The organism is Mesonia ostreae (genome assembly GCF_031845265.1).
Classification (GTDB): domain Bacteria; phylum Bacteroidota; class Bacteroidia; order Flavobacteriales; family Flavobacteriaceae; genus Mesonia; species Mesonia ostreae.
Map to the genome: position 1 here is coordinate 115,343 of NZ_JAVRBG010000004.1, position 50,268 is coordinate 165,610.

The 50,268-nt window shown below is 34.9% G+C and carries 30 protein-coding genes and 1 tRNA gene (1 of these 31 running past the window's edge); 8 read left to right on the plus strand and 23 right to left on the minus strand.

Annotated elements, in window-relative coordinates:
• The 5 genes from RLT85_RS05485 to RLT85_RS05505 form a co-directional block, all read right to left on the minus strand.
• A protein-coding gene (locus RLT85_RS05485; RefSeq protein ID WP_311401032.1) for a hypothetical protein crosses the window boundary here: on the minus strand, positions 1–200 show its start. 370 nt of this gene lie to the left of the window's left edge; 200 of the gene's 570 nt are visible here — the first part of the coding sequence; its start codon is at positions 198–200; its stop codon lies beyond the left edge, outside the window.
• A 336-nt stretch (positions 201–536) separates the two neighbouring features.
• Positions 537–2,942, minus strand: coding sequence for a TonB-dependent receptor (locus RLT85_RS05490; RefSeq protein WP_311401033.1), 2,406 nt, complete (start codon positions 2,940–2,942; stop codon positions 537–539).
• Positions 2,943–3,364: 422 nt separating this feature from the next.
• On the minus strand, positions 3,365–3,598 hold the full coding sequence (locus tag RLT85_RS05495; protein ID WP_311401034.1) for a hypothetical protein: 234 nt from the start codon (positions 3,596–3,598) through the stop codon (positions 3,365–3,367).
• 395 nt (positions 3,599–3,993) lie between these two features.
• Positions 3,994–6,381, minus strand: coding sequence for a GumC family protein (locus tag RLT85_RS05500; RefSeq protein ID WP_311401035.1), 2,388 nt, complete (start codon positions 6,379–6,381; stop codon positions 3,994–3,996).
• A gap of 2 nt (positions 6,382–6,383) precedes the next feature.
• Positions 6,384–7,148, minus strand: coding sequence for a polysaccharide biosynthesis/export family protein (locus RLT85_RS05505; protein ID WP_311401036.1), 765 nt, complete (start codon positions 7,146–7,148; stop codon positions 6,384–6,386).
• 200 nt (positions 7,149–7,348) lie between these two features.
• Between RLT85_RS05505 and RLT85_RS05510 the strand changes: the two genes are divergently transcribed.
• Positions 7,349–9,325, plus strand: a complete 1,977-nt coding sequence (locus RLT85_RS05510; RefSeq protein WP_311401037.1) for a polysaccharide biosynthesis protein — start codon at positions 7,349–7,351, stop codon at positions 9,323–9,325.
• Positions 9,326–9,997: 672 nt separating this feature from the next.
• On the opposite strand, the gene RLT85_RS05515 is transcribed toward RLT85_RS05510, so the two are convergent.
• Both RLT85_RS05515 and RLT85_RS05520 read right to left on the minus strand, forming a co-directional pair.
• Entirely contained in the window at positions 9,998–10,795 is a 798-nt protein-coding gene (locus tag RLT85_RS05515; RefSeq protein WP_311401038.1) for a hypothetical protein, read from the minus strand.
• 525 nt (positions 10,796–11,320) lie between these two features.
• Positions 11,321–12,019, minus strand: coding sequence for a hypothetical protein (locus tag RLT85_RS05520; RefSeq protein WP_311401039.1), 699 nt, complete (start codon positions 12,017–12,019; stop codon positions 11,321–11,323).
• 88 nt (positions 12,020–12,107) lie between these two features.
• Here RLT85_RS05520 and RLT85_RS05525 point away from each other — a divergent pair, with 88 nt between their 5' ends.
• Positions 12,108–12,341 carry a helix-turn-helix domain-containing protein gene (locus RLT85_RS05525; protein WP_311401040.1) on the plus strand — a complete coding sequence of 78 codons (234 nt, stop codon included), beginning with the start codon at positions 12,108–12,110 and terminating at the stop codon, positions 12,339–12,341.
• A gap of 242 nt (positions 12,342–12,583) precedes the next feature.
• Here the strand turns inward: RLT85_RS05525 and RLT85_RS05530 are convergent, their stop codons facing one another.
• Positions 12,584–13,021 (minus strand): JAB domain-containing protein, encoded by a 438-nt coding sequence (locus RLT85_RS05530; RefSeq protein WP_308863925.1) that lies wholly within the window; start codon positions 13,019–13,021, stop codon positions 12,584–12,586.
• Between the two features lie 130 nt (positions 13,022–13,151).
• Positions 13,152–13,544, minus strand: coding sequence for a hypothetical protein (locus tag RLT85_RS05535; protein WP_308863924.1), 393 nt, complete (start codon positions 13,542–13,544; stop codon positions 13,152–13,154).
• Between the two features lie 261 nt (positions 13,545–13,805).
• On the opposite strand from RLT85_RS05535, the gene RLT85_RS05540 reads away from it, so the two are divergent.
• Together RLT85_RS05540 and RLT85_RS05545 are read left to right on the plus strand one after the other, a co-directional pair.
• Positions 13,806–16,772 carry an Eco57I restriction-modification methylase domain-containing protein gene (locus RLT85_RS05540; RefSeq protein ID WP_311401041.1) on the plus strand — a complete coding sequence of 989 codons (2,967 nt, stop codon included), beginning with the start codon at positions 13,806–13,808 and terminating at the stop codon, positions 16,770–16,772.
• 48 nt (positions 16,773–16,820) lie between these two features.
• Positions 16,821–17,078 carry a hypothetical protein gene (locus RLT85_RS05545; protein ID WP_311401042.1) on the plus strand — a complete coding sequence of 86 codons (258 nt, stop codon included), beginning with the start codon at positions 16,821–16,823 and terminating at the stop codon, positions 17,076–17,078.
• Between the two features lie 152 nt (positions 17,079–17,230).
• Here the strand turns inward: RLT85_RS05545 and RLT85_RS05550 are convergent, their stop codons facing one another.
• From RLT85_RS05550 to RLT85_RS05595, 10 genes are all read right to left on the minus strand, one after another.
• Complete coding sequence (locus RLT85_RS05550; RefSeq protein WP_311401043.1) at positions 17,231–18,232, minus strand: DUF3871 family protein; 1,002 nt, start codon at positions 18,230–18,232, stop codon at positions 17,231–17,233.
• Complete coding sequence (locus RLT85_RS05555; RefSeq protein ID WP_311401044.1) at positions 18,204–19,076, minus strand: AAA family ATPase; 873 nt, start codon at positions 19,074–19,076, stop codon at positions 18,204–18,206. The genes RLT85_RS05550 and RLT85_RS05555 overlap by 29 nt, the downstream gene beginning before the upstream one ends.
• Positions 19,077–19,498: 422 nt before the next feature.
• Positions 19,499–22,057, minus strand: coding sequence for a DEAD/DEAH box helicase family protein (locus RLT85_RS05560; RefSeq protein ID WP_311401045.1), 2,559 nt, complete (start codon positions 22,055–22,057; stop codon positions 19,499–19,501).
• A 51-nt stretch (positions 22,058–22,108) separates the two neighbouring features.
• The gene (locus RLT85_RS05565) at positions 22,109–23,308 is read right to left on the minus strand and encodes a tyrosine-type recombinase/integrase (protein ID WP_311401046.1); all 1,200 of its coding nucleotides are present in this window, start codon (positions 23,306–23,308) and stop codon (positions 22,109–22,111) included.
• 274 nt (positions 23,309–23,582) lie between these two features.
• Positions 23,583–23,656, minus strand: a tRNA-Asp gene (locus RLT85_RS05570).
• Positions 23,657–23,742: 86 nt separating this feature from the next.
• Positions 23,743–24,672, minus strand: a complete 930-nt coding sequence (locus RLT85_RS05575; protein WP_311401047.1) for a DUF58 domain-containing protein — start codon at positions 24,670–24,672, stop codon at positions 23,743–23,745.
• 118 nt (positions 24,673–24,790) lie between these two features.
• Positions 24,791–25,108 carry a thioredoxin gene (trxA, locus tag RLT85_RS05580; RefSeq protein ID WP_311401048.1) on the minus strand — a complete coding sequence of 106 codons (318 nt, stop codon included), beginning with the start codon at positions 25,106–25,108 and terminating at the stop codon, positions 24,791–24,793.
• Between the two features lie 647 nt (positions 25,109–25,755).
• Complete coding sequence (locus RLT85_RS05585) at positions 25,756–25,959, minus strand: hypothetical protein (RefSeq protein WP_311401049.1); 204 nt, start codon at positions 25,957–25,959, stop codon at positions 25,756–25,758.
• Between the two features lie 72 nt (positions 25,960–26,031).
• Positions 26,032–30,420 carry a DNA polymerase III subunit alpha gene (dnaE, locus tag RLT85_RS05590; protein ID WP_311401050.1) on the minus strand — a complete coding sequence of 1,463 codons (4,389 nt, stop codon included), beginning with the start codon at positions 30,418–30,420 and terminating at the stop codon, positions 26,032–26,034.
• A 696-nt stretch (positions 30,421–31,116) separates the two neighbouring features.
• Positions 31,117–31,782 carry a DUF6252 domain-containing protein gene (locus RLT85_RS05595; RefSeq protein ID WP_311401051.1) on the minus strand — a complete coding sequence of 222 codons (666 nt, stop codon included), beginning with the start codon at positions 31,780–31,782 and terminating at the stop codon, positions 31,117–31,119.
• Between the two features lie 136 nt (positions 31,783–31,918).
• Between RLT85_RS05595 and RLT85_RS05600 the strand changes: the two genes are divergently transcribed.
• The 3 genes from RLT85_RS05600 to RLT85_RS05610 all read left to right on the plus strand — a co-directional run bounded on the left by RLT85_RS05600 (position 31,919) and on the right by RLT85_RS05610 (position 33,930).
• Complete coding sequence (locus RLT85_RS05600) at positions 31,919–32,476, plus strand: 30S ribosomal protein S16 (RefSeq protein WP_311401052.1); 558 nt, start codon at positions 31,919–31,921, stop codon at positions 32,474–32,476.
• 19 nt (positions 32,477–32,495) lie between these two features.
• Complete coding sequence (rimM, locus tag RLT85_RS05605) at positions 32,496–33,023, plus strand: ribosome maturation factor RimM (protein WP_311401154.1); 528 nt, start codon at positions 32,496–32,498, stop codon at positions 33,021–33,023.
• 169 nt (positions 33,024–33,192) lie between these two features.
• A complete protein-coding gene (locus tag RLT85_RS05610) occupies positions 33,193–33,930 on the plus strand; it encodes a tRNA1(Val) (adenine(37)-N6)-methyltransferase (protein ID WP_311401053.1) in 738 nt (245 codons plus the stop codon).
• On the opposite strand, the gene RLT85_RS05615 is transcribed toward RLT85_RS05610, so the two are convergent.
• On the minus strand, positions 33,927–35,168 hold the full coding sequence (locus tag RLT85_RS05615) for a DEAD/DEAH box helicase (protein WP_311401054.1): 1,242 nt from the start codon (positions 35,166–35,168) through the stop codon (positions 33,927–33,929). The genes RLT85_RS05610 and RLT85_RS05615 overlap by 4 nt on opposite strands.
• Before the next feature lie 177 nt (positions 35,169–35,345).
• On the opposite strand from RLT85_RS05615, the gene RLT85_RS05620 reads away from it, so the two are divergent.
• On the plus strand, positions 35,346–36,524 hold the full coding sequence (locus RLT85_RS05620; RefSeq protein ID WP_311401055.1) for an acyl-CoA dehydrogenase family protein: 1,179 nt from the start codon (positions 35,346–35,348) through the stop codon (positions 36,522–36,524).
• Positions 36,525–36,833: 309 nt separating this feature from the next.
• Here the strand turns inward: RLT85_RS05620 and RLT85_RS05625 are convergent, their stop codons facing one another.
• The 3 genes from RLT85_RS05625 to RLT85_RS05635 all read right to left on the minus strand — a co-directional run bounded on the left by RLT85_RS05625 (position 36,834) and on the right by RLT85_RS05635 (position 50,160).
• Positions 36,834–37,058, minus strand: coding sequence for a hypothetical protein (locus RLT85_RS05625; protein WP_311401056.1), 225 nt, complete (start codon positions 37,056–37,058; stop codon positions 36,834–36,836).
• A gap of 11 nt (positions 37,059–37,069) precedes the next feature.
• The gene (locus tag RLT85_RS05630; RefSeq protein WP_311401057.1) at positions 37,070–41,611 is read right to left on the minus strand and encodes a GEVED domain-containing protein; all 4,542 of its coding nucleotides are present in this window, start codon (positions 41,609–41,611) and stop codon (positions 37,070–37,072) included.
• 923 nt (positions 41,612–42,534) lie between these two features.
• Entirely contained in the window at positions 42,535–50,160 is a 7,626-nt protein-coding gene (locus tag RLT85_RS05635) for a CARDB domain-containing protein (protein ID WP_311401058.1), read from the minus strand.
• Positions 50,161–50,268: the final 108 nt, after the last annotated feature.

Genomic DNA, 50,268 nt, shown 5'->3' on the forward strand with positions numbered 1-50,268 from the left:
GCAACATAATCTTCAGCGCGGTATTGCGGATCTGTATAACTATAAATAGAAACTCCTCCTGATTCGTTGATGAAACTTAAGCTCACATCAGTAATTACTTCTTCTTGGTTGATTATTTGTGGCGCACTGTCGTCACTAGAGCAAGAAGCGATAAACGCCGATGTTACAATACTTAAAGCAATAAATTTTAAATTTCTCATAATTGTTTCTTTTTAAGGGTTTTGATTTTATTATTTTCTTTTGTCAACTCCCCTCTAAAAACAGGGGACAAGGGGTGTGAGAAAAAACATACAAAAATTAAAATGTTCTTTCTATAGCTTGATCCTATAACACACCACTTCTTTTTTCGGATAAATCCTCTAAAATTCACCCCTCTTTTTAGAGGGGAAGTCAAACATACACTCGTCTTAAGCCAAGAATCTAAGTTCTTGGTTCTATTTTCTCCCGTCTACCTCTCTCGTTTCGTAATCATGAGATCCTGAATAAAATTCTTCCTACAGTCGGATTTTTCCAGGATGACAGAAAGCGCGAGAAATTTAATACTCCAACTTCACCTGTAACATCGCATTTCTTCCTAAATTATCTGCATAGTACCTCAGCCGATTTAAGTAATCTCTATAGGAAGTATTTAGAAGATTATTGAAATGCAAACCTACTTGCATACTTCCTTTTTCAAATGGATTAAAAGTAGCACTTGCCTCAAATCCTAATAAAAAATAATCTTTTGGCGGTGTACTTACATCCACCAAAGTACTTACATAACTCCCATTTTCTAGGACGTCATACTTAAAATTGTGGTCGGGATATTGATGTTGACGCGCGACATAATCTCCGGTTAGATTCAGTTGCAGCTGATGCCATTTTTCATGCTGAAATCGAATTGTATTTGAGAAATTAACAGGTGGCATTTGTATTAAATCTTCCTCGTTTTTGATATCTCTGCCATTCACATAAGCAAAGCTTCCGCGGTAGGCGAACTGCTTTGAAATTTGATACTTCCAATCTATATCCACCCCGAACATTCGAGCATCGACTTGCTCATATTCCCAAACAGGAAAAGCACCGCGAATGGTAGTTTCAACTCCAGTAGGTTTTATCAACAAAAAGTTTCCAATACGATTGCAAAACGGAGCGATTCCAAATCTAAAATCCCCTAGATCTTTGCGGAAATCCAAACCTATCTTCTGAGAAGTTTCCGCCTTAAAACGCAAATTTCCTAATTCGATAACCGCCGCGGAATGATGCAAGCCATCTGCAAACAATTCCGAAGGATTAGGGGCTCTATTGGCTAAGGCATAGTTGGCACTTAACTGAAACGAATCAAATGAATGCCTCACTCCCACAGTTGCCGAAAGATTATGAAAGTCAAAAACAGGATTTGCTAAATATTGATTGCCTACTTCTGCCGTAATAATATTACTGAAATCTGTGTTGTAATTGCGCTCGTTCCATCGTGATTTTAGATAATATTTTTGCGCATCCAAATGTGTATAATCATAACGTAATCCTGCCTCTACCAACCAATCACTACTCAGTTTATACTCTCCCAAAGCAAAAGCGCCTGCGGAAAACTGCTCGTAATCTGGAATAAGCCTTCTTACCCCCGTCAACGGATTGGGATAATTCATTTGGTAGCTTCCGTTTAAACCAACATTCCATGAATACTCATTTTGAGCATCAAATTTAAAATTGGTACTCAGCGTATGGGTTTGCAATTCTAAATCTACAGAAGGTTTTCCTTTATCTTCTCCGGTTCTTAAATCATATTCTAAGCGGTTATTGAGCTGGTAATCGTACTGAATATTCCATTTTCCTAAACCTTCCAAACGCTTATAGTATTTAAGACGCGCTAAATGATGTTCTACTTCTTGCTTAGGCGGATTTATTTGATAAGTAAAATCATTAACTTCGGAAGGCTCTCTGCTGTTGATCGCCCTTATCAAATCGTTAACATTTCCAATATGTGAGGAGCGAAGAATCCCAATTTCTGTATTATAGTAGCTGTAAAATACATCAAAACCTGAAGAAAATGTATTCCGTCCAAAACCTATGGAAAAGTCTTTTTCTTCATTTCCCGTATTCGAAAGCACGTAATCTGGCGCTTTATAATCTCCAAATTTCTTAAAAGTACCTTGTATTTTTCCGTAGAAAGCATTCTCAAAACTTTTGGTTAGACTTGTCGTCACCGCTCCTCCACGACCGTTGGTAGCGCCGCTAAGAATCGTTTTTCCGTAAAGCGTATCTTTTACCGGAATTCTTTCGGGTTCTACAATGACAGCGCCGCCAATTGCATCTCCGCCATATTGAAGCGCAGATGCTCCTTTGACAACAGTAATATTTCCTGCGGAATTTAAATCGATATTTGGGGCATGCTCTGCTCCCCATTCTTGATCTGCCATTCTTACTCCTTGATTCATTATAAGTACGCGGCTGCTATGTAAACCTTGAATCATAGGTTTTACAACGTTATTTCCCGTACTTAAAGTAGAAACTCCACTCACTTCTTTTAAGGCATCACCCAAGCTAGCCGAACTGTATCTTTCTAAAGTTTCTATATCAATTTTTTGCTCCTGACCCGTTTTTACTTTTTCTAACACAGCTTGACCCGTTATACTCACTTCCCCCAATTGTTCTAAATGGTGTTCGAGTTTAATTTTTTTGTAGGTATCTCCTTCTATTAGAACAGGATAAATAAGATCTTGACAACTGGGATGTGTAATTTTTAATTCTATTTTTTCTTCACATAAATTCTCGATGGAAAAGTTACCTTCAAAATCTGAATAGACTTGAATATCTTTATTTGCAATCTTGATGATTGCATATATAAGTGGGTCTCCTGTATGGAAATCGATTACTTTACCAGTTAATGTATGAGAGCAATTTTGTGCGTAAAAGGAAAAACTAAGAAGTAGGAAGGCTGCGCACGTCCAAATAGTTTTCATAATTTATAATTTTTAACCGTTAGATTTATATGTTGCTTTGTAGCATTGGTTTCATATTTTGAAAATGATACTGATAATCCAAATGAAACGTTTAAATGCTATTGTCTAAATTTCCTACAATAGGTTAAGGCTGATGAGAAATTCTTTTATTTCTCTTCTTATCTTACACCCCATTTAAGGAAAAGACTTGAAAAACGTCACTTGATTAAATTAGAATCTATTTTCTATTGAGACTTTTCTTTTATAATTACAGATTTGCTTCTGAAGGTATTTATAGCAGTATGCAGATTGCTTTCGATTTCTAGTTCGAATTCAGAAATGGGTACTATTTTAAATGTTCTGAAAGATCAGAAGGTATCCAAAATTCCATTTTCTTAAAATGTAAATAAGATTTTTTGAAAAAGCAGTCTTAAGAAAAAGTCTTAAACGGTGAAGAAGGGTGGCGGCTTATTGAAAATAAGACAAACAGGTGTCTTGGAGGAAGCTATAGAACAATAACTAAGTTGAATTGATTTAGTTATTTCGTGTACGATTACTGGATTGATTTCAAAAGAATCTTCCGCAGCGAGTATGGGTGTATTTTTATCACTTGCCGACAAGTGGCACCAAACACATTCGCTCGCATCGTTATCTGAATGTACAAGATTATGTATCATCCCAGCTTTTATGCTGATAAAAGCCAAAAGAAAAACTATCGAGAGGCTCTTTTTTATATGTTGGGATAATATCATTTCACAAAAATATACATTAAAAGCACATAACAATGTTAAAAAAGCGTAAAGTATAGTTTCATTAATTTCATTTTTCACAGCAATACAATTGCTTACTGTCATTCAGAAGGAAGGAAAGCGAAATGAAAAATCTTTCTGTTTTGAAAGTAAAAAACTTCTCTGTCATGTCCTCCATCAAAATTTCAGTTCTAACTATATATAGAGAGAATTACTGCAATACGAAGCATCTTTTCGTTTCAAAAACAAGAGATTTCTGCTTTCGTCGAAATGACAAGGGTGCGATTAAGAACCAACTATTAATTACACATTAACTAACGAATCTACTTCGCCCAAAACTTCCAGCGGGGAGTTTTCTTTATATCTTCAGAATATCCATAACCATAACCGTAATTATAGCCGTAAGCTCCATCTTCTTTAACTCCGTTAAGCACGATTCCCATATTTTTAAGTTTCTTCTGTTTTTGAAGCTCTTCAATATGATTTAATAACTTCACATCGGTATAACCTGCTCTTATCATATACATGGTAGCATCGGCATATTGAGAAATCAATAAAGTGTCGGTTACTAAAACCGTTGGTGCAGTATCTATAATCACGTAATCATATTTGCTTTTTGCTTCTTCAATAAATTCCTCAAATCTACCATTCAATAATAATTCTGCTGGGTTTGGTGGAATAGGTCCAGAAAGCATTACATCTAAATTTTCAAAACTAAATTTACTTTTAATCAGTAAGCCTTCAAACTCTACGGATGCATTGTTTAAAAAAGAAGACATTCCCTTCTCATTTTTATCTTTATTGATATAATTATGGATTTGTGGATTTCTTAAATCGCAACCTACCAATAAGGTCTTCTTTTTGGCAGACGCTAAGGTATTAGCCAGATTCACTGCAACAAAAGTCTTTCCTTCCCCTTTGGTAGTAGAAGTAACAAAAACCACCTGCGCTTTATCACTTGTACTACTTGGAGATTTAAAGTAATTCAAGTTAGTACGTAAGATTCTAAAAGCTTCTGCCAACACACTCCTATCATTTGTTTCTATGACAGATTTTGAACTTTTAGGCAATTGAGGAATTTCTCCCACCACAGAAATATTGGTGATTTTCTTTTGAATTTGTGATTTGGAATTTACTTTGGTATCCAACAAAAAGATCACATATAAAATTCCAAAGGGAATCAACAAGCCTAAAATTAATGCCGCCAATAACACGATTTTCTTTTTGGGAGAAACAGGAAAAGGAGAAGTGTAAGCAAAATCCACTACTTTTATGGTAGGGGCCGTAATTGCGTAACTCAACGCCGCTTCTTCTCTTTTTTGCAATAGAAATAAATACAAACGCTCTTTGATTTCTCGTTGTCTTGTAATAGATCGTACTTCTTTCTCTATTTGCGGGAGTCCGCCTAGTTTACCACTAGAAAAGCTTTCTTGTTGCTCTAAACTGCTTAAGGTGATTTGAAGGCTTTGCAAATAGGCTTTTACACTCGCATTAATATTGTTTTGTAAACGGCTTAACTCTTGATTTAAGCCCAATACTGCTGGGTTTTCTGCTGTTGCAGACACCAATAAGCGATCTCTTTCTAAAATCAACTGGTTGTACTCCCCTGTTAACTGATTCACAGAGGCGTCTTTAATCCCTATATTGGCAGGAAGCAGTTCTAAGTCATCTTGATCTTTCAAAACGCTCTGAAAGTCCTGAGTCACGGCTAATTGCGTTTGCATCTCAAAACGTTTCTTTTCCGCTTCAGCTTCCTTTCCAAACAATTGTTTTGCATTGGCTTCTACGTCAATCAGATCTTTATCGTTCTTATAGGTAACCATTTCCTTCTCTACCGTATCCAGATCCTGCACCAAGAATACTAGTCGATCTTCAACAAACTCTTGGGTTCGTTTAGAAATTAGACGCTTATCTTCAATTCCATCTTGATTGAATTGCTTGATCAACTCATTCAAAATCGCTTCATTTCTATTGATATTAGAACCATTAATAGAAGTAGTTAGCACATGACTTTTATCACCTACAGGTTCTACTAATATGCTTTCAGATAAGCTTCTGATGGCATTATCTGTACTTACATACTTAAAAAGAAAATCAGTAACTTCCGATTCTTTTTTAGATGGAACGTATAATGGATTCTTTTCTACTACCAACTTATATGCTCCATACGCCAATGTGTCTCCGTACTTAGCTTTTAATTCCCCTAGAACTTCTTCTCTTAGTTTAAATGTGTTTTGATTTACTGAAGTAAACTCTATCAACGGAGGCGGCTCACTAGAGCTCACATCACTTTCCATCCATGAGATTTTAATTGGCATATCTGGATTAAAGTAAAGCGATGATTTGAAGGTTGCATTGCTATAATAGACTGTGTTTAAATCTAACACCTCTACGACCTTCCCGAACATTCTACGAGATTTTACAATTTGAATTTCGTTTTCTAGATTCACCTTGCTCAGATTAAACATACTTGTCGCTCCACTTAAACCAGATAGGTCTAATCCACCATCATTAGATTCGTCCAAGACTTTAATCTTAGCTTGAGTACTATACACCTCTGTACTGTATCTTAAGTACAAAAATGCAGCAGCTACTGAAAGCACTACGCCCAAAACAAACCAAGGCCAATATTGAAAATATTTATAAAGTAGATTTTTTAAATCTTCTCCATTATCTAACTCTTCCTTTTCCCACTGTTGTTGCTCTGTCATCTCTATCTAAATATCAAAATTGCGGTACTTAATAATACAGAAAACACCGATAATAAGGTTCCTAAATTCCCTATAATCCCTGCCGATTTTACTTTGGCATTATTGGGTTCTACATACACGATATCATTTTGTTGTAAGAAGTAATATTCACTATTCATCCACTCACTAGAAGTTAAATCTATTCGAACGTACTCTCTTCCTTCCTCGGCTTGTCTAATCAACAGCACATCATCTCTATTTCCATTTATAGTGAGATCACCTGCCAAACCTAAAGCTTGTGGCAAACTCAAGGTCTCTTCTGCTACGGTATAGGTTCCTGGAGCTTTAACTTCTCCAATAATTGAAATCTTAAAATTCACCAACCGCACTCTTACCGTAGGATCTTTAATGAATTTAGAAAGCTTATTTTCTAGTTCTTTTTGCAATTCTTGTGTAGTAAAGCCTTCTACCTTTACGGAACCAAGCCCTGGATAGTTGATATTCCCTCCTTGATCTACCAAATAGCCTTCTAGCTTTAAAATATCACCCTGTCTTTGTTGGGTTTGAACCATATTCTTATCGAACTGGTAAGGCAACACCGCTTTTGGACTTAAAGCCGTGATGTCTATTTTTAAAATATCATTTACACTTATGCTGGGATGTTTATAGATTTCATCTACTTTTAAGAGAGAGATGTCATTTATATCTTGAAAGTATAAAATTTCTTTTTTTGTAGCACAACTAAAGAGAAGTGCGCAAAAAATAACGAGAAGTAATAATTTTTTCATAGTTGCAAATATAATCAACTTTTCATTTTAGCAACTATTCTCTCTATATAGTTCTATCCATTTATATTCTAGAATAGCGAAAAAGTAAAAAACTTCGGAAAAATTGACCTAGCATTTTGTAATTTGTTAAAATTTTTTATAACTTTATAAATCTACTAGCCTTATTTAAGATACCTTCGTATTCCAAAAGATTTAGCTGAATGACAGTTGAAAACTCCCTAAAATTACAGTTTTTAAATATTGCTAAACCCTTAGTAAAAAACTATGTTCCAAGAAGGTACATTTTTTTTATTGATGTTTGCATCGCATTTATTGCAGCTCAAAGTGCTTTTTTTCTCATCAACTCTGCTACGGGAGGACAAACTCCAATCCTTACTTTTACATGGCCGCTTTTTGCTATTGTGGGAATACAAGCGCTATATTTTATTATTCTAAAGTCGTATTTTGGCGTAGTCCGTTATTCTAGTTTTAAGGACGTAATAACGCAATTAAAGGTAACGGCTCTTAGTGTAGTCACAATTCTTGTCATTAATCGCATCTATTATCTAACACTTAATGAAAAATTAATTTTAGATTCTGGGGTAATTATCTTTGGCTTTATAACATTTTCTTTACTCTTCTTTTTTAGACTACTAGTCAAAAGAACTTACCAAAGTCTTAATGCTCGTAAAAATTCTTCCAACGCATATATTTTGGGAACAGATAGAGCAGACATAGCGATAGGGGAAGGAATTATCTCAGAACATTCTGGGCCTTTTAATATTCTTGGTTTTATCAACCTGAATGATAAAAAAATGCTTAATCGCATTCACAACCTACCCATTTACAGTATTTCACAACTTAAAGACGCAAATGATATCGCTGCTAAATCTATTATTGTTAGCGACGAAACACTTCAACAAATTAAAAGCAGAAACAATTCTATTTTAGCCGAATTGCTAGATCTAAAATTAAAAATATATAAGTTTCCAAAAATTGAGAATTATGATAGTAAAACTTCTTTTAATTCTTTAAAGGAAATTAAAATTGAAGATCTTTTACAACGTTCTCCTATTAAATTGAATAATTTAAAGTTATCAGCTTTATATAAAGATAAAATTATTTTAGTCACGGGTGCTGCAGGTTCTATTGGGAGTGAAATTGTAAAACAACTAGCGCCATTCGCCCCTAAAAAAATTATTCTATTGGATCAAGCTGAAACTCCACTGCACAGCATCGCTTTGTATTTGGATAAAAATTGCCCACAATTAAATTATGAAAAAGTAATCGCTAACGTAAGAAGTAAGAAGAGACTTAGAGATGTCTATGCTACCCATCATCCCCAGATTGTTTTTCATGGAGCTGCGTATAAGCACGTACCTATGATGGAAGCAAATCCTATAGAATCTTTGAGTGTTAATTTTCATGGAACTCGCAACTTAGCTGAACTTTCTACCGAATTCCAAATTGAACGTTTTGTTTTTGTAAGTACAGATAAAGCCGTTAACCCAACCAATATTATGGGAGCCTCCAAGAGAGCTGCCGAAATTTTTATACAGTCTTTAGCGAAACTGAACCCCGAAACCACTTTTATTACGACCCGATTCGGAAATGTTTTGGGATCTAATGGATCGGTAATTCCTCACTTTAAGAAACAAATTCAAGAAGGCGGACCAGTAACGGTAACTCATCCCGACATCACTCGTTACTTTATGACTATAGATGAAGCTTGCCAATTGGTTTTAGAGGCAGGAGGAATGGGAAATGGAGGAGAAATTTATGTGTTTGATATGGGATCTCCTATTAAAATCATCAATTTAGCTCATCATATGATAAGGCTTACTGGCCTTATTCCTAATAAGGATATCGCCATCCAATTTACCGGCCTAAGACCTGGAGAGAAATTGTTTGAAGAGCTTTTAGCCGATAAAGAAACGACACTGCCTACGCACCATGAAAAGATTATGATTGCTCAAGCAACACATATGTATGATATTTCTCAGGATTCTCAGTTATCCGAACTTTTAAAATATGTAAAACAAAATAACATTTCTGACGCGCTAAAACTGTTAAAACGATTAGTTCCAGAATATCAACCTATCGATTTGGTAGATTTTAAGTTTTCTAGAAGCAATCCTAGTAGTCAAAAAAGAACACCCTATACGGAAGCATACCAAAAAATTTCCGAGAAGTCATAACCGTTTTATTCCTAAGTGGTATTCTAATATTAACGGAATTATACCATTGTCCCAAAAAATAGTAAACAAAACTTCAAACGAAAAAGGCTGTCCTCTGCTAATTTGAATAAAAATACTTCAAATAAAAGCTTTTAGAGCGCAGTTTAGAGGAGTCAAAAATGTAGAATTCTTCCTCTATTGATTAACTATAATTTTTGCATAAAACTAAAATCCCACAACTTTCTGACTTGATCCGGTATACCTAAAAGCATACTTTAAAAAAGCAAAACCTCCCCCAAACAAAAAAAGCCTCTCCCTATAACAGGAAAAGCTCTTCATTGGTTTAACACTACTTAAACCTAGATGCCAAGTCTTCACTTGACATACACAACACAACTTCGTAAAAAAAGCCTCAATAAAATATTGAAGCTTTTTACTCCCAATGATTTGGGATTGCGGTCTGGACGAGACTCGAACTTAACCTCTCTTATCACTAATCTAAAGTAAGTTACAATTTAATAAAATTGTTTCTACCTTTTTGCATACCTTTTAGTACCTCAACTAATTCTATAAATCTTTAGTTAAACATTATTAATAACTAGCTCAAGAAAATCTTCTTAGAACTAATACATTAAAATTAAATAATTTAGTTTTTTCATTTTTCTCTTTTTAGTGATCAATTTATAATAACTCTTATTCTATAGTATAAGTATCTTGATGAATACTGTACATAAATACTTGATTATTAGAAATTTCTAATTCAGTTGAAAGTACCTGTAAATCTAAAGCCACATCTTTAATACGAACACCACCAATATGGGTTTCTCCATTGTCTATTACCTCATACTTAAAACCTATCTTATCATAGCACTCTAATACCTGTACTTGAACAACATCTGTATTAGTTTGTGTATTAACAACTGTTGTAGAAATATCACCATTAACATCACTTGAATAATAAGTGATTTTCAAAGGAAATGCTTCCGCGGGCGTACTATACCCACCAATGGAAATTTCAAATTCTCTAGCCTCCTGCATATCATCATAACAATTCTCTTCATTGTGTTTATAATGTCTTATTACATTGTTGTTTGAATTATTGGAATAAAATCTTGTTAATTCAAGAGTACAATCATTAAGTAGTTTAAAATAATGCTTTAAAGTTGGATTATTCTCCCAATTATTATCCCACTCTTCATCTGAATCAGGGTAATATTCAATTAGAACATTATCATCTATTACTTTCCAAGCTCCTTCATAAGTCCAAGTCTGACTTCCATTTTCATCATCTCTAGTATTTACATATATAGCAGTGCCATCAGATTTATAAGTATATGTATTGCCATCTAAGTTTGGAGATTCATCCCAAATTCCAATTATTGCGGAGTTTGTATTATTGCCATCTAGGTTAGCTACTTCATCATCTTCACTTGAACAGCTTAGAGTTAGCCCTATGCTTAGCAGTAAAATTAAATAGTTTAGTTTTTTCATTGTTTAAATTTTTAAAGGTTAGTATTTATTATTTTTAATATTCATCTGAATAAGTGAATTAGTGATTCTTTCTGATTTTTATAATAGGTAAACTGGGGTAACAGGATAGTACTAGTAAGAAATAGTCATTATTTAATTTGATTAAACTAATTGCCATCCTATTAATATAAATATATGGCCGTGCCTCTTTTATATTTGGGTCTTGAAATAAATTTTCATCTTCTGGTAATTCTGCATTAATAGACTCTTCAAAATGATTAAACAAACTGCTATGAAATCTGTAACTCACTGTTTCCAATGCATTTTTATTAAACCATAAGTAACAGGTAGACTCTAAAATTCTTTCAAACAAAAAGATTTCCGAATATCTATAACTTCTGTAAAAAAACAAATTGTCAGTATACTTTTTCTTTAACTCTAAATCAATATTTATTTGATGAAAAGGAGTGCCTATTTTATAAGGGAGAGAGTCTAAGAGATTCATAAATACTAGAACTTTATTTTAAATATTAAAGGTAATTCTTGTTATAGGTTTCTTTTTGATTTACTTAGATTTTTAAGTTTTATCTCGTACTCTTCCTTACTTAGAACACCAGCTTTATAAGCTCTTTCATATTTAGCAGACATACTGTCTTTATGGTGCGCTTTCTTAACATTATCTACAAGCTCATTAAACTCTTTAGAATAGTCAGTTTGTATTTTTCTTAAAGGAAGATAATATTCAGTACTCTTTACACTTTCATTAGTTATTCCAGTAGTTATTTCTTTTAAGGAAGATAATTTTTCTCTTGTTTTATCATTTAGTAATTTAATTTCTGCTCTTTTAACTCTTGGCACCTTATATAATGTTTTACCAAGTCCTAATACAATAAGTGCTGAATGAAATTCAATAAAACCTAAAACAAACCATAAAAAGCCATTTCTGTTCATTTTTACAGCCTCAATTGAAACATAGTAGGCTAATAATCCTTTTATGAAAATAATGGTTGCAAAAAAAGCCCACCTAGGAATAGAAAAAATAATTAAAGAATACCAAGCTATGACTATAATGGGAATACTAATTAGAGCTATTTTAATTAAATCCTTATTTATTGGCTCAATAACTTTGGTAATTTTATCTATTTTCTCAGCTCCTGAAATAGCTAAAAAAATTAAGGTGAAAATAATTATTGCAATGATATAAGGCAAAAGTAATGTAACTGAATATTGGGTAATTTCTTCCATATTGTTTGTTATTAATTAAGATTAAATGTTGCCATATACGGCATTAAGGTTGACAAATATAAACTTTTCCTTGACAAATAAGACAAGTATGGAAAAGTCAGAAGTACTAAGACTAACTGGTAAAAAGATTCTAAAAATAAGAGAGCAAAAAGGGTTTACGCAATTAGATCTAGCAGCTAGAATACAAGGTGATTTTGATACTACCAATGTTTCTAGAATTGAATCTGGAAGAACTAACCCTACCATATATACTCTTTACAGAATAGCTGAAGCTTTAGAAGTTTCCTTAGCTGATTTAGTAATTAATGAGGTTAAAGATTAAAAATAGCTATTAGATAGTTCTATGCTTTAAAGCTCCATTTTTTACTTCTATTTACCTTTTAGGTTACTAAATCATTTAAAACCTCATCAATATACTCAATTTTTTAAAGTTTTAGCTATAGTATAATATCTATGATATTTATAACCTCAACACATAAGCTTCTAATGAGGCTAATCTACACAAACATACACATACACAAATTGCAGGAATTGCAGGAATTGCAGGAATTGCAAATTTTGCAGTTATTGCAACCTACCCTCATCAGCTAGACTATAATAAGACTCTTTTGTAATGATTAAATGATCTAGTAATTTTATATCTACTGTATCAGTAGCTTTAATAAGTCTAGAGGTAAGTTTTAAATCTGCTTGACTTGGTTTTAAATTGCCACTTGGGTGATTATGCACTAAAATAATACTGGTTGCTATAGCTTTAAGAGCTACACTAAGTATTAATTTAATATCTACTATAGAAGAAGAAACACCTCCTTTAGATAGACTATAAATGCCTACTACTCCATTTGCTCTATTCAATAAGATTACTTTTACTTCTTCTTGAAGCTCAATTATATCCTTATCCCAATTATTTAAAGCTATTGTATAGGCATCTGCACTACTAGAAGCTTTTAGGTGAGCACTATGTTCATTTATATAAGAAACTTTAATCTCTGATATTTTCATAATTCATCATAAATTAAAAAGTGTCCAAAACCCGAATGCATATATAATACAGTTGCGAGAATTGGACACTTAGATTAATAATAATACTAGCTTTAAAAACTAGTCTAGTTAGAAGAAAAATATTTAAAGTTTACACATCTGCATACTCTCCATTACTGGAAAAAACATTCTCATCTACTTCTAAGTTTTGATTGATTGAAAGCTCTTCTTCTAGTTGAGAGGTTTCTTTAGAAGGAACATATACCCATCTATGATGTAATAAGATTTCCTCTCCTGTTTCCTTAATTAAATAAGCATAAGGTTCTACCTCTTGCTTCTCTATTTCTCCAGGCATTTCTGTTCCAATTAGAGACTTACAGGTTTCTTCTTCAAAGGTAGAAGACACCCAAGCTTTTTTTACTGTAGCATAAAACTGATTAGTAGATTTGCTCTTAATCATTTCTATACTTCCTTGAAGCTCTAATAAATAAAAAGATGTGTCATCATCTCTCTTTAATTCTTTGTAGTTAGTGATACGTACCATTGGTTTATAATTTTTGAGTTGAATAAAATTCCTTTCCTAGAAACACTTTGAAGTTAAAACTTGCTATCACCTAAGTTTTAAATACACCTCAACAATAAAATTCTATATAAAAAGGACGCGGGGGAGTTTCCCTGCAAAAATAAGTGGGGGTTGTTTATGAGGTATTCTTGCACTCTTAAAAGCTTTCTGAAAAATTTTTTTATAAATTAATTTTTAAAGTCTTAAGCTTTGTATATTTAAAATTCTAACTAACTACTCAGAATGTCATTATTTCAAGATACTGTTGTAAAAAAATATTTACAAGCCCTAGACCAAGCAACTATAGAAGCAAAATGGGAACAGTTTAATGCCTATTTTAAAAATCCAGAGATACAAACCAATATAAGAAATAGCAAAGAAGAGCAATTTCAGGAAGGGTTTTTAAGAGAGCTCTTTGTTAAGGTTTTAGGCTATACTCTAAATCCCAATCCAGATTTTAACCTCAACACAGAGTATAAAAATGTAAAGGATTCTAAAAAAGCTGATGGAGCTATTTTAGTAAACAACCAAGTTAAAGGAGTCATTGAACTTAAGGGTACAGAAACTACAGACTTAGCAAAAATAGAAGCACAAGCTTTTGGTTATAAGAACAACCAACCAAAATGTCTCTATGTAATCACTTCAAACTTTGAAAAAATAAGGTTCTACATAGAAAATGCTATTGAGCATATAGAGTTTAATTTATTTACTCTTACAAAAGAAGAATTTAAAATTTTGTATTTAATTCTAGGCTATGAACATATAAGTAAGAATCTAGCCAAGAAAATAAAGGATGAATCACTTAGCCAAGAAGACAAAATTACCAAGGAGCTTTATAAGGACTATTCTTTATTTAAGAAAGAACTGCATCACAATTTAGCAGAATTAAATCCTAACTATGACGCCTTACTACTGTTTAAAAAATCACAAAAACTTTTAGATAGGTTCTTGTTCTTATTCTTTGCAGAAGATAGAATGCTCTTACCTCCTAACTCTGTTAGACTAGTTTTAAGTGACTGGAAAGATTTGGTAGATAGAGATGTAGATATACCTCTTTACTCTAGATTTAAAAAGTATTTTGGTTATTTAAATACAGGCTTTAAAGGGAAGCGCTATGATGTATTTGCATACAATGGAGGTTTATTTAAACCTGATGAGGTACTAGATGACATAAAGATAGACAATGACTTACTGTATAAGCATACTAAGAAACTTTCTGAATATGACTTTCAAAGTGAAGTAGATGTAAATATTCTAGGACATATTTTTGAAAACTCTTTAAATGAGATTGAAGAGATGCAGGCTGAATTAGAAGGACAGGCTGTTGACAAATCTAAAAGTAAAAGAAAAAAAGATGGAGTTTTCTATACTCCCAAATACATTACCAAATATATAGTTGAAAACACAGTAGGAAAACTTTGTGAAGAGAAAAGAGCATTACTAGATATTACAGATGAAGCTTACCAACCTGCTACTAAAAGAAGTAGAAAAAAGTTAGATAATATAACAACCTATAGAGACTGGCTGTTACAACTTACTATTTGTGACCCTGCCTGTGGTTCTGGGGCTTTCTTAAATGAAGCTTTAAATTATTTAATAGCAGAACATAGGTATATAGATGAACTCTCTGCTAAATACAATAAGGATGCTTTAATGCTTAGTGATGTAGAAAAAGGTATTTTAGAGAACAATCTTTTTGGAGTAGATCTAAATGAAGAAAGTGTAGAAATAGCTAAACTTTCTTTATGGTTGAGAACAGCGCAAGCCAATAGAAAATTAAATGACCTCAACCATAATATTAAATGTGGCAATTCTTTAATTGATGACCCAGAAGTAGCAGGAGATAAAGCTTTTAATTGGGAAAAGGAGTTTCCTCATATTTTTGAAAAAGATGGATTTGATGTGATTATAGGTAATCCTCCTTATGTGCTTTGTCAACCTTCAAATACAGAAGATAAAATTCTAAACTATCTTAAGAAATTCGAGGTTGCAAGTTATAAAATAGATTTATTCCATTTATTTTTTGAAAAATCTATATCTATTTTAAACAAAAATGGGAAATTAGGCTTCATAACACCTAATACATATTTAAACAATAAATACATTAAGCCATTACGTAATTATATTTTAGATAATACTTTTATTAATAGTATTATTAACTATAAGGATCAGATTTTCATAGATGCTGGTGTAGATGTAGCAACTATTATTTTAACGAAAAGGAATAGTAAAAATGATAGTATCGAAACATTCGAAGTTCAAGACCTAAAATTAAAATTTCTAGGTCATAAGAAACAAAATAACTGGGAAAAAGATCAAGAAAGTATTTTTAACCTTAATAAGGAGATTAATATAAATTTAAAAAACTCAGTTTTATTAGGGGATATTGCTTCAGTTACTTTTGGACTACAGACTAAAGATAAAAAAACATATGTCTCTGCTGTGAATAATGGTGAAGACTGGGAAGCCTGTTATACAGGTAAAGATGTTAATAAATATTTTTTACCTAAAGCTTCTTTATTTTTTCTAAATCTTCCAAATGAAGTAAAAGCAGGAGGGTCTTGGAATATGGATTTTCATCACTCTAAAAAGATTGTTGTAAGACAAGTAGGTAACCCTGAACCTATTTTTGCATTTGATAATTATGGCATTGCTACTTTAAATACTATGTATAGTATAGTTTTGATTAATATCAATTATAATTACTTTTATCTTTTAGCTCTTCTGAACTCGGCTTTAATTAAGTCTTATTTTCTATCAAAATATTCTGATGGAAAGCAATTATTTCCAAAAGTTAAAGGGTTCCAATTAAAAAAGTTACCTATCAAAATAGCAACTAAAGAAACTCAAGAACCTTATATAAGACAAGCAGAATTAATGCTTTCTTTAAACAAAGACTTACAAGATGCATCTACTAGATTTATAAGAACTCTAAAAAGGAAGTTTCCAGAACAATTAGAAAAAACATCTAAAAAACTAGATAACTGGTATGAACTGGATTTTACAGAATTCATAAAAGAGCTAAAAAAGAAAAAAATAAAACTCTCTTTGGGGGAAGAAGCAGATTGGGAAGATTACTTCTTAGTAGAACAGCAAAAAGCTCAAGCATTACTAAATCAAATAAACCATACAGATAAAGCAATAGACCAAATGGTATATGAGCTTTATGATTTAAATGAAGAGGAAATTGAAATAATTGAGAATAGCTAGATTATGAATATAAATGAATTTAAGAAAACTCAATAATTAAATAATACTATGCCAAAACTATTCACAACTGATAATAATGTTAAAGTAATCTGTGACAATGGTCAAGATATAACTTTAAGTAAATTTAAGAATGCAAATAAAGATTACCAAACAAAATTTATTAATGTAACTAATAAAGTATATTCAAGATATGATTTAGTTTATCTAGAAATTGAAGGTTCCACATATGGTGTGTCTATTGAAGCTTTAAAAGCTGCAATAACAAATGTTGAAAGAACTTACTCTCCTAAGGGAGCTATCAAATAAATATAGAATAACTAAAGCTATGCCATAAAAAGTGCTCGAAATATATCTAAATAAAATTGAGATAATTGAGAATAGCTAGATTTGTATTAGTGAAGAGGAATACTTAGATAAAAAAAATAGCCCAACCTCTAATTAAAGAAATTGGGCATCACTCAACTCAAAAACCAATGATAATTCTCATCACCATTGATAGCCTTAATGAGTCCATTAGAAAAATCAAAAGCATTGATATTCCTATTTAAAAAAGTGTCAATATAACTACTCTTATTAGCCTGTGTGAAGAGGTTATATACCTTCCAAAGATTAATATCTCCTTTTGCATTTCTACAAAAAGATTCATCTGTATAATAATCTTTAGCTACAGTAGAGATTTGTCCATCATTCATTAATAAATCAGGAATTAGTATTCTCTCTTGTTTAGGTAAATAGTTATACAATCTAGCTCTTCCTATGAGCTGGGCGAATTGATGTTCAGTAAGATTGTAATTTGCTAAATCTTTTAAAGTACGCATATGATCTATAGCCTTGTAGTCACTAATAACTTTAGTGATTTTAGATTTCATACTGTCTAAACTATCAGCTTTAAGCTCTTCTACATATCCATCACTAGACACACATAAATTGCAGCAAACCAAATTTTGAAATCCTATAAAGAATTTAAATTTCTCATAGGTTTTCTTATTGTATAAATTCTCTTGGTTGTAGGCTCTAACCCCTCCTAGAGTTAAAGCAATTCTATTTCCATCTATTACAGATGTTACTGAAGGTATGCGTATAATAAAAGCCATTCTTTCATAATACACAGTCCTTTCCTCATCAAGCAGCTCTTTTGCTGGCTTATAAATGGCAGAAGGCACTCTACCTTTAATTTGATGAGAAACCCTTATTTCAGGGTTCTCAATAGTCTCTCTTTTAAAGGTTTTACCTATACACTCCTGAACAACCTCAACAAACTCTTGATGTGCAATGGTTTTTTCATTGTCTTTACTAAATACAGGTATAATACAATCATTTTTTAAATGGTTCATATTAACCTCTATAGTATTAGCTTCTATAAAAGGTTTATTCTCAAAGGATGGTATAGTTGGATGATTAAGTCTAGGTACACTAGATTCTATAATAGGTCTATTTTTGATTACTGGTAGTAGTTCCATTTTGATTAAAGTTTTTAGGGTTTAACAATATTTCATTAGTTTGTAAATTATCTTTTTGATTTTTAAAGTCATATTCAAGGAGCTCTCTCCAAGGCTTATAATGAATGTATAATTGCCTTAGCAACTCTATATCTTTACAGTCTTTGATTTTAGCTCTAGCTTCTTCTAGATTAGTACCACTATTGCACCATTCAAGTATCTTCTTTCCTGTAGCAGGGTTAATAGTAAACTCTGGTTTATTTATATACAAACCTGTTCTATCCTTACTTGAAATAGCAAAGTGCTTACTATCAATATTAAATAGAATAGTAAACTCATAGTCTACTCCATCTTTTTGTACTGCTTTAAGTCCTACTTTTTCAGGAATATATTTACCATCTTTTTTATTTAAGACATATTCTTGTTTAGTACGCATAGTAGCTACAATGTGAGCATCTGCTTGAAGTATTTTATTTATAAAAGCTTTATGCAATGGCATTACTTTAGCCCAATTAGCAAAGCTATTTCCTGCTAAGCTTGAGTGGTAGTCTATAAGGTAATCCCAACAATGTGAAATACTGTCTATAATTATAACATCCATTTCTGCTTGTAGGCAAACATCTATAGCTTTGATGTATTTTTCTGGAGTAAAAGGAGACTCTAATGTAAGTACATTGTAGTTTCCTAAATGAGCATATAAATCTGCTGAACCATTTTCTGTATCTATAATGGCTACTTTAGATAAATCCTCATTGCTTAATCCTTGTGCTAATAATAAACTGCTGTAGGTTTTCCCTGATCCAGCAGCTCCTTGTAAAGCCAGTTTAATCTTAGCTTTTTTTCTTTCTGATTGTCTTAGTTTCATAATGTATTGGTTTTTAAAAATTGGTTAAAATGTTAAAGTTTAGGGTAGATTCAAGTTTTAGCTATTAGCTAATACTTGAGCTAAGTACTTGATATTGTGCGAAAAATTTAGTAGCTTTGTGCATCAAACAAATGATACAAAAACTACTACTGAAGTAGTCCTCGTCCAGAGTTCCTGCGTTATTAAATTCTATATTTATAAGGTTGGGGAGATTTTAAAAGAACCCCTTGCATCATTGTAGAAGACTATAAGAAAATCATTCTACTCATCTATATAAGATAAGGTTGTGCTAGCTTTGAAGGCGTAATTTTGCTAATCTATAAAACACCTCCTTTTAAAGACTAGATACTGAGATTAAAAAAATCGTCCACAATTGATATACGTATAGTATAGGGAATTCAATAGTGGACGATTTTCCATCCTTAATCTTCTAATATGCTGTTAATTTCATCATTTAACTCATCATAATCAATATTAGAATCTCTCAAATGTTCTTTTAGATTCAAAATGGCTTGTTCAATATATTTTTCTTTTGAATTGAACTCAATTTTACTGCTATGAGAAGGTAATATTTTAAGAGAAGAAACACTTACTACAAAGGCTCTATTGTTATTCTCTAATACAATTTTACTCATAGATTCGATGTGATTAATATTAACGAAGTCTTCAAGTAATATTTTATAAAAGGCTTTAAGTTTACTCTCAATTGTAGTTTTCAATTCTATTCGTTTTATAAAATTGAAAATATTATTTGCTAATAATGTATCATTTGGAATTAACCTCTCTAACTCCCTGAATTTCAATACATCAATTTCATCTAAAAAGTCATCTTGTATATTGTTAGGTAAATAAAAATAATGCTCCCCTCTTGTATCATATTCACCTATATAATGAATTAGCTTATCTCTAAAGAAGTTTAGTAATTTATAGAATTTAATCCTATTCTTTAGTGTTTCATCATCTTCAATTTGTGTTTCATCCAAATCTTTAAATAGAGATATTTGGTTTAAAAAGTATACACTTCTAGTAATCTTAAAATCACTATCAACATTAAATTTATGACGGTAATATTCTTTAATAGCAAAACTTAATAGATTAGATTCAAATGTTTTATTTTTAAATGGTCTTATCTTTTTTTCTTTATTTTCATCCAAATAAACTAGAGTAAATTTCTTGAACAAAAACTCTCGTAATTCATCATAAAAAAATTGAAAAGTAAAATAAATTGAGGTGGTATCAACGCTATAGTACTTATAGCAATAATCTTTTAATTTTTCTTGGAAATCCTCTTTTGAAAAATACAAAACAGGTTTTATTTTCAATTCAACTAGCTTGCAATTTACAAATTGATTAGTCAATGCTGCATAGGTAACATAAGTGCTAATATCCTCTCCAAAATATAAATATTTTGAAGCTAAGTAATCCTCTCCCTTTTCAATTTTAAATTGATCATAAGTTGGGTATTTAAGAATAGGTAAGTGCTCTCTTTCTATAGACTCTATATGATTTATTTCACTCTCTAAGTTACCAAACAAGTCTCTTTCATAATACAGTCTCATAAGAGTGTCCTGACTATCTAGCTTAAAATATTTACCTTTCTTTCTAGGCTCTTTATAATATTCAACCTCATCAAAAATACTTTTAAAAAATTCTTTTTGCTCCTGATTCATTTGACTATAGCTTAGAGAAGCATAATCAAACTGTTCTGGCTCTGGCAAAACAATATGTATGTCCTCATTAGTTCTTTGCCTCGCTATAGCCTGTATTACTGAATTTATTCCTCCTGAAAATATGCCATATTTATTTCTGAAACCTAACTTTGTAGCTCTTGGTGGCATTATAATTATAAATGCGTGATTATCTTTTTTTATACTTACCCCTGTTTTAAAATTAGTCCCTACATTACATTTAGTATTATCAAACAGGTTAGCTGGTTCTAAGTTTTGCATTCTTACATTATGAACCAATTGGGATGTACAGTCTTTAATTTCGCCATAATTACTCTTTAAGAGTGCCCCTATTTCTTCTTTAGGATCAATTAAAGATTTAGCTAATGATTTAGAATAACTAAGTATATCAATATTTTTATTTTGAGATACTAGCTCCTTTATTAAATGATTTATTTGTAGAGTAGTACTGTTGAACATATAGTCCGTAGAATAATGCAGATATAATTTACTTTGTTTTGCAGGAAACCTAACTCTTTCAGACTCTATTATACTTATATTCTTATTTGTTAATTCAGCGAGATACTTAATAACTGTCTTTGAAGCCTCATTATATGTAGCACTTAAAATAAAATTTTTATGTATCACTCCTCTCCACTTCCATAAATTAAAAATATACTCCATTTTAAAATTATGATATGAGTCGTGTATTTCATCATATATAAAAATTACTTTAATCTTATTCTCAACACAGTAATCTCTCAATGAATTGATATATCTTCTTTTTGCAGAAGAGTTAATAAATGCTTCTTCCCCTGGGTTACCCAGTAAAGTGTTTGCAGTTACTACTTGAACAAATCTATTTAAGAAGTCCGGAAATTCTTCTCTCCCTAGTCTAGCATAATTAAAAATTTGAGAGTCTGGTATTCCTGCTTGTTCAATGTCATCACAATATTGTTTTACCAAACTTACAAAAGGAGAGGCTACAAAAATTAAGAACTTCTGTTCCTCCTCTTGCATTAGAGTATAATATCTTTTAATAGTTTGAATTATAGCATAAGACTTGCCTTGTCCTACAGCAGCATTCACAACTACTGTATTTTTGTGTTCTAAATTTATTTTACTTTGAAACTCATTATTTATAAAACCACTAGAATCAGGTGAAATAATAACTTTAGCTCCACCATTCTCTACAGTAAAGGGCTGACTTTCCGCATTCTCTGTATTTGATCTAGAAGTGACAGTAAAATCATCAGGATTTATTTCTTTAAATTCAATTGGGTAATTTTCAAAAGGAGAGTTATTTATAAGCATAGGTATATTTTAGACTGTGCCATAAAAATAATATAACACAGTCTAAAAGCATTACTTTTCTTTAAGCTTTTCACTTAATTTTAGAATATGCTCACTAACCTTATTCTGAACAATCTTTCCATAGTGAGACTCAGTGACTCTAATACTACTATGCCCTAAAAGTTCAGAAACAATCTCCATTGGTACATCATTGTATAAAAGAACAGTTGATGCAAAGGTTTTTCTGGCCATATGATGTGTTAAGTTCTTATTTACCCCAACAATAGCAGCTACTTCTTTCAAATAGGAATTAAACCTTTGGTTGCTAATTATTGGCAACACATACTCTTCATCTACATCTGAGTATTTCTGAATAATTTTTAAAGCTTTAGCTAAAACAGGAACAGATATAGTTTTATCTGTCTTTTTTCTCGTCATTTGAATCCACAACAAATTATCAAAACCTTTTATTAGGTGTTCTTTTTTCAAACTAGCCATTTCTTTATAAGCTAAGCCTGTATAGCAACAAAAAACAAAGCAATCCCTAACTGCATCTAGTCTAACTTGAGTTATTTTTTTATGTTCTAGTAACCCTAATTCTTCTTGATTAAGATAAATAACCTTCTTTCTTACCTTTTTAGGTTTATGTGCATAAAATGGATTCTTATCTATTATTTGTTCCCCTACAGCTGCCCTAATCACACTCTTAAACCTTTGAGTAGCCTTATTAACAGTAATCTGCTGATGCTTCTTTTCTGTCTTTAAGAAGAACTCAAATTCACTTAAGAAGTTCATTGTAAGGTTATTTAAAAGCACATCACTTTTGTCATATTTCCATTTCACAAACTCCTTTAAATGATTAGAAATATATAAGAATTTGTTCCAAGTAGCCTGATTAAGCTCTATATCTATTAGTTTTTTCTTTTTAGCTAACTCTAGATTATAGTATTCTATAACACCATATTCATTAGATTTAGTTTCTCCTTTAAACTCCTTATAAATGTCATTCACTGTAAATGGAGTTTGAGAAATCTTAAGCTTTAGAAAAACTGATTTTATCTCTGAACTAATAATCTCTAACTGATCATTAATTTGGTTATCCTTAGAAACTTGCTTCTTAGCATCCCAGTCAATTTCTTCTAAAGATATACCTGTAGAAAACTGTTTGCGCTTTTTATTATAGGTTAACCTACAAATTACTGAACATTTATTTCTCTTGTTCTTTTTTGATTTTTGTAAATAAAATAAAATTGAAATCTTGTAGTCGTACATAATTATAATTTTGTAAGACCTACAGAAATAGATGGATAAGGATTAGTAAAAGGGTATACCTAATTTTATTTAGGGTATACCTAAAAGCATACCTTAAAAGAGAAAAACCTCCCCCAAACAAAAAAAGCCTCTCCCTATAACAGGAAAAGCTCTTCATTGGTTTAACACTACTTAAACCTAGATGCCAAGTCTTCACTTGACATACACAACACAACTTCGTAAAAAAAGCCTCAATAAAATATTGAAGCTTTTTACTCCCAATGATTTGGGATTGCGGTCTGGACGAGACTCGAACTCGCGACCCCCTGCGTGACAGGCAGGTATTCTAACCAACTGAACTACCAGACCGTTGCTTAATTGCGAGTGCAAATATAGATGCTTTTATCAATCCACCAAAATTATTTTAAGATTTTTTTCAATTACTTTTTAATCTATCATTTAAATTTTTGTCTTTCAATAAGATAGGTAGTCAAAATATTATTTAAATTTTTATGGATATCTACCGGAACATATTTTATTCGGTATTGAAGACACATTTGAGCCAAATGCAGCATATAATCTTTTACCTCTTTTTGGTAGGCTTCTTTTACGTTTTCGGCGTAAAGCGGAATCACCTCTCCTGTTTCAACATCCGTAAAGCGCTTCGGAGCTTCATCAAAATTAAAATTAACCTCTTTCTCTTGATCAAAGGTATGAAACAACACCAACTCGTGCTTATTATACTTTAGATGCCTTAAAGCCTCAAATAAGCGCTGCTCGTCTTCGTTTGATTGAAACATATCCGTAAACAAAAAAATCAAAGAACGTCGCTTTACTTTTTCAGCAATTTGGTGTAAATAGGTATATGTTTCGGTTTTTCGCTGCTGCGGAATTGTTTTCAGAGTTTCTTCCAATTGATGCAATAACAATTGAAAATGACGTTCACTTCCCTTTTCTGGCAAGTAATACTCGTATTCTTCACTATAAATACTTAAACCCATAGCATCTCGCTGCTTTTTTAGCAACTTCATCAAACTTGCGGTAGCCAAGGCTGCAAAACCAATTTTATTATATTCTTTTAGACTCTGCTGCTTTAACTTGGGATAATGCATAGATGAAGAATTATCTATAATCACATGACAACGTAAATTGGTCTCTTCTTCATAACGTTTTGTATATAGTTTATCTGTTTTTGCGTATAGCTTCCAATCTATATGCTTGGTACTTTCGCCATTGTTATAAATCTTATGTTCTGCAAATTCTGCCGAGAAGCCGTGAAACGGACTCTTATGCATCCCTGATATAAAGCCCTCCACAATTTGATTCGCCAAATGGTCTAGGTTTCCAAAACCTTCACTTTTATTGATTTCCTCTTGCAGCTTCATATTTAAATTGCTTTTGAATAGTGTTCGATCTAAAAATAAAAAAGGTTTAGCAGTTAAGCTAAACCTTTTTTATATAATACCACTTTTCTTTTGAAAGTGAATGTATTAAAAATACCAATTATAATAATTCGTCAATTGCTTTTGCATAGGTATCCTTTGGAGAAACCCCAACTTGGCGCCCCACTAATTCCCCTTTATTAAAAACCAAAACGGTAGGGATGTTTCTTACACCATATTTTGAAGCAAATTCTTGGTTTGCATCTACATCAACTTTTCCTACTACTGCTTTTCCATCGTAGTCTTTGCTAATTTCGTCAATGATTGGTCCAACCATTCTACAAGGTCCACACCAAGCAGCCCAAAAATCTACCAATACAGGCTTATCACTGTTTAATACTTTTTCTTCAAAATTAGCGTCTGTTATCTCTAATGCCATAATTTAAAATTTTATTATACTACAAAAATAGTCAAAAATTTTACATCTACCTTACACTTAGGAATGGGTTTCTATTATTCGTCCATCAATTTAAGTTATACTTTGTATTTCATCAATTCTTTTCAATATAATTTTGGGAAAGTTGAACTCGAAATTGAAATAAAACTCATTCGCAGAAAGAAGCGCAGCGAAACGAAGCATCTTTTTGTTATGAAAGCTTGAGATATCTCAACCGTTCCTCCTTCGAAATGACAGAGAAGTCTCCTAAGTCATATGTCTAATAATCTTAGGTTTAAAGTTTACATTCTATTTTCTATTTTCTAGTCTCCACCTACTCACCTCTCATGTCTAAATACTAAAATCGGTGGCTGGGTGATTTTCCAGAGAAAATTGTATCGAAGCCTCACTTTTTAAATTTTGCTGTTTTACTGTCTTTTTAATTCTATTTTCTAATTACTGAAATCGCTAACTGAACGACTTTCTTAAGCCCGAAAATTCGGCATGTATGAAGCCAGACTTTTTAGTTTTAAAATTCTATTGATAAGATTCCTCCACTCGTCGGAATGACAGTATAGCGAAGAGAAGTCTAATTCCTCATTTATCAAAAAGTTGGCTGCGTGATTTTCCAGAGAAAGTTGTATAGAAGACTAACTTTTTAAATTTATTATTCCTGTTGAAATTTCTATTCTCAACCACCCCGTTTCCACAGGTGGAAACACCCCTCCTTTTTTAAAGAGGGGAGCTTTTAATTTTGGAATTTTTTGAGTATTTAAAACGCTGTTGTCAGGTTGAGGATTTCTATTATCACAGTGACAGGAAAGGAGGGAAATTGAAGCTGAAATTGAATTCAAAAACTTTTTTAAGTATAATTCTCATACATCTAATGTCTTGGTTCTATATTCTAGAATCTTATTCAGAGATAATTAATTCAATTTATACTTAATATTTTGTGATTCCAATTCTGTGATTAACTCTTCACAAATTTTTACTTTCTGTCGTTTGCTAGGCATATGTAGTTTAATTTTCTCTTGAAGTTCATACACTACAAAATTGAGCAAATGATCCCCTTTATACATATGAAACAATTCTTGAAGAGAAATAATTTGTTGTTCAGTTAAATCATCTACATCCAATTGAATGGTAAGTTTTTTCGCATTCTCTCCTACCACATCGTGCAACAAATTAAAACCTCTAAACTGTATTCTAGCATCTCCTCTTTTTCCGGTGTCTTTATTTACCCAGCCTTCTTTTACAAAAAGCCGAATCTGCACAAAGTTATTGATCATTAAAAAATGACGGTACTTTAAATACTCCTCGCCAAAAATTCTAAATTCATAAGATTCATGGTAATCTTCTACCGTAAATAGAGCCCAACCCTTTCCGTTTTTGCTAACTCTATGTTGTACATCGCTAACCGCTACGCCTAAGGTAAGTTCCTTATTTATCTGCGTGTTTAGATCACTTAAATACCCCAAAGAAGAATTACAGAAATATTTCATTTCTAATCTAAAATCATCTAGCGGATGCCCAGAAATGTAAATACCCACCACTTCTCTTTCTTTACGGAGTTTTTCCATAGTGCCCCATTCTTCGCACGGCGGAACCACGGGTTCCGGAATTTGGACATCGCTCGCCTCGCCAAATAAACTTACCTGAGAAGAATTTTGATTTTCTTGATATTTGGCCGCATACTTTACCACTTTTTCCAAAAAAGTAATGCCATCGCCTTCTTCGTGGAAATATTGCGCTCTATGTGTAGGCTTAAATCCGTCAAAACCTCCTGCCAAAGCTAAACTTTCAAATGCTTTTTTATTGGCAGCTCGTAAATCTATGCGTTTTGCCATATCAAAAATAGAGCGGTAATTTCCGCCTTCCTTTCTGTTTTCAACAATGGTTTGTACAGCTCCGCTTCCTACGCCTTTAATAGCTCCCATTCCAAAACGAACTGCATTGTTTTTATTTACTGAAAATTTAAAATAAGATTCATTTACATCGGGACCTAATACCTCCAATTTCATCCGTTTGCATTCTTCCATAAAGAAAGTTACGTTCTTAATGTTGTTCATATTATTAGAAAGTACTGCCGCCATATATTCGGCTGGGTAATGCGCTTTTAAATAAGCCGTTTGGTAAGCAATCCATGCATAGCAAGTAGAGTGCGATTTATTAAACGCATAACTCGCAAAAGCTTCCCAATCTTTCCAAATTTTCTCTAGTTTTTCGGGATCGTGACCTTTCTCTGCCGCCTGATTAATAAACTGAGGTTTCATCTTATCAAGTACCGCTTTTTGTTTTTTCCCCATCGCTTTACGCAATACATCGGCTTCACCTTTTGTAAAATTGGCGAGCTTCTGGGAAAGCAACATCACTTGCTCTTGGTAAACCGTAATCCCGTAAGTTTCTTGCAGGTATTCTTCCATATCCTCCAAATCATACGTAATCTCTTCGTCGCCGTGTTTTCGTGCAATAAAACTAGGAATATATTCCATAGGACCAGGTCTATACAAAGCATTCATCGCAATGAGATCCTCAAAAACAGTAGGTTTTAACGCCTGCATGTGCTTTTGCATTCCGGGTGATTCATACTGAAATATTCCTACGGTTTCTCCACGTTGAAACAATGCATAAGTTTCTTCATCGTCTAGCGGAAAGTTTTCGGGATCCAAATCAATTCCATGTCTCCCTTTCACAATTTTTACGGTATCTTTAATGAGCGTAAGGGTTTTTAATCCCAAGAAGTCCATCTTTAATAAGCCCGCGTCTTCTACAACTGAGTTGTCAAACTGAGTTACATACAAATCTGAATCTTTGGCTACAGACACCGGTACATAATTAGTAATATCACCAGGAGTAATAATCACCCCACAAGCATGAATGCCAGTATTTCTAACCGAACCTTCTAAAATTCTAGCTTGATTCACCGTCTGCGCCTCCAAATCACTCCCTTCAGAAATATTGAGCAATTCATTTATCTTATCTACGTCTTCACTTCTAAATTTAGCTTTAATTCCCTTTTCATCTAAAGCAAAAATTTTGTGTAGCTTAGACATTTCAGGAATTAATTTTGCAATGCGGTCGGCGTCACCTAAAGGCAAATCCAATACTCTTGCAGTATCTCGTATTGAAGATTTTGCAGCCATAGTTCCGTAAGTAATAATTTGCGCTACTTGGTTGGAACCATATTTCTGAATCACATAATCCATGACTCTACTTCGGCCTTCATCATCAAAATCAATATCAATATCGGGCATGCTTACACGATCTGGATTTAAGAAACGCTCAAAAAGTAAATCGTACTTAATAGGATCAATATTGGTAATTTTTAAACAGAAAGCTACCGCACTTCCTGCCGCAGAACCCCTTCCGGGTCCCACCGAAACATCCATTTTTCTAGCCTCTCGAATAAAATCTTCTACAATTAAGAAATATCCAGGATATCCTGTGTTTTCAATTACAGAAAGTTCAAAATTTAAACGCTCAGCAATCTCATCAGTAACTTCACCATAACGCTCTTCGGCTCCCTTAAAAGTAAGGTATTTTAAATAGGCGTTTTCTCCTCTTTTACCACCGTCCTTTTCATCTTCAATTTTTAAAAATTTCTCTGGAATGGTAAAAGCTGGTAATAAAACGTCTCTAGCTAAAACAAAAGGCTCTACTTTATCTACCACCTCCTGAATATTGGTAATGGCTTGCGGCAAATCTTTAAAGAGTTCTTTCATCTCTGCTGCCGACTTAAAGTAATATTCTTGATTGGGCAAACCATAACGGTAACCACGACCTCTACCTATGGGAGTCGCTTGCTTTTCGCCATCCTTTACACAAAGTAAAATGTCGTGTGCGTTCGCATTTTCTTTTTCGCAGTAGTACGTATTATTGGTCGCGATCATTTTAATTTGATGCTGCTCTGCAAACTTTATCAAAACAGGGTTTACACGGTCTTCATCTTCTTGGCCGTGACGCATCAATTCTATATATAAATCGTCTCCAAACTCCTCTTTCCACCATAATAAGGATTCTTCGGCTTGGTTTTCACCAATATTAAGCACTTTGCTGGGTACTTCGCCGTTAAGATTTCCTGTAAGAACGATAATATCTTCCTTGTATTTTTTGATTACTTCTTTATCGATTCGAGGCACATAATAAAAGCCTTCGGTATATGCAATGGAAGACATTTTGGCTAGATTGTGATAACCTTTTTTATTTTTGGCGAGTAAGACTACTTGGTAGCCGTTGTCTTTTCTAGACTTATCTAAGTGATTTTCGCACACAAAAAACTCACAACCTACGATAGCTTTTATTTCTCGTTCCTTAAATTCTTCTCCGCTTTCTAAAGCCGCTGCTCTTTTTTCTTTTATTTCTGAATTATGTTTCGCTACTGCGGAAACAAAATGAAAAGCGCCCATCATATTAGCGTGGTCTGTCAAGGCCACCGCTGGCATATTCTTTTGAGCCGCAGCTTTAACTAAATCCTGCACGCTAATGGTAGATTGCAAAATGGAAAACTGACTGTGATTATGCAAATGCACAAAATCTTCATCTTGAAGCACTTCAATATTTTCCTGAATTTCTTCCGCAGAAAGGTCTTGTTGAGGCTCTTTTTTAGCCATCTTTTTACGAATGGCTTCCGAAGCTTTTTTAAGATTGGTGTGCTTTAAACCGATTAAAGAAATTGGCTGCGGATTCTCTTCTGAAAAGTTTTCAAAATAACCAGGCCCAGCATCTAATTCTTCCCCAGTAAAAATTTTAAGTCGAATTAATTCTAAAAAACAACGTGTGGTGGCTTCTACATCTGCTGTGGCATTGTGTGCTTCAGCAAAAGGCTGATTAAATAGGTGTTCATGTAACTCGGTTAAGGTAGGCAGTTTAAATTTTCCGCCTCGACCTCCAGGAATTTGACAAAGTTTTGCCGTGGTTTCGGTACAGGTATCTAAGACAGGAAGTTCATTTAAGCTGCTTTCTACACCTTCACGGTGAAATTCGGCACCCATAATATTAAGGTCAAAGCCTACATTTTGCCCAACTACAAATTTGGTTTTCGCTAAAGCGGAATTAAATCTCGCCAGACCTTCTTTTAAAGAAATGCCATCTTTTTCGGCTAATTCTGTAGAAATTCCGTGAATTTTCTCTGCATCGTAAGGAATATTAAATCCGTCTGGACGAATTAAAAAATCTTCGCTCTCTACTAAATTCCCCATCTCATCATGCAACTGCCAAGCGATTTGTATCGCTCTTGGCCAGTTATCAGAATCTGTAATGGGAGCGTTCCAACGCTTTGGTAATCCGGTAGTTTCGGTATCGAAGATTAAAAACATAAATGCCTAAATTTTTAGAAGAATTGAACCTATAAAATTAGCAATTCATTTATGTTTTAAAAAGTTTAGTTATCAACAAAAGAGGAAGATTATTTTGATAGGCCAAATGAGCTTAATTTGATTGGTTTTGTTTTTTTCTAAGAGATTCTAATTAAAAGCTTACAGCCCGTTTCTGTTTGGGGAAGGCTCGCTCATAAATCTTCGGGCAGGCCCGCCTTGATAGTTCGGGCAGGCCTTGTAGTAGAATTTTTTAAGATGAAAGGAAGGAAGAGAAATTGAAAATGAAATCAAAATCGAAAATTCCCTAAAGTCTAAGCGTCGTGGGTCTATTAGTCTGGAATCTAATATCCTTGTTCTCACTACTAAAAACGGTCATTGAGTGAATTCCTGCAAGGAATTTGTATCGAGGTGCTGAGTGATTTTCAAAAGTCCCGAAATTTCGGGATGTATTGAAGCCGAATTTCTCAAAAATCCTAAGTCTAAACGTCATGGATCTAAACGTCTTTGTTTAGATTCTAGACTCTAGGTTCTATTTTTCTCTCGTCTCACTTCTCTTGTTTCTTATTCATGAGATCCTGAATAAACGCCTTCACATTTAACGTTTTGTGCTTCATTTTTGTCACCAATAAGATCGGTGGAACCAAAAAAAACTTTAGTTGCCTAAAGTTTTTTGTATACTAGATGAAGACTTAAAGACTAACTCTCGCAATCTCCCAAACTATCTAAAATAGCTTGTAAGTCTCCTATTTCATCACCGCAAACTTCAATTTCTTGATTTAACGCAGTGCGGTAAGCATTACAAGCAGCTTGCACTTCTTCTTGATTACTAGTATCTACATTATCGTAAGCTAGTTTAGCATTTAATCGTATCTCTGTTGCTTCTGGACAATCTACATCTGTTCCTGGTGTAGTTGGCGTACTAGGATTTGCTACCGGTACATAGAAAAAAGAACCTTTGCTAAAGTTAATCGTATCTCCTACCCCATTTTTTAAGGCATTAAAATAAAATTCCCCAGAAAGTGTACCGTTATTTATTCTTGTAACCTCAATTTTTCCTTCTCCGTTTTCGCCGGTTAAGTAAAGTACTCCATTATAGTCTTCGTAGGTAGCTTCATTCGCCGCATTTCCTTGAATATTATAGGTTCCTACTTCATAATCAGAAATTTTTAAAGTAACGATTTCACTTGCAGATTCTCCTATAAGAGTGACAGAGCCATCTTCATTAACCGTTGCGCTAGAGGAATTAGATCTAAAAAAAATATCATCCACTTCTCCTTGTATAGATGGGCTATTCGTTTCAATATCGTCTCCACAGCTCATTGCAAAAAGAGAAAGCAATACAAGTAAAAGGTAATTTCTCATCGTAGGTAAAATTTGGTTTTAGTAACTACAAATGTAAAAGAAAAAATACTAATCTTTTTATTAACTGTAAAAAAATATCATGTATCTTTGCAAGATTATTAATAAAGGAGGTCGAGAACCTCAAAATTTAATTTTTATGCCTGTAAAAATAAGATTACAAAGACACGGTAAAAAAGGAAAACCTTTTTACTGGATTATAGCGGCCGATGTTCGCTCGAAAAGAGATGGTAAATATCTTGAGAAATTAGGAATTTACAATCCAAACACAAATCCTGCAACTATTGAATTAGATGTGGATAGCTCTGTAAAATGGCTTCAAAATGGAGCGCAGCCTACAGATACTGCAAAAAACATTCTTTCATACAAAGGAGTGTTACTTAAAAACCATTTAGCTGGAGGTGTTCGTAAGGGGGCCATTACAGAAGAACAAGCAGAAGAGAAATTTAATGCTTGGGTTGAAGAAAAAGCTAAAAAAATTGATGCGAAGAAAGAAAACCTTTCTAAAGCAGATCAAGAAGCTCGCGATAAAGCATTAGCTGCAGAAAAAGAAACTAATGAAAAGCGTGAAGCAGAAGCTAAAGCTGCTGAAGATGAAGCTAAAGCTGCCGCTGCTGCGGAAGAAGAAGCAAAAAACAAGGAAGCAGAAGCGAATGCAGAAGCAACCGAAGAGAAAGAAGAAGAAAAAGAAGCTTAGTAAAACTAATATTGACGACGTGCGTAAAGAAGATTGTTTCTATGTAGGTAAAATCGTTAGTAAATTTAGCTTTAAGGGTGAGTTGCTTATCAAATTAGATACAGATGACCCCCAACATTATTTAAAAATGGAATCTGTTCTTGTGGAATACCGCAAAAAACTGATTCCATTTTTTATTAAAAAATCTTCCCTTCAAAAAAGTGAACTTCTCCGCGTTAAATTTGAAGATATTGATACCGAAGAAGATGCAGAAGACCTCATTAAGCGAGAGGTTTATCTTCCCTTAGAAGAGTTACCTGTTTTAGAACATGATCAATTTTACTTTCACGAAATTATTGGCTACAAAGCCACCGATAAAAATTTTGGAGAAATTGGTACACTAACAGGCGTTAACACCACCAGTCCTCAAGCTTTATTTGAAATTGATCATAATGGAAAGCAAGTGCTGATTCCCTTAAATGATGATTTTATCTCCCAAGTAGATAAAGAACAAAAAATCATTCATCTAGATGTTCCTGAGGGATTAATTGAAATGTATTTGGAATAGGTATTAGATATTAGATATTAGATATTAGAATCTAGAAATTAGACATAAGACGGCAGTAGCTAGACATACTATATTAATTAACTGCCATTCCGACGAAGGAGGAATCTTTCTCTTAGAATAAGGAATATAGATCTAACATCTAATCTTACTAAAAAAATCCCCAACCCACATGTCTCAAGATTTCCGATTTAAAGAATTTACCATAAAGCAAGACCGTTGTGCCATGAAAATTGGTACAGACGGAGTCTTATTAGGGGCTTGGGCGCATATCCCTAACACAACTTACTCTATATTAGATATTGGTGCAGGAACTGGAGTTATCGCTTTAATGCTTGCGCAGCGAAGCCAGGCTAGACTTATCGATGCCTTAGAAATTGATGAAGATGCTTACGAGCAATGTGTCGATAATTTTGAAAATAGTCCTTGGGGAGATCGTTTATTTTGCTATCACGCAGATTTAGATGAGTTTACGGAAGAATTCTCTTCCGAAGAAGATGAAACCAATGAGAACTATGACCTCATTGTAAGCAATCCGCCGTATTTTGCACCTGCTTTAGCCAAAGAAACATCTGAAGCACGCAAAAAAGCTCGGTTTTATGATGCTTTACCTTTTGAAGATCTTCTAACAAATGCAGTAAAACTTCTTGCTAAAGATGGAACCTTCCAAACGATTATTCCTTTTGCTGAATATGATCGCTTTATTTTCTTGGCTCAGAAGGTTCAACTTAATCTGCAACGTGTCACCTGGGTTAAAGGTAACCAGAATGCTCCCGTAAAACGGGTATTACTTCAATTGGGTTTTGAAGAACTTCCGCTTCAAGAAAATACACTCATCATCGAAAAATATAGACACGTTTACACGGAAGAATATATAGGCTTGGTAAAAGATTTCTACCTCAAACTTTAATTTGGTTTCTTTTTATTTCTAGAATTGGCGTTTTTTCTGAAATTAGTCTTCTTAGGTTTATTTTGAGATTTCGGAGTTTTTTCTGAAGACTTGTCTTCTGGTGCCACCTCTTTAAAATCATGATCTTTCACCACCGAAACGCGTTGACCGATTAATTTTTCGATAGACTTTAAGTAGGGACGTTCATCTTTGTCACAAAAAGCAATCGCGCTTCCGCTAGCTTTTGCACGACCTGTTCTTCCAATTCTATGCACGTAAGTTTCAGGTACATTAGGTAAATCAAATTGCACTACAAGTGAAAGCTGAGATACATCAATTCCGCGAGCAGCAATATCTGTAGCTATCAAGACCTTTATTTTTCCGTCTTTAAATTGATTCAGCACCTTTTGCCGTTGGTTTTGTGACTTGTTTCCGTGAATCGCAGCAGAATCAATTCCGGCTTGACCGAGCTTTTTAACAATTTTATTGGCACCGTGCTTGGTACGAGAAAACACCAATACGGTTTCAAAAGGCTCTGTTTCTAACAGATGAATAAGTAATTTAGGTTTGTTTTTCTTAGGCACAAAATATACCGCTTGGTCTACACGCTCTGCCGTAGTTTGTTTTGGTGCGATACTCACCCTTTCAAAATCTCCCAAAATCTGTTTAGAAAGGTCAATAATAGACTTAGGCATCGTCGCCGAAAAGAACAAAGATTGTCTTTCTTGAGGTAATTTTTTTATAATTTTCTTGATGTCGTGTACAAAACCCATGTCCAACATCTGGTCGGCTTCATCCAGTACAAAATGATTCACATCTTTTAACGAAATAAAACCTTGATTGATCAAATCCAGTAATCGTCCTGGTGTCGCCGTGAGGATGTCTACGCCACGGTTTAAAATTCTAACCTGAGATTCTTGTTTTACCCCTCCAAAAATTACGGTATTCCGAATATCGGTATATTCAGCGTATGCCTTGATATTTTCATCAATCTGAATCGCCAATTCTCGCGTAGGCGTAATGATAAGCGCTTGTATTTTCCTTTTCTTTCTTGGCGGAGCTCCTTCTGCCAAATGTTGTAAAATAGGAATGGTAAATGCTGCCGTTTTCCCCGTTCCGGTTTGCGCGGAGCCTAATAAGTCTTTTCCGTTCAGTAAAATGGGAATCGCTTGGGCTTGAATAGGTGTAGGATGTGTGTACCCTTTTTCGGTCAATGCTTTTAATATCGGCTCAATAATGCCTAATTCTTGAAATGTCATATGTTGTTGTAAGTTGCAAAGGTACACTTATTAATAGAAATTTTTAATGCAGGATGGATTTGTTCCGCGAAAGCTGTATAGTTCAACAAATAAGAATTTAAATACAAATCATTGGCTGCTTTGTCATCATTCGTTAACTTTACGGCTAAGATTTATAACAACACGAAAACTATAGCGATGAAAACTGATTTATTTCAAGCCCCTGACTATTATAATATAGATGATTTATTAACCGAAGAACACCTTATGGTGAGAAACGCAGCCCGCGATTGGGTAAAAAAAGATGTTTCTCCCATTATCGAAGAAGCGGCACAAAAAGCAGAATTCCCAAAATCCATTCTTGGTGGTCTTGCCGAAATTGGGGCATTTGGGCCTTACATTCCAGTAGAATATGGCGGTGCAGGATTGGATCAAATCTCTTATGGTTTGATTATGCAGGAAATTGAACGCGGAGATAGTGGCGTGCGTTCTACCGCATCTGTGCAATCTTCACTAGTAATGTATCCTATCTGGAAATACGGAAATGAAGAACAACGTAAGAAATATTTGCCTAAACTCGCTACAGGAGAGTTTATGGGTAGCTTTGGATTAACTGAACCTGATCACGGATCTAATCCTGGCGGAATGACGACCAACTTTAAAGATAAGGGAGATCACTACTTGCTTAATGGTGCCAAAATGTGGATTTCTAACTCTCCGTTTTGTGACATTGCTGTGGTTTGGGCCAAGAATGAAGAAGGAAGAATACACGGTCTTATTGTAGAACGTGGCATGGAAGGCTTTTCTACACCAGAAACGCATAACAAATGGTCTTTAAGAGCTTCATCGACGGGAGAGTTAATTTTTCAAGATGTAAAAGTTCCTAAAGAAAATTTATTACCAAACAAAAGCGGATTGGGAGCTCCATTAGGCTGCTTAGATTCTGCTCGTTTTGGAATTTCTTGGGGTGCCATTGGCGCCGCGATGGATTGTTATGATACGGCCTTACGTTATTCTAAAGAACGTATTCAATTTGGACAGCCTATTGCTGGATTTCAGTTACAACAAAAAAAGTTAGCTGAAATGATTACCGAAATCACTAAAGCACAACTTATGGCGCTACGCCTAGGACAATTAAAAAATGAAGATAAAGCTACGAGTGCACAAATCTCAATGGCAAAACGTAATAATGTAGATATGGCCATTAACATTGCACGTGAAGCTAGACAAATGCTTGGCGGTATGGGAATTACAGGAGAATACAGTATTATGCGCCATATGATGAACCTAGAAAGTGTGATTACTTACGAAGGAACCCACGATATTCATCTTTTAATCACTGGATTGGATGTGACTGGTATTTCTGCTTTTAAATAAGAAAAATTTATAGTAAGTCATTACAAGGGCAACGTTTACAACGCTTGCCCTTTTTTATATACTTTTTACAACACTTTACTTTTAAGGGCCTTTGATTCGATGAAAAAACACCGTCTACGCGTAGAAAATCTATAGATTTTGATGAGTGAAAAATAATAATATAGCTTAGCATAGTCTATCTGAATCAAAAATCATACATATTTCTTACCTCCAGCCGTAAAAAATTTAAGATTTTCTTCACTTCCCAAATTTAAACATAAGAAAAGCCCGCAATAGTGCGGGCTTTTATCAATTTTAAAAGATTAATACTTAATTTTCCTTTTTACTTCCTCGAAGTTTTTTAGCTCCAAAGTAAGCACCTACAGCAATAGCCATGCCTATGAAAGCATCTATAGGGGCTCCAGGTACATCTGGGACATCACTATCATCTCCTGGAAGAGGAATTTGTGCTTCCGTAGTGCATACTATTGCTATAATAAACAACAAACTAAGAAATACTCTAAACATGTTATTTGCCTTTTTTCTTGTCTTCATAATTCTTTTTTTTATTTGGTTATAAATCGCTTAACGATACTTTGGTCTCCTTGATTCACTTCTACAAAGTAGGTTCCATTTCCTAAGCTGTTGCCAGGACTTACGTGGATTCTTCCATTAGTGAACATTTGTTGAGTACTGTAAACTACTCTTCCAAGTAAATCACGCACACTAATGTCTACCATTTGATTTTTCCATAAAGAAGAGCTCAAGTAGAATCCATCTTCAATCGTAGTTGGATTTGGATAGAGCTGTAAGCTACTATTTAAGCTCACATTTTCTACCGCTAAAGATGCTGCAAAGCTGATGTAAAATCTATCTGTAGCTCTACTTGCTTCAGAATCTTGATTTACATTAAAGTTAATTAAGTTATCTCCTTCAATTAATGCTACCTCTTCTCCTGTAAAGGAATCTACGAAATACGCTGTTACATCACTTTCTAAATTCTCAACTTTTAAAACCAAGCTATATGCCTCATGCTCGTAATTGTCCGTATACAAAGCAATTTGCTCGTTTTCAACTGGTATTTGTCTACGTTCTACACTATAAACAGCACCTAGACTTCCTAGTCCCATGTTTTCTGTAAAGTTGAAGGGCTTTATCGCATCTTCATTCGTTAATGCGTTATCAAAACTAGCATCAAACATAAGTTTAAAGCTATCGTGTAACGTATTTCCGGCTGCATAGTTTTCAGCAGTAAATAGCTGACCAACAATGAATGTTCCATTAGTTACACTTGTACTTCTAAACGTTGTCGTATGGTTGTTTGGTGATTTTGCGCTCTCATTGAATATAATAGACGTTGTTGCATTACTGGCTGTTGCCACTTGCGCTGCTTGCCCAGGCTGCAAAAATTGATTTGCTGCAGAACCAGAACTGTTGCTTCCGTCAGATAAATCTACCGTTACATAAGCTCCATTAGTTCCTAAATTTGGATCGTATACATACGCAAAATTAGCGTTCAAGTTATCTGAATCTGCAATTACAAGGTTAATATTCACCGCACTTTGGTAAGGGTTCGCAACCATGTTGAACTCTCCTTGAATATTACTCACATTCGTATCCTCGGTAAATGTACCGGTTAACATACTTCCTGTAGTTCTCAAGGTAGTAGCAGAATGAGAATCGTTACTGCTTAAATCTATATCACGATCACCTCTTACAAATATTAAATAACCTTCTCCTGCATTCAACATATTTACATTAGTATTATCTACAGCATCGAAAGCTTGACTAGTAGCATTTAAAGTAAATAGGGAAGGATTACCAGTTATAGTAGCATCAAAACCATTGTCTCCGCTCTCACTTCCTGTAATATGCGTTCCATAGCCAGGGTTTGGATTTTCTGTAGCACTTGTTGCTCCTTCTTGCCAATTGGCTTGAATGCTGCTGGTAGTTGTTACTGGGCTACTTATCATTCTATAAGAACGATTATCACTCATATAACGCTCTACAGTCATATCTCCTATAATACTAGAACTTGCAGGCACTGCTGCTAATTCTCCATCGCTGGTAGCGGTACTTTTGAAAACCATATCTCCATCGTTAGTAATATCGCCATTGATGGTCAATACGCTCTCCACATTTAAAGTAGCGCCGCTATTTACGGTAATATTATTCACTTCAATGTCACTGGTAAAACTAGCCTCGCCATCTACTACCGTGATGTCATCAGAAGCTGTAGCGTTTCCATTAGGATCACTTGGTGTCCAAGCACCAGATTCATAAACATAACCTGATACAGCAGAAGTACATTCCAATCCAAGTGTATAATTTCCTGTTCCCGTATATCTAAATAATCTTACGGTATAAGTACCTGCTGCTGGAGCGATAAGTGTCATTTCTTCAGGGTTACCTCCATCTGAACATCCTAGATTTGTAAGGTTTCCACAAACATCTGAATACACAAAAAGGATACCATCAAAAAAGTTTCCTGAAGCAGCATCTAATGAAACTGTATAGTCGCTTGTACCATCTGCTTCAAAAGAATAGAATACATCAAGTGCAGAAGATGATGTAAAACCACTACAAGTTGCAGACAATCCAGAAGCTGTTGCGCTTGCAGTACTACCTGTTATGGTTTCTCCGCAAACTAAAGGTATTGCTTCGTCACAATTATCATTAGATGGAGGACATACCTCTGGAGAGTTAATAGATGCAGAAACATCACAATCTCCATCTTGAGCACCTACGGCAGTTACACTAACGTTAGTTCCGACTGTGAATGGTCCAAAAACTTGAGAGTCTTCAGCAGCCACTGCAATCTCAACGCCACTATTGGCAGAAACGTTATAAGTGGTGTTTCCTTCTCCACCAGATAACGTAGCCAAAACATAGTATTCACCACCTGCCTCAATACAAGCTTCAATAGGATCACCACTGGCGTCTTGTACTTCAAGAGCTAGTGCTGGAGTTAAACACGCTGGAGGAGTAGCACAGTCAATAGATATGGTAATATCGCCAGTACCACTAGTAAAAGAGCTATAATGAGCCACATATACGTAGTAGGTTTCATTTTCTACAGAAGCTGAAATGGTGTATTCTTCAGCACCAGTGGAACCATCATCACAACCAATGTTTACCAATGATCCACAAGAACCAGAATTGATAGACATTTCGTGATCAAAAGTAGCTGATGAGTTCACCGTGATATCACCACCCGTACCCATAAATGTGAACCAAAGACCATAATCACCCATAGAGCAACTCGTAGTATTTGTTCCACTTGAATTAGCTGACGAATATGTTACTGGATCTACATTACAATCTAGCGCAATCGCTGATTCGCATACACTTCCTTCGGCAGGAAGTTCCCCTAAACAATTACAGTTTTCATCTACTGTATCATTAATTGTGTTTGGGTCTCCATCATCACATACATCACCGAAATTCACTTGCTCATTTGGACAGTCAAAATCTTCACAAGTCAAGTTTACTGTAATTATACCTTCATCATTACTTGAAGAATAGGGACGTACACGTAAATAATAATTACCAGCTTCGGTTACAATAAATTCTTCAGGAAAGTCATCACAAGCTCCAGCTTCGGTAATATTTCCACACTCATCTCCAGCAAAAAGTTGAACGACTGCATCCAAAGGTGAAGTCTCTGCAACGGTTACTATTTGTGAACCATCTGAAGTGAAAGAGAACCAAACATCTGCGGAACCAGTTCCAAAGCAGTCATCTTCCATTGATTCAGTTGCTCCAACAAGAGACTGAGTAATAGTATCACCACAAGCAATATCTGTTGCTGTACATGCTTCATCGTTGGTAGTAATTGAAATTCCTTCACATTCACAATTCTCATTTATGGTATCATTCACTGTATTCGAATCCCCATCGTCGCAAGAATCACCAAAATTAGCTTCAAGCGCTGGGCATTCATAAAGTATCCCTTCACACTCGCAATTTTCATTGACTGTATCATCATAGGTTTGGGAATTTCCATCATCACAAGCACTACCAAAGTTAACTTCTAGCGCTGGGCAATCATATACAGATGCTGTAACATTTAAAGTGTAATCTGTACTTTGTGGAGATGCATAAGTAGAAATTACAATATAATACGTCGTTCCTGCATTTACAGGCAGACCCATAACTTCTAAATCTACTGAAGCACTCGAATTAGTTTGCCCACCAACTGTACTTTCGAAAGGAGTGCATCCGGTAAAAACAAACACACCAGCCCAAGTTCCATGTCCAGTAACAGAAATATCAACGACCCCATTGGCAACAGCTGTATAAGAATACACCACGTCATCTCCTCCTAGATAGTTAGAAGATGGATTCCCAATCACGCCAGGAGCGTTTGCAGGCTTGTCAGCTGGTGAATAATCATCTCCATAGTTTTCAGTATTGTCAGTAGTAGTATAAGGCAAAGAAGTTATCTCTATAGGAGCATCGCAAACCATTCCATCTGGAGGAATAATTCCCTCGCAATTACAATTTTCATTTACTACATCGTTCATTGTATTCGGGTCACCATCATCACAAGAATCACCAATATTAGCTTCGAGTAACGGACAATCCCAAGATACCGTACTAGTTACATTGAAAGTATAATCTTCAAATTCACCATAAGTAAAACCCGTTTCACATGGGTCGACCTCACCCGAACTGTTTAACCAATGGCTAACAATTCTCATACGAGTTTCCCCTTCTAATGCATTAGCAGGTATCGTAAAGGTGCCTGAATGTGCAATGCTGTACCCGCTCGACTGAAAAGCCACTTCATCCGTCGAATCAAATACGTCGTCCTGATTCCAGTCTACCCAGATTCTGAATCCCGCATTTCCACCTTCGATATTCACTTCAAAATTAACGGCCCCATTAAGTCCTTGCTCAACTGTTAATGACGTGAAATCTCCGTATCCCGCTGTGGAGAAACCAGAACTTGCATTAGAGATGTTTTCGCTACCTGCTGTAGTAGAGAAACTGTCAACATACCGATCGGAATTAGTTGCTTCGGGTGCACAATATTGCGCATGCCCTGGAGTCCACATGAGCGTGGCCAGGAGGGTTGCAAAGCATAATAAAATAATTTTTTTCATAATAAATGGATTAATTAGTCATTAAAAAGTATTTGGTTATTAAAAATTTGTTTCAAGATTTGTGGTGTACCTCAAATAATTTTCTCGAAAATAAAAATAGGCAGATACATCATTCAGAAACATAAAGGAGCGACCTCATTACTATACCTATTTTATGGTAGAGTAATAGGTTTAAACGTGGAGTTTCAATTAATAGAAAACTCTGGGATTTATGGCCTTAGCCTTTCCCATAAAATTCTATGTTTTTGAGCATGTAGTTAAACTGCGCAGAAACCTTTCCACATGGAGCGCCTATAAGCAGGCTTAAATTAGGGAGCGTAATTTTTTCCATAAATAAATTCTTTATAAATGTTAATAAATTGGTTTTAATTACTAGTTAATTGTTAAATATATACAAAATAAAATACATAAACTTAGTGACAATCTAAAAAACAAAAAAAAATTGTCATATATCGTGTTTTTGACACACTTAGTCGATTATAGATCTGCCTTAAATTTATTTTTTAACAAATACAATAGGCATAGTTTCATTTATTACAAAGTGCTTAAATATTCACATGAAAAAAGTTAATTTACCTACTTCATATACATTACACCTCTAAAAATTAACCTTTTCAGTACCGGGTAGAAACTAAAGACTCAAGCTATGCTGAGCATCAGTACAAAATTAAACACCAGCAGCATTTTTTAATTCTATCATAATAGTTTAGCGAAAAAAAGAGGCTATCCAAAAAGAGGATTTCTGTCAACCTGAACCTGCCCGAAGTGAATTCATTCAGGCGGGCTTGATTCAGGTTCTTATACTAATTTGTGAATCCCTATGATGAGATTCTGAAATAAACCCGCCTGAATGGTACGGGCAGATTCAGAATGAAAGTTTTCAAAACTTCTTAGACAGCCTTTTTTTTAATTAAAAGTTCTGTTTATTTAATTATAAAGCGTTTAATAATACGTTGGTCTCCTTGCTTCACCTCTACAAAGTAAGTTCCATTACCTAAGCTATTTCCAGGTTTTACATGGATCTTCCCATTGGTAAAAACTTCTTGCGTGCTGTACACTTCTCTTCCTAAAAGATCACGTATATTAATGCTCACCTGTTGGTCTTTCCATAAAGAAGAGCTTAAAAAGAATCCGTTCTTTGTATTCGTTGGGTTGGGAAACAATTGTAAGCTATGATCCAAACTACTAGAATCTGTTATCAAAGCTTGCTCATTAAATCTTATATAAAATCTGTCTGTAGCTTTACTCGCTTCAGCGTCTTGATCTATACTAAAGTTGATTAGGTTTTCTCCTTCTACCAAAGCTACTTCTTCTTCCGTAAAAGAATCTACAAAGTAAGCCGTAGTTTCTCCCAAATTGGCCGTTTCAATCACCAACATATAGTCTTGATGCTGGTAATTATTTGCAAATAAATCAATCTGTTCTTCATCAACTGGCATCTCTCTACGTTCTATACTATATACCTCGTCTAGAATTCCTATACCTAAGTTTTCCGTAAAGTTGAAGGCTTTTATCGCATCCTTATTATTTTGCACATTATCATATTCCGAAGAAAAGAGAAGAGCAAAACTATCGTGCAGCTTATTTCCTGCGACGTAATTCTCTGTGGTATAAAGTTGTCCTATAATATGGGCATTATTAACCATTAAATTCTCTGCCCTAAAAGTGCTGGTATGTTCCCCCGGCACTTTATCTGCTTCTGAAAATGAAACAGAAGTAGTTTCATTAGAATCTGTAGCTATTTGCACGGCTTGCCCCGATTGAACATATTGATTCGCTTCTGAGCCAGAACTATTTCCTCCTGTACTTAAATCTACCGTTACATAAGCCCCATTAGCTCCTAAAGTAGGATCATAAACGTAGTAATAGTTAGGATTTAAATTCTGAGAATTGGCAATCACTTGATTGATATCGATAGCACTAGGATATGGATTCGCAATTAAGTTAAATTCATTCTCCACATTGGTTAAGTTGTTGGTCTGCGTCATATCTCCTGTATGTAATGCCCCACGTGTACGCAGCCTTGTTTCTCCTACGGAAGTATTACTGCTTAAATCAATAGAACGATCTCCACGAACAAAAATTAAGTGCCCTTCTCCCGCTGTAATGGTTTGCACATTTGTATTAGTGGCAGCCACAAAGACTTGGTTGGTCGCATCTAATGTATATAAAGAGGAATTTCCTGTCGCAGTTGCGTCAAAACCATCCTGCTGATCTGCGGTAGTTCCCGTAATGTGCGTACCATAACCTGGATTAGGATTGTCTGTAGCACTTGTTGCTCCTTCTTGCCAGTTGGCATGAATAGAAGTGCTTGTCGTCACTGGACTACTCACAAAACGATAAGCTCTATGGGAACTCATATAACGCTCTACCGTAAACTCACCAGAAATGCTTGAAGTTACAGGGACTGCTGCCAGCTCTCCATTTTGGGTCGCTGTACTTTTAAAAACCATATCTCCATTATTGGTAATGTCTCCATTAATTGTCAATACATTTTCCACATTTAAGGTAGCTCCGTTATTTACTGTAATGTTATTTACTTCGATAGCTTCGGTAAAACTAGCAGTTCCTTCTAATACGGTAATATTATCTGAAGGGGTGAAATTAACATCGGTGTTAGGGTTACCTGGCGTCCATGTGTCGGTATCGTTTAGATAATTATAGCCTTCAAGACCACATTCCACCAGCGTAACTCCCGTTGCTATCATTAAGCTACAAGCTGTATCTTCTGTGAATGAAACGTTGTAAGTCACAGCACCAGATTCGAAATCTACATCAAAACTTTGCGGACTTCCAGTTATTGGATAATCTATTCCGTTTACCGTAATAGATCCTTGTGTTGGCTCATTTTCGTAAGCCACCACCACAGTTGTTGAGTACATATTTGTAACGGGGTCGCAATTAGTAGGAACATTAAAATCTACCGCAGATAAGCTACACTGGGACGCAGCACAATCTGGATCTTCTTCTATGGTTCCTACGGCAACGGCCTCTTTCCCCGTGGCATCTACCACGATGACACCATAAGTTCCAGATTGTGCTTCTAGCACTTCTCCCATAGAACCATTGCTCCAACTATACGTGTAAGGAGCTGTACCATTTGTTGCCAGGACGGTAAGTGTACCCAAATTAAGTCCTTCACACGCTAGAGTTGCGTCTAAAGTTACCTTGAAATTGTTTAATTGAGTAGAAGCAAAATTATCGGTATAATCAAATTCCAACTCTGAACTATTAATAATCTCTCCAACAATTTTAACCGGACTCTCTGCTACGGTCCAAGGTAGAGAAATAGTCTGATTACTACCATTAAGAGCATTTTGCGTTATCCCAGAAGTTAATGGGTTTAGTGGATTGTTTTCTATATTCACACTCACTGGTTTTGTTCCTATAGGAATGGTATCTCCCACCGCCGATACGTAAGAAAACAACACATCTGCATCTACATCTAGCTCCCCATTATTAACGATTTGCGCTTCAATATTTATCGTTTCTCCAACTTCGGGTGTTTCATTGGAAGCTGTGAAATCATCAAAATGCAGATTTGCAGCTGCCCCCACAACAAAGGATCGAGTCGCTTCATTATTAGACCTATTGGCGTCGTTTACCTCTTGATTTGAATCTATAATGGCACGAGCCACGTGAAGCCCTTCTATTTCTGAAGAATACGGAATTGGAATTGCTATCGTAGTAGTACTGTTTTTTATCAGCCCCGTAACGTTGTTTACTATCGCATGTTCATCATTATTGATGATTAACTTAAGATCCATCTCGTCGTTAATATTAGAATATCCAATATTTTCATAAGAAACGTGGAAGAATATAGATTGTCCAGGATCTGGATTGAGCAACGTAGGATTAATGTATTCTGACTCGATGCGCATATCTGGTTTATTGGCCACAGTTACTTCCTTGATTAATACATTATTTCCTTCATTGCATTCTTGGTATTCATTATCGGGATCTGAGGTCATTCTAAATGTATATACTCCAGTTTGATTAAATACAAAAGGCGTGGGTAAAACTGCGCTATATGGACATCCGTTACAATTAGATACATTTTGAACAGCAGCATCTCCTAATAATGCCCATCCTGTAATTCCGGGGCCAGTCACTTCAAAACGCACTTTCACTTCAGAAGCTTGGTACAAATGTTTTACTCTCACGCCAACCGCCAATTGTGCCGATTCATTTTCATGATACGTTCCGTTCCAAAAATCATAACCACATCGAGAAACTGGTTCAAACTCCCAACAAAGCTCTTCCGTAGAAGAATTGTTATTTAAATTGTTATCATCAATAAGGTTGTTAGGATCTACCGTAGCGGTTAGAGTAGCTATACCTGAGTTTACCGCTGCTGCGGAAGTCGTAAAGCTGACCATTTCACCAGGAAGAATATCTTGATTATGAATCAAAGGATATACTTCTCCATTACTTAGCGTGAACTCAAACTCTACAGGAGCTAACGCAATTCCATTTCCTCCATTTCGCACTTGAGCGGTATAGTTAACTGTACCTGGAACTTGGAGATCTACTGGATTCACGACAAGATCGCAAGAAGATACTTTTAGATCGGGTCTACATTCAAAAATGTTTATAGAATAGTTACCGATATTGTTCGTTTCAGAAATTTCCGTTACCCTATCAATAGGATAATCAGGCAAATCTGGCACATCACAAGTCAGCACAAAACTGTAATTTCCTGTTTGTTGATATTCGAAAGGTATAGATACATACGCACTTTGACCAGGATTAATATTTTGAACGGTTTCAGTATACGTTTCCTCTAAAGAGCCCTCAAAATATACTTCAATGATGTTCTTAAATTCTCCCGTAGGAACATGGCCTATATTTCTTATTCCAAAACTTTGAGAGCCACTGGCATTACATAAATACTGAGATCCCAATGAACCGCTTCCTGCCGGAATTATGTCTGGGAAAGGAGGATTTACTTTGATTGTCATATTTCCCAGATTATTATTTTCTGAAGATTCTTGTACAACATTATTGGCATCTGCATGTCCTGTAATATAATACGTTCCCACCGTATCAAATTGAGCTGTAAAATTATGTATATAAGATTCCCCTGGCTCGAGCGGCGGAATTGTCATATTTCCAATAAGTGGAAGACCTCCCGTTTGGTTTATTTCGAGCAGCGTCTCTACCGTAACCGCTTCACAGCCTATATTGCTAACTACAATATCTGCGGAAACCGATTCTCCCTCGAGTATGCTTTTATAGGAAGGAGTAATTTTTGCTCTCAAATTTGTAACGCACGGACCTTGAATTAACTCCCAATTTACTGGAGTTTCCCCTGTTAAAGTATAATCTGTAACCTCTACAATAGCGGTGTATGGTCCCGGCTGTGAACCATGATAGGTTTTAAATGAAAAATATCCGTTGGCATTGGTATGGGTTTGAACTTGATTTCCTGTTATAGGATTTACAAAGCTTACCGTAGCTCCCGCCACCGTAGAATCCTGAAGTACAACAGCCGTATCTGTATAATATGCGTGACCAGAGATAAATACTTTATCCGTTCCTGAAGGTAATTGTACTACGGAAGGACTTACAGTAGCCTGAACATTAATTGCTCCTGGCAGATTAAAATCACCGTTAGTAAATGGTCGTAGCGCTCGATTATTCAGCTCATTCGATTCAGCAATTACATCAGTATAATCTATAAATACTTCCATAGGGTTCCACGATTCGATTGCAGGAGTAGTTATATTCCACACTACATTCGTACTTTCTTGAGGTCCTAAATAATCTATAGTTATATCTGGATAAACCGCATTGGTATCAAATTGATTCTTAAGATGTGCCACAAAATTCTCTGCCGGTAAATCGGAATTGTTATGAATGCTTGCCGTTATTTGTAAGGCCGAGGAAACCTCTGGATTGGGATTATCAAAGACAATGTCGTTGGCAAAAATCTCTAAATCGGGTGCAATTAATACATCTGGGGCATCAAAGGGTCCTATTTCTGTCGTACAACCACTTGCTTGTACTTGAACCCAAGCTTGCCAGTTGGAACCTGATGGTAGCTGACTTATAGAACCATAATATATTTTCCCATCTATCGTATTTGTATCATTAGGATCTTCCGCAGATAAAATTACAGCTCTATCGTTGTTATTGGTAAAGCTACCATTTCCTTCATAATCCAGCAAAACACGCGGAAATCCGTAAGGCGGCAATACTCCTGCCTCATTGGTATATACAATTTTAAACTCATAAGTAGTTTCAGGAGTTCCTTGGGCAGGAGAAATAATGCTGGTTTGGTATGCTCCAGTTCCCAAGAAAGAAAGGCTTGGAGAGCCAAGGCAGCCGGTGGTAAACTCCACTGGACCTACAAGATCACTTTCCGCTCCACTCCCACAATCTGCTTTGACGTAAATTTCGTAAGCAGTATTCGGATTCAATCCGTTTAGTTGGGTGTTGGGGGAACTGTCTACAGCTTCTGAACTGCCTTCCGTTTCGGGATCAAAACCAGCAATATCGCTATATTTCACTATCCAATTGTTCTCGCTACCTCCAGCGATCCAAGAAATGTTGGCGGAGGTGTCAGCAACGACATCAACACTTACCCCACTAGGATTTAAGCAGCCTTCATCTGTTATTTGAACACCAAAGGTTCCCGTTTGAGCACCGTTTCCGTCAATTTGAACATAATACATATTTCCCACAGTTAATCCAGTCATTGATGCTACAGCTTTTACACTTGTACCCTCATCTTCGTTACAAGCTATTTCATTGCCTAAACTTGACAGGTCACTGCAATCGGCTGGAGCTTCATAAATAGTGATATGCGTATCATTCAAGGTTCCTCCCGCTATATCTGTGCTTAACGTTACATTTCCGCTTGACGGAGATTCGAAACTAAACCAAACTGTTTGTGGATTACCAATACCACTCCAACAAGAACCATTGATTTCATTCGCTTGGGCAGTTGCCCCAACATTCGTAAAATTGTTACCCGCGGAGATTGTCCCCACGTTTAAAAAAATTGCATCGCAAAGGTCATCATTGGCGGGCGCCGCAATATCCAGAACAGTAACTACAGCTGTAGCGGAATCAAAATTACCACTACCATCTGTAACGGTTAGAGTCACTGTATTCTCTCCCAAATCACCACTATTAAAAGTAGTCATATCTGTAGCAAAGATTAAAGAACCACAAGCATCTGTTGAACCATCATTTACTGCATCTTCAGCTATAGTTACAGTACCATCAAGGTCAAGCTGAACACTAATATCTTTGGTAATTACATTTGGGGCAGTCTCATCAACAACGGTAACACTGCTTGTACAAGAACTTGTATTCCCATCGCTATCTGTAAGTGTTAGCGTAACAGTATTTGATCCTAAATTAGAACAATCTAAGCTATCTATATCAATCTCCCCAGTAACTGTACCACAATCACCTGTGGGTATTGTTCCAATATCTTCAGCGGTTATAGTAGCATTCCCAACAGCATCTAAAACGATTTGTATATCTTGACAAACTGCACTTGGAGCTGTAATATCTCCTATAAAACCTTCTAAAGGCATCATATTAAAAATAGGGTCTATTTTTGTTCCATTATATTCGTATATATTAACGTAATAGTCGGTGGATGCTTGTAATAAGTTAGGCGGAACCAAGTTTCCAGCAGCATTGTAAACCACATAACCGTTACCAATTGCATCGCCCATACCGTAACCAAAATTTGCGGTATAATTGGTTGAATTTGTTGGTGTAGCATTTAAAGGGACTTCACTTAAAATAACCAAGCGGCCTTGACCATTTCCAGAAGTCCAACTTAAAACAAGATCACTATCGCATGGTCGGGTATAACTAAAATCATTAGGGATAACTGTTGGTGGGGCTGGTGTTGCCTGAGAAGCTGTTGCTCCTGGGATAAGGTATAACTCGTCGTTATCATTAATAGCATATTCAAAAAAGGCAAAATGATATTCTGATGTTTCATCTAAATTTGAGAGTTGAAACTCTTCGTCTGTTCCATTATAGACCACAAAATTATCTGAACCGATTTCCTGACCATCTCCAAAAATAGCATCAGCGGAATAGTTGGTATTATCTGAGGGCTGCACATCTACGGCTGCACCTTTTTTCGCGATGACTAAACGAGAAGAACCATTCCCACGCGTGAAATTAACGTGCATTGAGGTAGCGCCAATATTTGCAAAGTTAATATTAGAAACTTGTGTCGTTGGTGTTGCCCCAAAGGTTTCAGCTTCAAAAGTATAAGCTGGCCTTAAATAGGATTTTCCGCTATTCCCATTGTATTCAAAAAGAGCAAAGTGATAATTGGTTCCTGGTTCTAAATTAGTGACATTATCTGAATTTCCACTTCCTGCATAGAGCACATAATTTCCCGTGCCTATTTCATAATAAGAACTTCCATAACCACTACTATTAGAACTATAGCTCTCTAAGTCTTGTGGCTCTGTATTTACGGGTTCATTTGCTCTGGCAATCAGGATCCGATTAGCTCCGTCTCCATTAGTCCAGTTAATATTAAAGGAAGTTGTAGTTTTAGTATTCACAAAAACATTTCCCGTTTGAACTGTTGGATACGTAATTGTAGCTTGACTACCCGCTAAAATAGGATCACCATTATCATCATTTGTTTTTAAATAATAAGTATCGGCTCC

Excerpts from the sequence above, each read along its gene's own strand:
- RLT85_RS05490 (WP_311401033.1), bottom strand. The coding sequence starts at position 2,942 with ATGAAAACTATTTGGACGTGCGCAGCCTTCCTACTTCTTAGTTTTTCC.
- RLT85_RS05495 (WP_311401034.1), bottom strand. The coding sequence starts at position 3,598 with ATGATACATAATCTTGTACATTCAGATAACGATGCGAGCGAATGTGTT.
- RLT85_RS05500 (WP_311401035.1), bottom strand. The coding sequence starts at position 6,381 with ATGACAGAGCAACAACAGTGGGAAAAGGAAGAGTTAGATAATGGAGAA.
- RLT85_RS05505 (WP_311401036.1), bottom strand. The coding sequence starts at position 7,148 with ATGAAAAAATTATTACTTCTCGTTATTTTTTGCGCACTTCTCTTTAGT.
- RLT85_RS05510 (WP_311401037.1), top strand. The coding sequence starts at position 7,349 with ATGACAGTTGAAAACTCCCTAAAATTACAGTTTTTAAATATTGCTAAA.
- RLT85_RS05515 (WP_311401038.1), bottom strand. The coding sequence starts at position 10,795 with ATGAAAAAACTAAACTATTTAATTTTACTGCTAAGCATAGGGCTAACT.
- RLT85_RS05520 (WP_311401039.1), bottom strand. The coding sequence starts at position 12,019 with ATGGAAGAAATTACCCAATATTCAGTTACATTACTTTTGCCTTATATC.
- RLT85_RS05525 (WP_311401040.1), top strand. The coding sequence starts at position 12,108 with ATGGAAAAGTCAGAAGTACTAAGACTAACTGGTAAAAAGATTCTAAAA.
- RLT85_RS05530 (WP_308863925.1), bottom strand. The coding sequence starts at position 13,021 with ATGAAAATATCAGAGATTAAAGTTTCTTATATAAATGAACATAGTGCT.
- RLT85_RS05535 (WP_308863924.1), bottom strand. The coding sequence starts at position 13,544 with ATGGTACGTATCACTAACTACAAAGAATTAAAGAGAGATGATGACACA.
- RLT85_RS05540 (WP_311401041.1), top strand. The coding sequence starts at position 13,806 with ATGTCATTATTTCAAGATACTGTTGTAAAAAAATATTTACAAGCCCTA.
- RLT85_RS05545 (WP_311401042.1), top strand. The coding sequence starts at position 16,821 with ATGCCAAAACTATTCACAACTGATAATAATGTTAAAGTAATCTGTGAC.
- RLT85_RS05550 (WP_311401043.1), bottom strand. The coding sequence starts at position 18,232 with ATGGAACTACTACCAGTAATCAAAAATAGACCTATTATAGAATCTAGT.
- RLT85_RS05555 (WP_311401044.1), bottom strand. The coding sequence starts at position 19,076 with ATGAAACTAAGACAATCAGAAAGAAAAAAAGCTAAGATTAAACTGGCT.
- RLT85_RS05560 (WP_311401045.1), bottom strand. The coding sequence starts at position 22,057 with ATGCTTATAAATAACTCTCCTTTTGAAAATTACCCAATTGAATTTAAA.
- RLT85_RS05565 (WP_311401046.1), bottom strand. The coding sequence starts at position 23,308 with ATGTACGACTACAAGATTTCAATTTTATTTTATTTACAAAAATCAAAA.
- RLT85_RS05575 (WP_311401047.1), bottom strand. The coding sequence starts at position 24,672 with ATGAAGCTGCAAGAGGAAATCAATAAAAGTGAAGGTTTTGGAAACCTA.
- trxA (WP_311401048.1), bottom strand. The coding sequence starts at position 25,108 with ATGGCATTAGAGATAACAGACGCTAATTTTGAAGAAAAAGTATTAAAC.
- dnaE (WP_311401050.1), bottom strand. The coding sequence starts at position 30,420 with ATGTTTTTAATCTTCGATACCGAAACTACCGGATTACCAAAGCGTTGG.
- RLT85_RS05595 (WP_311401051.1), bottom strand. The coding sequence starts at position 31,782 with ATGAGAAATTACCTTTTACTTGTATTGCTTTCTCTTTTTGCAATGAGC.
- RLT85_RS05600 (WP_311401052.1), top strand. The coding sequence starts at position 31,919 with ATGCCTGTAAAAATAAGATTACAAAGACACGGTAAAAAAGGAAAACCT.
- RLT85_RS05610 (WP_311401053.1), top strand. The coding sequence starts at position 33,193 with ATGTCTCAAGATTTCCGATTTAAAGAATTTACCATAAAGCAAGACCGT.
- RLT85_RS05615 (WP_311401054.1), bottom strand. The coding sequence starts at position 35,168 with ATGACATTTCAAGAATTAGGCATTATTGAGCCGATATTAAAAGCATTG.
- RLT85_RS05620 (WP_311401055.1), top strand. The coding sequence starts at position 35,346 with ATGAAAACTGATTTATTTCAAGCCCCTGACTATTATAATATAGATGAT.
- RLT85_RS05625 (WP_311401056.1), bottom strand. The coding sequence starts at position 37,058 with ATGAAGACAAGAAAAAAGGCAAATAACATGTTTAGAGTATTTCTTAGT.
- RLT85_RS05630 (WP_311401057.1), bottom strand. The coding sequence starts at position 41,611 with ATGAAAAAAATTATTTTATTATGCTTTGCAACCCTCCTGGCCACGCTC.